The organism is Butyrivibrio sp. INlla14, assembly GCF_900102515.1.
Lineage (GTDB): Bacteria > Bacillota > Clostridia > Lachnospirales > Lachnospiraceae > Butyrivibrio.
Map to the genome: position 1 here is coordinate 1 of NZ_FMVS01000008.1, position 57,671 is coordinate 57,671.

Sequence of the window (57,671 nt, forward strand, 5' to 3'; positions counted from 1 at the left end):
AAGATCTAAAGAATGTAATTGTTAAGGCAAATGCAGAGAGGGAGGACTGATATCATGGCAAGAACAAGTTTAGACGATAGAATCAAGAAACAGGAAGAGGCAGTATTTAAGGCAAAAGACAGATATGAAGCAGAGCTTAAAGAACTGGACAAGCTCATAACAAAGCGCAGGGAACTTGAGAGCAAGGAACTGGTGAAGGCTTTCGAGAAGAGTAAAAAGTCACTGAAAGAGATCATAGAATTCATGAATGGGGACGCTGATGAGGAGGATTAAAAATCATCAACCCTGCATTAAGAGATTTTTTGAGGGGATTTACCGGAAGTGACGACGAGAGTTAAAAAGATAGGAAGTTAACAAAAAAATGCTATCCTATAGATAGTTAAATAACTATCTATAGGAGGAGCCATGTATCAGAGATATAAAGTGAGAATTCCAGATCTGCCGACCGGGATATCAATAAAAAACATCAAGGGTTCCGATTATATATACTACGTAGTGAAGAGCAAATATGACCCTTCTAAGAAGCGCACCTCTCCACAGACAAGGCCCATAGGGAAGCCTTGTGAAGATGACCCGGGGATGATGTATCCCAACGATAACTACATGAGATTTTTTGGAGATCTTGTGGAGCTGCCTGAAAGGCTCGATGATTCTTTCCGAAGCTACTGCCTGCGTGTCGGACCATTTTTTATAATACGTAAGATCGTGGCAGAATATCATCTTGATGAGATCCTGGATGAGTTGATCGGCAAGGAAAGTGGCCTGTTTTTGGACCTTGCAGCCTATTCGCTGCTCACAGAAAATAATGCCGGCCAGTATTATCCTGATTACGCTTATAATCATCCTCTTTTTACGGATGATATGAAAATATACAGTGACTCAAAAGTATCTTCTTTCCTTGGACAGGATATGACAGATCAGAGGATAAAATTTCTGATTGAGTGGAACGGGAGGCGTAAGCATAAAGAGAAGATATACATTTCATATGACTCAACCAATAAGAACTGCCAAATCGGCGACGTAGACTTTGCAGAGTATGGACATCCCAAGGATGATCAAGGGAAGACAATCTTCAATTACTCGATAGCATATGATCACGATAACAGAGATCCGCTTTTTTATGAGGAATACCCCGGAAGCATCAATGATGTGTCACAGCTTCAGTATATGCTGAATAAAGCTGCCGGATATGGATATAAGAACGTGGGATTTATACTGGATCGTGGATATTTCAGTGAGTCAAATCTTCGCTATATGGACAGGAACGGATTTGATTTTCTGATCATGATGAAAGGCATGAAAGACCTGGTGAGTGATCTGGTCCTGTCACATAAAGGTAGCTTTGAAGAAGAAAGAAAAAACAGCATAAGGACCTATAAGGTCAGCGGGATAACTGTAAAAGGAAAGCTGTTTGATTCAGACGAGAAGGAAAGATATTTCCATATTTACTATAGCAACAGAAAAAACATCAGCGAGAGAGAAAAGGTTGAAACAAAAATCGACCGGATGAAGAAATACCTTCACGACATCGAAGGCACTCCCGGAAGGGGCGATGGCTTTGATAAATACTTTGACCTTGTTTATTACCATGAAGGCAAACCTGATGAAACATTTGTGTGTGCCAGGGAAAAAGAAGATGTCATTAACAGAGAAATAAAACTCTGCGGATATTTTGTGATAGTATCATCCCAAAAGATGAGCGCGGAAGAGGCTTTAAATCTGTATAAGAGCAGAGATGCCTCTGAAAAGCTCTTCAGAGGGGATAAATCATATCTAGGGAACAGAAGTGAAAGGACACACTCGGAGGAATCTACAGAAACAAAGATATTTATCGAATTCATCGCCCTTATCATCAGAAACAGGATATATACATATCTGAAAGATAAGATGGCTGAAGACGAAAAGAAATACAATTTCATGTCAGTGCCTGCAGCTCTTAAAGAACTTGAGAAGATCGAGATGAGCAGACAGCCGGACGGAAGCTACAGACTTAACTTTGCGGTCACAAAGACTCAAAAGCTGATACTTGGGGCTTTCGGAATGGATGAACAGAACATAAAGAAACAGGCAATGGTTCTTGGGAATAAGCTCAAGGAACTTTCAGAGAAAGAGATCCAGGGGATAGCTTAAGGAGGGACTGGCATGGCAGGAAGAAAAAGCAACATAGAAGATCAGATAAAGAAACAGCAGGATGCAGTGTTCAAGCTTAAAGACAGGTATGAAAATGAAGTGGAGAAACTGAACAGCCTGATAAAAAAACAGAAAGACGAGAACCGCAAAAAGATACTCAAAGCGTTTGATAAAAGCGGGAAGACAGTTGAAGAGGTGCTTGCATTCCTTGGCTACGATGAAGAAAGTGACAGCGTACCAGTGAAAAGAACGAGAAGACGCAGGATTAAAAAAGATCAAGACCAAGATGAAGAGTGAAAACGCGGATTTCTGGCAAAATGAGATTCGATAGTTAAAAAAAGAGGAAATTCACATTCTTCCAGGTTTCATATTCAGCAAAAAGCTGTGAGAGGAAGTCAGAATCATCGATTGCGGTTAATACATCTGAGGCTCGGCCATTAGACTTCAGCCAGGAGAATAACTCAGTTGTATCATTGATTCCTTCTTTTTTACCTTCCTTTATGCCTTCAAGTCTGTTTACTTCTGCAATATCCTTCATATGTTCGGCTTGGTCATATTCAAATAAACTATACATGATAATGGTCTTCCTTTCCTTTATCAAGAAGTCACGCAGAATGTCGTGCTCAATGCAATAATCAATAGCCTTTGGAATAGCCTTGTACATAGGCATACTGTTTGCGTATTCGCGGACTTTTGCAACAAAAAGTGAGTATTCTTCAAGCTTCTTGCAGCTTTTCATCAGATCGGGGTTCATTCCTTTGTTGATATTATACACCTTTACGATGAGTTCTAGGTCTGGATTTTCAGATTTATTCATGTACAAATCTGATAACTTGTAAGTCATTTTCTCTGGCATTTCTTCTTTGCCATTGTAAAACATAATGAAATGCGGCTCGCAGATGTCAATTTTTGTGCTTCTGTATAATAAATTTTGGTCAATGAGCTGCGAGTATAAGGTGCTCACATAGAATAGGCATCGTAGAGGCATATTGGGGCACTTAGTGGACTGGTGCTCGTAGATATTCAGATGTGTATCTATGATGAAGGACAGGTCGTTCTTTATACCCATAAATATCGCATTTTCCAAAGTGGTGATGATAAGGTCATCAGGATTAACATAATTAGAGTGGTTAATTGCATTGTACAAGTCTAGTAGAGCTTTTTTGTCATCTTTGAAGAGCAGTCTGAAGATTGTGTCCTTGTACATCCGGTTAATCCATGGCCGCCAAAGTGCCCTAAAAAAGTTTTTGTTTTTACTGATTATCAAATTGTTTAATTCCTTTCTGTCTTTTTCTACACTGCTTGCAAGCTGCTGTAGGAAAGTACTGGCAAATTGCCAGATGTGATGGCCCGAGTGTCAACAGATTTGTTGACTGAAAACTTGAGCCGGAATCTATGCTAGCACAAAATTCTTAAGATTTACCATCGAAATTTTTTAAGATTTTCTTAATGTTGATTTTGGGCTAGTGAATAGAGGGTATGTAAAAAGAATCCCTGCTCGAAAGAGCAGGGATTACTATATAGGGCCTTATGGCTTAATACCATTATTCTCTAGAAGTTTACGGAGGCGGGCATTTTCATCAGAAAGCTCTTTTATCGTTGCCTCTCTTTTTGCCTGATAGCGGAGAAAATCATCACGTTCTCTGGCAACTTTGCGGATGTTCTCATCAGTGTTAGAGAGATATAGTGATTCAACAGCAGAAGACATACATTCATTATTCTGTGCAACCATTTTAAGTTCCTCCCAGGTTTTGGATTTGAAGAGGCGATTTACGCTTTTGTCTGCAAGAAGTCATTGTTTGTTATGTTCTTTCTTCCAGGTTTCGTATTCAGCAAAAAGTTGTGCAAGGTAGCCAGAATCATCTATAGCGGTTAATACATCGGATGCTCGACCGTTTGATTTTAGCCAGGAGAATAATTCGGTTGTATCCTTGACTCCATTATTATGACCAGTATTCACGCCGTTATTAAAGCCATTATTATAGCTTTCATCCTGAACTATCTGCATATGACGTTCATAAGAGTATTCCAATACACCCACAGTTATGATTTCCTCTCTGTACTCTTCAAAGAAAGATTTAAGGATATTTTCCTGATTACATTCATCAATGGCAAGCGTAACAGCTTGCTTTATGAGATTATTCATCACGTCTCTTTTGTCTGCTAAAAGTTTGAGTGGAGTAGAGTGCGACAAGTCGTACTCATCTTCCACTAACTGCTTATATTTTCGCACTTTTGAGACAAAAATGGAATAGCCCTTAAGAGTTTTACAAGCCTCCATGAGCCCGGCGTTGTGACCGTTGTTAACATTAAGTGCAGTAACTACTAGTTCCACAGATGGGTTATCATCTTTTGCGGATGAAACGCTGAAAATCTTCCTTCCGACCAGAGAGTTTGAAGTGAGAGACATCATATTTGATGCTATTGGATTTCTTGTAGGAATTGGATTGGTTGTACTGTGCAGATGGCTAGGGAGTAAACACAAAAGCAGGGGGTGCCGAGGCCATTTTCAGAAATTGACACGCGAGATACATAATGCTAAAATGCAACTAGAAAATAGTTGCAAAGGATTTGATTATGCCTAAAAAGGAAGAACTACTCAGGAAACTGCTTAGTAAGTCATCTCCTACGAATTTTACAACACGTGAGTTTGATGGTCCACATCCTGGTGATGAGTTATACCGTTATCAGATCAAGATGATCATCAAGTTTTTAGGAGAGGTAGGTGAGATATAATGATCAGTTCTTTAATGGAATATGAAGGTTACCACGCAAAGATTGAATTTGATCAGGAGGATCAGATATTTGTTGGCCATGTTCTTGGATTAAATGATTCAATAAACTTTCATGGTCAATCTGTACAGGAACTGACAGTGGAGTTCCATAATTCTGTGAAAAAATATATTGACTATTGTGTTCAGATTGGAAAAGAGCCAGAAAGAGAGTTCAAAGGTTCATTTAATGTCAGGATTAAACCTGAACAGCATAAAAAAGTAGCCCTCTATGCTGCAAATGAGGGCATAACAATTAATCAGTTTGTGTCTAGAGCTATTGATGACGAACTGGCTATGCTGGAAGGATAACTAGGCTTTGAGATGAAAAAAGAATCCCTGCTCAAAAGAGCAGGGATTTGTTGTACACTAATCCAACCACATATTTTGCGGTAAAACGTCATTGAAATACCGCAAAATATGTGGTTAAATTATGGTGAGGTGATTTGTATGGGTAATAGATATGCTATAGCAAGTGAAATAACAGGGGCTGATATCAAGAGAGTAAGAAATCTTCTTGGGATGACGCAGCGCGAGTTTGCTGTATTTGCAAACTGTGCGGTTCGAACAGTGGAGAATTGGGAGACAAAAGATGGGGCAATAACTGGGCCTATAGTTACTCTTGTAGACATTCTTATGCGAAAGCCAGAACTTGCCAGAAAGCTGGAAATACCAGATAACAAGTTAAAGCTTCGTTTAGTATATAGATATGAGAATACAATCTGCACTGTCATTGACGTTGATGAAAGCCAAAGAGAAGTGGAAATACACAACTATGTAGACAAGCCCATGTTTAGGGCTTTTGGTGTTAATACAGAGCCTACATTTGAAGACTACGAGGAGTTTATAGAATCACGTTGCTTTCCAAGGCAGAGGGATAAGATGAAACTTGAGTTAAAGCGTCTTGGAATACCCTTTTATGATCCTATATTGATTATCGAAAAGACTAAGGGGCGTATGGCTGAGGATAATTTTTGGATAGAAATTGAGAGGTGAGAAATTGGTAGAGCTATTGGAAAATGAATTGAATATGCCTGACAGACAATCATCAAAAGGGAATCAGCTCAAGTTCAGCAGAGATAATATATGGTATAAGGCAGATTATCTTGGATATGAAGGGCTTGTTGAGTATACTGTTTCCAAATTGCTTGGATTATCTGACCTTGCCAGGAATGAGTACGTTGATTATGAACTAGATGAGATAGTATATAATGGTCAGAAATTCAATGCTTGTAAAAGTGCCGATTTTACTGATGGGTGGCAGCTTATTACTTTGGAAAGGCTTTTTAAGCAGCAGTTTGGCAGAGGGCTTAATAATATTATTTACTCTATAGATGATCATGAACAAAGGTTGGATGCAATTGTTTCGGAAGTAGAGAGGACAACCGGGATAGCTGACTTTGGAATTTATATGTGCAAGGTATTGGCTGTTGATGCTCTTTTTTTAAATGAAGACCGTCATACGCATAATCTTGCTGTGTTGATGGATGGAAAAGGAAATTATAAGCTGGCTCCAATTTTTGATAATGGAGCAGGATTGTTGTCTGATACTATGATGGAATATCCTTTGAATCAGGATGTTATTGAACTAATAGACAGGGTTAAGCCCAAGACGTTTTGTGATGATTTTACAGAGCAGCTTAATATTGCTGAGAGTAAATACGGACAGCAAATAAAATTTGATTTCAATTACTCACAAGTTTCAGAAATAGTAATGGGAGCTGAGCAATATGATGAAGGAATAAGGAAAAGAGTCATAGATATAATAATGCAAATGCGTAGGAAATATCAGTATCTTTTTATATCGTAGTTTCTTTGTCGACATAAATTAAAATTATCCCTGCTCGAAAGAACTTAAGTGCCAAAAGATTTATTGGCTGAAAACTTGAACCGAGAAATATGTTATCATATAATTCTTAAGAAATACCATCGAAATATCTTAAGATTTTATGTAGATGATAGAATTGCGAAAATGATGTAAGTCATGGAGTAATTTCATTTATAACAAATATAAAAAAATGCGTATCTGGCAATGCCAGATTCTTGCGGACATATTCCTACTTTGTCCGCAGGAAGTTATGCGTTATGGAGGATAAGATTATGAAAATAGCAGTAGCGGGAACTGGATATGTTGGACTGTCACTGGCAGTTCTTTTGTCACAGCACAATGAGGTGACAGCGGTTGATATCCTTGAAGAGAAGGTTGAGAAGTTAAACAAGTGGATATCACCTATTCAGGACGAATATATTGAGAAGTTTTTGGCTGAGCACGAGGAGAGAAAGCTGAATTTAAAGGCTACAACAGATGGTGCGTCAGCGTATGCAGATGCTGATTATGTTATTATCGCAGCGCCTACAAACTATGATCCTGCCAAGAACTTTTTTGACTGTTCAGCAGTTGAGGCGGTAATTGACCTGGTTCTTAAGTCCAGCAAGACTGCTACAATGATCATCAAGTCTACAATTCCTGTAGGCTATACCAAGAAGGTGAGAGAGCAGTTTAAGACAGATAGAATTCTCTTTTCACCAGAGTTTCTGCGTGAGTCCAAGGCTCTTTATGACAATCTTTATCCTAGCAGAATTATTGTTGGATGCGATGATGCCAGCCGCGAGAAGGCAGAGGTTTTTGCAAATCTCCTGGTAGAGGGCGCTGAGAAAGAGAACATCGATACATTATTCATGGGATTTACAGAGGCAGAGGCGGTTAAGCTTTTTGCTAATACATATCTTGCACTTAGAGTCAGCTATTTCAACGAGCTTGATACATATGCAGAGCTCAAGGGCCTTGATACACAGAAAATCATTGAGGGTGTTTGCCTTGATCCTAGAATTGGAACTCACTACAACAATCCTTCATTTGGTTATGGCGGATATTGCCTGCCCAAGGATACCAAGCAGCTTCTTGCAAACTTCCAGGATGTGCCAGAGGATCTGATCAGGGCTATTGTTGAGAGTAACCGCACTCGTAAGGATCACATTGCCAATATGGTTTTGGAGAAGGCAGGCTACTACACAGAGTCTTCAATGTGGAATGCAGAGAAGGAGAGACCAATCACAGTAGGTGTTTACAGGCTTACTATGAAGTCTAATTCTGACAACTTCAGACAGAGTAGTATTCAGGGTGTTATGAAGAGGCTTAAGGCCAAGGGCGCAACTGTAATTATCTATGAGCCAACGCTTCCTGATGGAACAACCTTCTTTGGATCACTTGTAGTCAATGACATTGAGAAGTTTAAGAGCGGGTCAGACAGCATCATTGCTAACAGATATGATTCTGTTCTTGATGATGTACAGGATAAGGTTTATACAAGAGATATCTTTAAGAGAGATTGATAATAAGATTTGAGATGAATTGTTATTGGTGACAGGTATCGTGAACACTTCTTCACAGTACCTGTCACTTTTTTCGTTGTTTTTCCCCCTGATAGATGTTAAATTGTTTAATGTGTGTCTCGACTACATATATCAGCTGAAAGGGTACATATTAGACTAAAATGAAATACAAAATCCTCTTAAATAGATCACTAAAGTATTTGCTTTTTATCATTTTTGCTGCGGCAATGGTGCTGTATTTTTCAGCTTCAACAAGCCCTCTATATCCCAATTTTAAAGCTTGGGATTCTAGCTTCTTCCTGGTAATGGGCAGGGAATGGCTTGGAGGTCTTACACCCTATAAAGATTTGTGGGATCAGAAGGGCCCTGCAATTTTCCTGGTAAATCTGCTGGGATTCATGCTTACAGGAAATAAATATGGTATGTTGATCATCCAGATATTATTTGCCATTGTTTCGGAAAGCTTTATATACAAGCTGCTCAGAAGGGCTCTTAATGAGCTATGGTCTGTTTTAGGCACATGCCTTGGCATCATAGTGTTTTCCTGCAATTATGAGGGTGGAAATCTTTTAGAAGAATATATAAATCCATTTCTCATAATTTGCTTTACCTTCATTACTGGCTGGATTCATAAAAAGACAAAAGAAAAGCCAGATCATAACCCTTTGTATGCTTGTTTTTACGGAATAACCTTTGGTCTGTGCGTAATGTCCAGGATAACAAACTCTGTAGCTGTGTGCATTGCTGTACTTTTTATAGTAATTTATCTATGTGCAAACAAGGCCTGGGGCAATCTCCTTCGGAATGCAATAGCGTTTATTGGCGGAACAGCACTGGTGATTGTTCCATTTATGATTTTTTTTGCTATTAATGATTGTACCTATGATTTCTGGTACGGAACGATATTGTTTAATCTTTCCTATACAGCCGTGGCAAATAGCAGTTTAATTACTTTTATTAAGTCAGCTACAAGGCAGATTGGAAGCTATGCTCTGATGGGAACAGGCTTTATAATCCTTTTCAGGAAAAGATATTATGACGGAATAATGTATATTGCTATGGGAATCGGAACTCAAATTCTGCTTAAGAGTATCTTTAGATATGACCATTATTCTATGATCACTTTTGGCCTTCTAATAGTTTCTGTCTATGAGCTGACATACACTATAGCTGAAAACCGCGACATAGCAAGAAAAATGGGTATTTTTGCGCTAACTGGTACGCTTCTTATTGCTTCCTATAGAACAGGCAAGGAGATCATCAAGATGGCTGGTAAGTATGAGGACTATTCTGCAAATCCTTCTGAAGAGGCTGTGGCCAAGTACAGGCAGCTAATTGATTTTTCTTCTCAGATTCCAGAGAATGAGCGTGGCAGCGTTGTGGCATATAACGTCAATCCGACAATTTATCTGGATATGGACATTTCTCCTGCGTGCAGGTTCTTTGCCTATCAGGACTGGCAGGCTAAATTTAGTGAGTCATATGTAGAGCTGTTAAATGAGGAATTTAAAACCAAGAAGCCTTTGTGGATTATCGTAAATAGTAATAAAGACACATATATTCAGGGAATTCTCGACACTGAATATGAAGTGGTTTCATCTGAACCAGAGTTTAGCTCATTGGAAGATAAAACACTGACCCTTTATAGATTAGCCCAGTAACCGTGGCTTTTTGTAACTAAAAAAATTTTTTGAAAGTGTAGAAGATAACATGCTATTTTGGATTATTGCAACGCTTTCCGCTTTTTTTGTAAAAGGACTATGCGGCTTTGCAAATACACTGGTTTTCACATCGATACTAAGCTTTGGCTCGGCCAATATAAATATATCTCCAGTGGAGCTTCTTCTGGGGTATCCCACAAACCTTATAATAAGCTGGAGGGAGAGAAAGTCAATTGATTTAAAAACTGTCCTTCCTCTGTCGTTTATGGTGATAATTGGAAGCATTGGAGGGGCTTTATTACTTAAAAATGCAGATATAACCCTTATCAAGATTATTTTCGGAGTGCTTGTCATAATAGTTGGCATAGAGATGCTGATAAGAGAATTATCCAGTAAAGAGACAAAAGGCTCAAGGCTCCTTCTTACAATTATAGGCATTTTGTCAGGCTTTCTCTGCGGCCTTTACGGGGTTGGAGCGCTCCTTGGGGCTTACATCGGCAGAACCACAAAGGATACCAGCTCTTTTAAGGCCAATATCTGCACAGTGTTTATAATTGAGAATACCTTCAGGATCATTTTATATCTCTTTTACGGCATTATAACTTTAGAATCCTTAAAGAGTGCTCTGAAGCTTTCTCCATTTATGCTGATCGGACTGGTTCTGGGAATTCTGAGTGCCAAGGTTATTGATGAGAAAGCGGTAAAGAAGATAGTTATCGTAATGCTGATAGTATCGGGAATTGCCCTGATTGCCCTTAATTGGTTTTGACAAGAATTGAGCAGGAAACGAGAAAATGTACATTTGGCTGGACAAATATGATATTATAGTTTGTCAGGGATGTTCCTGACAGAATCTGTAAGCAGAAAGAAAAATATAAGATCTAGTAGATTTAGAAGTAAGAAATAAGAAGTAAGAAGTAAGAGGTAACACAATGAAGATTTACGTTGATTTTGATGATTGTTTATGCGAGACAGCAAGAGGCTTTGTAGATATCGCAGCAAGGCTCTTTGGGAAAAATGTTCCCTACGAGCAGGTTAAGTTTTTTAACCTTCAGCAGTCTTTTGGACTAACTGATGAAGAATACGAGCAGCTTATGCTTGAGGGCCATCGTCCTGAGATTCTTTTAGGATATGAGGAAACTCCCGGCGCATCTACAGTCATCAACGAGCTTTTAGATAAGGGACATGAAGTGATGATCATAACAGGAAGACCTGCAAGTGCCTACGAGCCTTCAAGACAGTGGCTTGATCAGCATGGCCTTGAGAGAGTAAAACTCTTTTGTCTGAACAAATATGGAAGAGATTCATTTATAAAAAACAGCGAGTTCAACATGGAACTTGAGGACTATTACAAGATCAAGTTTGATTATGCCATAGAGGATTCACCAATGGCCTTTAAGTTTTTTGATCATCTGCCTGAGCTCAAGGTTTTGGTATTTGACAGACCTTGGAATCATGAGCACGAGCTTCCGGGGGACAATTTTACCCGCTGCAGTAATTGGAAGGCTATTAGCGAGAAAATATCCTGAATGCTTTCTTAATTTCTATATCCTAAATTTCCAAATATAGATGTATATGCCTTACTTTTTAATTGTTAAATGATGTCTTTATAAAGATTTAATTATGCATTATCTAGAATACGTTTATAATTAATCTGATAATTGTTCGTTTTGACAACCTTAAGGATAAGGAGGCACATAAATGGAAACCAGAGTTCGTAATGGTAAGTTGGTACAAAAAGCTGATTTTTGCTGCTGTAGCGGCGATTGTTGGCGTTGCAACTGTTCTGACTGTTATGGGTGGCATCAAGATTTCTGATACCTACATGAAGATGGTTCAGGAAGAGCTGGCTGAGAATATGACTGAGACAATGAGCTACTTCAAACCTTGATGATCATGTAAAATATGATAAAAAAATGGCGCCGCATGTTGCGGCGCCATTTTTAATAATAAGCAAGCAATATATGAAGTGTAAGTGAAAAATGCCTATGTTATCATACTATTTATAGAACTGCGAAAATCTATAGTCTTAGAGCAGTTCCTATATCAGATCAAAATCGGGGAGAGAGAAATGTTAAAAGAGTATAAGCTTTCACAAGTACTTCTTACAGATGATTATTGCCAGAATGCCCTTGATAAGGACGTTGCGTACTTAAAAAGCATCGATCCTGACAGGATGCTTTCTGGATTTTATGAAAACGCAGGACTTAGTCCCAAGAAAATGCGTTATGCTGGCTGGGAGAATATGCTTATCGGGGGCCATACAATGGGCCACTACCTTACCGCGGCTTCTCAGGGCTATGCTAATCCCGGAACTTCTCCTGAGGATAAAGAAGCTCTTTTGAATCTTATAAAGAAAATGGTGGATGGCCTTTATGAGTGCCAGCAGCACTCACTTGGCAGGCCTGGCTTTGTATTTGGCGCTGCTATTCTTGATATCAGCAATGTAGAGAAACAGTTTGATAATGTAGAAGAGGGTAAAACAAACATCATAACTCAGGCTTGGGTTCCTTGGTATACGATGCACAAGATCCTGGACGGACTTGTAAACACATATATATTAACTGGCTATGAAACTGCCCTTAAGGTGGCAGAGGGAATAGGCGACTGGAGCTACAACAGGGCTTCTTCCTGGTCTGAGGAGACTCACAGGACAGTCCTTGGAATAGAATATGGCGGCATGAATGATGCTCTTTATAAGCTCTACAAGCTAACTGGCAAGGAGGAACATCTTAAGGCTGCTCACGCTTTTGATGAGGATGAGCTGTTTAAGAAGATAGCCAGCGGAGATAAAAATGTTCTAAATAACCGCCATGCCAACACAACTATTCCTAAATTCCTGGGAGCCCTTAACAGATACATGACTGTTGGTGAAGAGGCTAGTGAATACCTTGAATATGTCAAGGCTTTCTGGGATATGGTAGTTAACAGGCACACCTATGTAACTGGTGGAAACAGTGAGTGGGAACACTTTGGCGAGGATTTTGTTCTTGACGCAGAGCGCACCAACTGTAATAACGAGACCTGCAATACCTACAACATGCTCAAGATGAGCAGGGACCTGTTCCGCATCACAGGGGACAAGAAGTATGCAGATTATTATGAGAATACCTGGATCAATGCGATTTTGTCTTCTCAGAATCCGGAAGATGGTATGACTATGTACTTCCAGCCCATGGCAACAGGCTATTACAAGGTTTACGGACAGCCTTTTGATAAGTTCTGGTGCTGCACAGGTACTGGAATGGAGAACTTTACAAAGCTCTCAGACAGTATTTACTTTACAGATGACAAGGAAATCACAGTTAATCTCTACGTTTCATCAACTCTTACTGATGAGGCAAAAGAGCTGACTCTTATCCAGGAAACTAAGATTCCTATGGAAAATACAGCTCTTTTCACTGTGAAATGTGAAGGAAAGCGCGATGTAAGCCTTAAGTTTAGAGTTCCTGACTGGGCTGCAGACTATACCTGCAAACTTGCTAGTAGCGGTGAGAGTTTTAAGGCAGGAGAAGACGGCTACATTAAGGTTAGCAGAAACTTTGAAAATGGTGATCAGATAGAAATCTCTTTTGCCATGAAGACAGTGGCCAAGGGCCTTCCTGACTGCGACACTGTATTTGCCTTTAAGTATGGTCCGGTTTTATTATCAGCAAACCTTGGTACAGAAGACATGATAGATGGAACAACAGGCGTTGATGTTACGATTCCTACAAATAAGATCGCTGGCAATGAGTACCTGATAGTGCAGGAAGGCACTATCAAGGACTACATAGATAACATCGACAGCTTTATGGAAAGGGAAGAGGGAACCCTTAACTTTACCCTTAAGGGAACAGACAGGGAGCTTGTTTTTGCTCCTCACTACAAAAAGACTAGGGAGCGCTATGGAATCTACTGGTATTTCTTTGATAAGAATACTGGCTCTTGCGATGAAGTAGAGAAGAGAAAAGCAGAAGAGGCCCGCAGAGAGAGCATTATAGATACGGTTCAGCCAGGTTATGGCCAGTATGAAAATGACGAGCTTCATGCCATGGAGGATCATGGCTCAGTTGGCAGTACATCTCAGGGAACAACTAGAAAGGCTACTCCAAATGGCAGCTTCACCTATCACATGAAGGCAGAAGAGGGCAAGGACCTTCTGCTTGAAGTCCACTTCCTTAGAGAAGATAATGGTAAGCCAATTACAATCAAGGTTGGAGATCAGTTTATCTACAACGGCAAGGTTTATTATACAGGTACTTCTGAGGAGTATTTTGTAGAATATCCTCTGCCTAAAGAGATAATATCAAAGGCACTTGAACACAGAACCGTAGCAGGAGACCAGGTTCTTACTGTTCCGGTAACCTTTGGCGGTTCCTTTGTAGTTGAATCTGCAAGAGTATTTGGATTTGTATATTTGAGAAGAGCCTGAAAAAATGGCACCGCGTATAGACTACGTGGTGCCATTTTTAGCTTGTCTTTACTATCATTGAAGATAAGAGTCTTCCTTTTGAAAGACACCTTTTATATACATCTGTACATTTTCGATATCGTGAGAAGATCTTTTCAGCCTTCTCTTTGTCCCCATAAACCTTCCAGTAACCAACGCACTTTACACCCTTTCTGGAGTCCTCCATAAAGCCCTTTACATCAACTGGCGGATATCCAAGAAAAAGACCTATCTCATGGGGAAAAGACTTACTGTTGTGAATCTGATGTATCAGATGGACAATATCTTTTTCTATGGAATTACAGCTATAGCCGTTTTCAAGCAGAATGCATCTGGCTTCCTTACAGGAGAGGTCTTCCCTTAATCTATCTGGCCTGTAAACGTAGAGCAGGACATTCTTTTCCGAAATTCTAAGGGGTACTACCCTCAGGCCTTTTTGCGTAAAGCACTTATTTAATTCGCACAGCTCTTTTTGTATATCAGTAATTAGACTTCGGTCCACTGTGAAAATATTACCTGTCTTTATTCCTGCTAGAGTAGGTGAGCAGTTCTCGACGATGATGCTATCTGGCATTTTGGATGCGATGCCTCCCCAATGATAGTGTTGATTTAAGCGATTGCTCTGCCAAGTGCTGAGCAGTTCTCAAGGTCATCAGATGATGGCGCATTGTTGGCAATAACGCTCTCTGTAACGAGAGTTGCGTTGTCAGATTTGCATCTGTCTTCCCAGTCTCTCATCCACTGGCCATCGCCCCAGCCATATGAGCCAAAAAGAACTACCTTCTTGCCTGAAAGAGAACCTTCAACAGCTGTAAACATTGGATCAAACTCTGATTCCTCAAGGACCTCTGCCCCCATGGCAGGACATCCAAAGGCAATCGCATCATATCCTGCAACCATGGATGAATTAAATTCTGATGGTGTGAACATATCTACAGCAGCACCGCTTGCTTCTGCACCTTTTTTAACAGCTTCAGCCATTGACTGTGTGTTGCCTGTACCGCTCCAATAAACAATTGCTATTTTACTCATACTTTCCTCCTTTGTTGAACATGTTAGCATATGCTAACATTATACAGCAGGTTTTCTATCAGTCAATGCTTGAAATTGATAAAAGATATCAGCTACATTTATATATGAATCATATCAAAAGGATTATCACATAGTGTGTGGGCTGGAGTATAATTATAGTTACATCTAAGATTTCTTGTGGCAAATAAACAAAAAGTTGATTGAAAATTATTCGGGACGTCATAATCATGATAATAAAAAATGTCAGGGTATTTAATAAGGATAGTAAGTTTGAAAAAGGGAGCGTAATCACCTGGGATGATAGAATAGTTAAAGTCACCACTAATGAAGATGGCGAAGTCTCTTCTTATAGCAGTAATGTGAACGAGAACGAAGAAATAATAGACGGCCAGGGCCTTATGGCTATTCCAGGTCTTGTTGATATTCATTTCCACGGAGCCATGGGGCACGATTTCTGCGAAGCAGATCTAGCGGGGCTAAATGAGATTGCGAGATACGAGCTTTTGCATGGAATTACCAGTATATGTCCTGCAACCATGACATTTCCTGAGAATGTGCTTAAAGAGATCATGTTAACTGCAAGAGATTTTGTCATCGAAGGGAATGCGTATAAACATGACAGATCTGATGAAACTGATAATATAGACGAAAAATCCCTCAATGGGGAAAATAGAGATACATCAAAATCTATGTCCACATTGGTAGGTGTCAATATGGAGGGCCCTTTTATCAGCGAGAAAAAGATTGGCGCCCAGAATCCCAAATATGTGCAAAAGCCGGATGTAGGTATGTTTGAGAGACTTTATGAGGCTTCAGGAAGACTCATAAAGCTTGTGGATATTGCTCCAGAAACGGAATGCGCAATTGAATTCATAGAAAAATGTCATGATAAGGTAAATGTATCAATAGCTCATACCGACTGCGATTTTGAGACAGCAGATATGGCTTTTAAGGCAGGGGCAAGGCACGTTACTCACCTTTATAATGCCATGAACCCAATCCACCACAGAAAGCCAGGCCCAATTATTGCTGCTATGGAAAACAGGGCTGAGGTTGAACTTATAGCTGATGGTATTCACGTGGATCCAGCCATGGTGCGCTTTACCTTTAGCTCTTTTGGCAAGGACAAAGTCATACTGATTTCCGACAGCATGGAGGCTACGGGACTGCCAGATGGAGAGTACCAGCTTGGCGGACAGCCTGTCATCAAGAATGGCAAGCTTGCAACCCTAAAGGATAATGGAGATACTGTTGCAGGCTCTGTTACAAACCTTTATGACTGCATGAAGACTGCAGTCTGCGACATGGGTGTGGAGCTTGAGAGTGCCATCCTTGCTGCAACTCTTAACCCAGCAAGGGCTATTGGAATTGATGGAGATGTGGGCTCTATTGAGGAAGGAAAAATTGCCAATATTCTGCTTGTTGACGATGATCTGAACCTGAAATACATAGTAAATAAAGGGCGTATTGTTGAGTGATTGTTACTGCTTAGACAGAAATGCGTACTGTGCTACATATTTTGAGAGAAGATTTACAAACAAGAAAATTCATCGAAAATCTCGACAACCCCTTGCAGAAGGCATTTTATTGTAGTATAAATGATAAGGAAAAATTGAACAGACGGGAGCTTGTATAACAGGCTGAGAGGAAGGTGAGACCTTCGACCGAGAACCTGATTTGGATAATGCCAACGTAGGGACGCCTGATAATAGGAGAGCTTATGCGGATGTAGCCATTTTAGGTTGCATCCGCTTTCTTATTGAATAGGAAATTGCTTTCCTATTCAATAAAAAACGCTCCGCTGTGGATGCGCACCTCGCGGAGATGAAGTTTATTGCTTCGCAATACCGCTCTGGCGCGAAAGAGTCGCTAGCGACTCTTTGTTCTTGCAGAGCCGCTGATATGAAATATGTCAGCTATGCTGACCAGCGGCTCGCAGACGAGTAGAAAGACTAGTCGTCTTCTACTCGATAGCAACCCTAATCCTAAGCTCCTCGTCTGAGAAAAGGGGACAGTATGAAAAAACGTAGTAGCTTATTGAAAATGGTAACTTTAGCAATGTTTGTTGCGATGGGGGTTGTGATTTCTCCAATCCTGAGGGTTGAGGGTATGTGCCCGATGGCGCATCTTATCAACATCACCTGCGCTGTATTTATGGGCCCTGGCTATGCCTTTTTGTGTGCGCTTCTGATTGGTATTATCAGAATGGCCTTTATGGGAATTCCCCCACTTGCCCTTACTGGCGCAGTCTTTGGTGCCGCTTTATCTGGCATTTTCTACAAATTATCAAAAGGTAAGATCATAGCAGCAGTTCTTGGGGAAATCATCGGAACCGGCATTATTGGCGCCATCGTATCCTACCCTGTTATGACCTATCTTTGGGGAAGAGAAGAACTGACACTGTTTTTCTATGTGCCTTCATTTATCATGGGAACCCTTATCGGTGGCAGTATTGCGCTGGTACTTCTCCTGCATCTTAAGGCAACAGGTGTTCTTACCAAGATCCAGAATAGCTTAAAAGACGAAGATAGAAAGGAAAAGGCTGCCTAAATGTCTGATCTTATCCACTGCATCACAAACCCAATAGCCATGAACCTTAGTGCCAATGTGGTACTTGCTCTTGACGCCAAGCCAATCATGGCAGAGCATCCAGATGAGGTAAAAGAAATCACAAAAACCGCTTCAGCACTTCTTTTAAATCTTGGGAACATAAGCGATACCAGAATGGAAGCTATGAAAAGAGCCTTGTCTGTAGCCATGGAAAAAGATATTCCGGTTGTCATCGATGCAGTGGGAGCATCCTGCTCTGAGCTTAGGCGGAGGTTCTTTTTTGAACTTAATACTTTCATAGATAATTGTAGAAAAATGAGTTTAGAACAAGACACAGAAGATCTAAAACTCCTGATCAAAGGAAACTATTCAGAGATAAAGTCTCTCTTTGATGAAACATACAGGGGCAAAGGCGTTGATGCTCAGGAGGATATAGATTTTTCTTCTGTCACAGAAATAAGCATGAAACTATCGGAGAAGTTAAATGCGGCTATCCTAGCTACTGGTAAGAGAGATGTTATGTCTTTTGCCGGAAAACTACTCATAAATGATAGTGGCCATCCTATGATGAGTCTTGTTACAGGCACAGGCTGCGCACTTGGCGCTTCCTGCGCCCGTTTCCTTGCAAAAGAGCAGAGCCTTAGCGCAGTTGCCAGGGCCTGTATTCTCTATGGAATTGCCGGTGAAAAGGCCTACGACAAGGTTTTGGAAAAAGGAAGAAGAGTTGGAACCGGTAGCTTTCAGGTGGCATTTTTGGACGAGCTGCAATTTTTGTATGAGGATGGGCAAAAAGATGAAGAATTTTGATAGAAAGATGATGAAACTTTACCTTGTGACAGATAGTACAGGGCTCTCAGAAGAAGTTTTTTTAGAGAAGGTAAGGGATGCCCTTGAGGGTGGAGTGACACTTTTGCAGCTTAGGGAAAAGAATAAGACCACAAGAGAGTACATGGAGCTTGCCACAAAAGTTCATGATATTACAAAAGAATTCGGAGTGCCTCTTATAATTGATGATCGAATTGATGTTGCCATGGCCATAGGAGCAGAAGGTGTACATCTTGGCCAGAGCGATATGCCTATTGATATAGCAAGGAAAATTGTGGGAGATGACATGATAATTGGTGCCACAACAAAGACTGTTCCCCAGGCTCTTGAGGCTTATAAAAACGGGGCAGACTATCTTGGAGTTGGCGCTATTTACCCCACAACCACCAAGGTTAAGACAGTGCTTACATCAGTAGATACGTTAAAAGAAATCTGCGCAGCAGTTCCAATCCCTGCAAATGCCATAGGCGGCCTTAATAAGGATAACCTTGAGATACTTAAAGGCGCTCCAATAGCCGGGATTTGCGTCGTGTCAGCAATCATGAAGGCAGAGGATTCTGGGAAAGCAGCAAGGGAACTTCTTGTAGCTAGTGCATCACTACTAGTGTACTGACTCATTCATAATTAACTATATTTCTTGTATCTGAATTCATCTACTTCGTCACAAAACAGCACACTAGATATTGCTGGAAGGTAAGGAAAAACCATGAAACAAAAAACAGTACTAACCATTGCAGGGAGCGATCCTTCGGGAGGAGCTGGAATACAGGCTGACCTTAAGACCATGGAAGCCTTTGATGTATATGGTATGAGTGTCATCACGGCACTCACAGCTCAGAACACGCTGGGTGTGTCGGCTGTGATGAATGTTGAACATGCATTTGTTGAAAAACAGCTTGAAGCAGTTTTATCAGATATACAACCTGATGCAGTAAAAATCGGCATGTTACCTGATAGAAACATTATGGAAGTAGTCTGCAGGGCTATTGATAAATACAAGATAAAAAATGTAGTGCTGGATCCAGTACTTAGTTCCACTTCAGGAACAGAGTTATCCAGAAATAGCGATCTGGAATACATGATAAAAGAGTTATTTAAAAGATGCACTCTTATAACGCCCAATATTCCTGAGGTAGAGAAAATAATAAAGAGTATATCCGCTATTTGTCAGGACCAGAGCTTTAAGAATATGTATATTTCATCTGGGGAAGATTATAAAAAGAACTTAGTCAGAATAGATAAAAATATATTCTATACCAATAGTATAGGTGAGGATATCAATAGTATAGATGAAGATATCTGCAGTATAGAAAAAATATCTTCGAAAGAAGATATGGAGTTAGCCGCCCGCATTATATCAGATTTTTGCGGCTGTAGCGTTCTTATTAAGGGTGGACATAGCTCTTTTGCCGGAGATGATAGTTCAGATGATCTTCTCTATCTGATGCCGGGAAGCCGGTATAGTAGTGATGATTTAAACATCGTTGAAATGGAAAATGCATGTGACATGTGGCAAGAACGCGGCGAGAATTTAGGATTCCGGCGCATTTGGCTGACTGGAAAACGGATAGATAACAGCAATACCCATGGAACAGGCTGCACCTTATCAAGTGCCATTGCCTGCGGGCTTGCCAAGGGAAAGACAATAGAAAAAGCTATGAGTCTTGCGAAAGACTATATAACAGAATGCATATCAATGGGGCTTGATTTGGGCCATGGTAGAGGACCACTTTATCACTAATTGATTTTTACAGTAGAAAAAACCTATGAAAAAGGAAGGGAAATTATGGGAAATTATTCAACACAGATGGAAGCTGCAAGGAAAGGAATTATTACCAAGGAGATGGAGAAGGTTGCCAGGGATGAGTACCGCACTCCAGAGGAAATCAGAAATCTTGTGACTAAAGGGCAGGTTGCAATCTGTGCCAACAAAAATCACAAGTGCCTGGAAGCAAAGGGCGTAGGCTCAATGCTCAGGACAAAGATAAATGTAAACCTTGGTGTATCAAGAGATTGCAAGGATTACAATATCGAGATGGAAAAGGTAATGGCAGCTGTAAATATGGGAGCTGACGCAATCATGGATCTTTCATCTCACGGAAATACACAGCCCTTTAGAAAAAAGCTTGTAGAGGAGTGCCCTGTAATGCTGGGCACAGTTCCAGTTTATGACAGTGTTATCCACTATCAGAGGGACTTATCAGAACTTACAGCCAAGGACTTTATAGATGTTATAAGACTTCACGCTCAGGATGGTGTTGATTTTGTAACTCTTCACTGTGGAATTACCAGAAAGACAATTGACCAGATCAAAAAGCACAAGAGAAAAATGAACATTGTATCTCGCGGAGGGTCTCTAGTTTTTGCCTGGATGAGCATGACAGGACAGGAGAATCCTTTTTATGAGTATTATGATGAGATTCTTGATATTTGCAGAGAGTACGATGTGACAATATCTCTTGGAGATGCCTGCAGGCCAGGATGCCTTGCAGATGCCAGTGATGTTTGCCAGATAGAAGAGCTTGTAAGACTAGGCGAGCTTACAAAGAGAGCCTGGGAGAAGGATGTTCAGGTTATGGTAGAAGGCCCTGGACACATGCCAATGGATCAGATAGCAGCTAATATGAAAATTCAGCAGACAATCTGCATGGGAGCGCCATTCTATGTACTTGGACCTCTTGTTACAGATATTGCTCCAGGCTATGACCACATCACATCTGCAATTGGAGGCGCTATTGCAGGAGCAGCAGGAGCAGCATTTTTGTGCTATGTAACTCCGGCTGAGCACCTGGCACTTCCTAATGTTGATGATGTTAAACAGGGAATCATTGCTTCCAAGATTGCAGCTCATGCAGCTGATATAGCAAAAAAAATACCTCATGCCATGGATATTGATAACAAGATGGCTGAGGCGAGAAAAGACTTTGATTGGGATGGACAGTGGGAGTGTGCGATTGATCCAGAGACAGCCAAGGCTATCAGAGCAGACCGTGCACCAGAATTTGATGACACCTGCTCTATGTGCGGCAAGTTCTGCGCTGTCCGCAGCATGAACAAGGCCCTTGCTGGAGAACATATCGATATTCTTTGATGAATCGAGTAAGCTGACAGCTAATCAATCCTGCACACAAACATTCTGCACTTCGTGTTCCATGTCTTTACGACTGGCAAAAAACAAGCTTAACATGCATTCATGTTAAGCTTGTTTGACTTTCAGTACGATATCATTTAGATTGCAGTCCAACCACCGTCGATGTAGAGAATCTGTCCTGTAGTATAAGATGAAGCATCAGATGCAAAGTAAAGAACTGCTCCGTTAAGCTCGCCCTCTCTACCAGCTCTTCCCATAGGGCAGTAAGCTGCAGCAACAGGGTCAAAGCCACCTGTTGAAAGGATATCATTGGTCATCTCACTGCCAAAGTAAGCTGGTCCAATGGCGTTAACTGTAATTCCGCTCTTAGCCCATTCAACAGCAAGAGCCTTTGTAAGCATTTTAACTCCGCCCTTGGCAGCTGCATATGCAGGAACTGGCCAGGTAGTATTAGACATAACAACTTCGGAATGAAGAGATCCTACATTTATGATTTTGCCATAGCCGTTCTTTAACATAACTTTTCCAACTTCTCTGGCAACATAAAAGACTGCATCGAGGTTTGTTCCAAGAACGTTTCTCCAGGTTTCATCAGGAAGATCTGCTGCTGGGGTAGCATCGCCAACACCGGCATTGTTTACCAGGATATCAATCTTGCCATAGTGTTCTTCAACTGCTTTTACCATAGCACGGATTTCGTCTACCTTTAAAACGTCGCACTTATATGCAAAGCACTTAACCCCAAGAGCTTCGATATCTTTCTTGACAGCTTCGAGCTTTTCAAGACGGCGTGCGCATATGGCTATATCTGCGCCTTGTTCAGCCAGCGCTTTGGCAAACTGAACTCCAAGGCCAGAAGATGCGCCTGTAACAAGTGCAACTTTTCCTGTTAGATCCAAAAGATTCTTCATTTCATACCCTCCATTGATAGTTTTTTGCAGTATGCGTAATTTCGCATTACTTTTATACAATTATATCGGTCACATGCAAACACTGTCAATGGTGATGTTTTAACTCAAATAGCGATCATTTAAGGCTTTAATCTCAGGCTTCCTTGATTTCTACAAGTTCAATCTTAAAGTTGAGATCCTTGCCTGCCATCTCGTGGTTGGCGTCAAAAGTTACCTCTTCATCAGTTTTATCTTTTACCAGAACTGGAATTGGTCTTCCGTACATGTCCTGAAGGTAAACTCTCTGGCCAACAGAAAGGCTCTCAGAGCCGGGAAGCTCAGAAATCTTGAGGGTGAATACTGCATCAGGATCAAATTCGCCGTAAGCTTCATTTGGTGTAAGGTGGATGTCTACGATATCTCCAACATTCATTTCAGCAACAGCCTTGTCAAAGCCGTGGATCATCATGCCCATTCCACATACGAATTCAAGAGGCTCGCCTCTGTCATAGGAAGAATCAAACTTCTCACCGTCATTGAAAGTTCCTGTGTAGTGAACTCTGCAAGTCTTACCAACGTTCTTACCTTCAAACAAAGGCTCTGAGTGGCATCCGCTGCATCCGCCGCAACCTCCGCCGCAGCCGCCTTCCTCTTCATCGCTGTGGCATCCACCACATCCGCCTTCTTCATCATGTCCACCGCAGGAATGTCCATCTTCGTGGTCTCCACATGTGTGTCCCTCTCCGTGGTGGTCACAGTTGATACCTGAATCCTCAAGCTCTCCCTTAAGGAAGCTCTCTACTGCCTTGTCTGCATCTCCTGAAGCACCAGCACAGATCTTGATTCCGTTATCTGTAAGCGCCTGATGAGCACCGCCGCCGATACCGCCGCAGATAAGCACATCTACTTCTTCACCAGCAAGAACATTTGCAAGAGCACCATGTCCCTGACCATTTGATGAGATTACTTCTGAAGATACAATCTTGTCATCCTCTACATTGTAGATCTTGAAACTCTCTGTATGTCCAAAGTGCTGGAACACTTCGCCGTTATCATAAGTTACTGCAATACGCATAAATATTTTCCTTTCATATTTGTATTTTTGAGTTATAAATCAAACCGCAACTACAAGATATTACCATATATGTTGACTATATTCAAACTAGAGGAAAATTGCATGCATTTAGCTATTTCTACTACTTTCGTGTAATACAGAATTTGAACATATTTATATGCATTTGAGCAATTTTCTTTTTTCATATAACTCACACCCTTAAGCGTGCTTACACGAAAGTGCAAGAAATATCAAATTCATATAAACAAGCCAAGTAAGTCACAGAAACCAGTTCATGCCTGGCTTATACGAAAGTGGTAGAAATGAGTAAATGCATATAAACAAGCTCCAAGGCCGCTTTACACGAAAACGTAAAAATCATCAAATTCATATAATCCAGCGAAATCAAGCCATTACACGAAAAGTGAACTATAGGCAAAATCATATAAACAAGTTAAACAAGTCACAGTGACCAGTACATTTCAGACTTATACGAAAGTGGTAGAAATGAGTAAATGCATATAAACAAGCTCCAAGGCCGCTTTACATGAAAACGTAAAATTCATCAAATTCATATAAGCCAGTGAAATCAAGCCATTACACGAAAAGTGAACTATAGGCAAAATCATATAAACAAGTTAACAAGTCACAGTGACCAGTACATTTCAGACTTACACGAAAGTGGTGGAAATAGGCAAATGCACTTCTTCTTGACACAACAGCATAATGCTATGTATAGTAAGCATAGGTTAAACGGTTAACTTAAACCTACAGTTTTTACCGGCGATAAAGCCTGGGGTCTTATACCTTAACTTGATCGCAGAATCAATGGAGAGAAGTAGTGAATATAAGAGAAATCGCAAAGAGAGCAGGAGTTAGTACAGCTACTGTATCAAATGTAATAAATGGCAAGCTATCCAAGGTTTCCCAGGAAACCAAGGCCAAGATAGATGAGATCATAAAGGAGACTGGCTACAAGCCAAGTGTAATGGCAAGATCTCTGGTCAAAAAGGAGAGCAGACTCATTGGAGTAGTTGTTCCTTATCTTGGCAAGGATGAAGACTTTTTTACAAATCCCTATAATGCTCATATCATCGCATCTTTAGAGAAATACATAAGGAGAAAGGATTATTACCTCATGCTAAGGTGTGTGGGAGATCCAAGAGAAATATTGCCTCTTTTGTCCTCCTGGAATGTAGATGGTGCTTTCTTTTTAGGTGTTTACAAGGACGAAGTTCCGGAAATCAGAAAACAGATAGATATTCCAATTGTATATCTTGATACCTATGCACCAGGAGAGAAGATAGTGAACATCGGCATTGAGGACTACCGTGGAGGCTATTTGTCAGCCAGATATCTTATTGGGAAAGGCCACAAGAAGCTTGCCCTTGTTACTCCCGACATAGAATCAGAGGGAGTTATAAAGGAGCGCTATAGAGGCTTTTCTGATGCCTGCAAGGAGGCAGGAGTTCCCTTTAAAAAGGGCAATATTTACTATACAACATCCACCTATAATAACGCAGTTGCCGTTGGTCAGGACATTGCCTTTAACAGCGGTGACTTTACAGCTATAGCCTGCATGTCAGATATTGTGGCCTTTGGCGTTATTGAAGGGCTCAAGCAGTGCGGGATCAGGGTGCCATATGATATGTCAGTGATAGGTTTTGATAATCTTCCTGACTGCGAACTAATGACGCCTAAGCTTACTTCTGTTGCCCAGGATTTTGAGTGGAAAGCCAGAAAGGCTGGCGATTACCTCTTTAAAATGATAGAAAGCGGAGTGCAGATAACTGCTGATGAAAGGCAGCATATAAGAGTCTATGAGAGGCAGTCCGTGAGATCTTTAAATGAATGATGCGAAAGCAGTAAACAGATAACCTAAACGCATATGTAAAACTAATAAAAAATTAGTCGTTTCTTCCGGGGGACGGCTATTTTTTTAGCTATAAAATGGAAAATCCCGTTAACGTGTTGACCGGAAAAATGTATTTGGTTATAGTCTTGGTAAACCGATTAACCAATTATTTTTTTATTTTATTTTTTGTTTTAAAAGGAGGATTTCACAAATGAAAGCTAAAAAAATTGGGGCCCTCATGCTGACAAGTGCTATTGCTCTTAGCACTGTAGCAGGATGTGGAGCAGAGCAGGCAAATACTGCAAACGCAGATTCAAAGACATCTGAAACAGCAACAACTACTGCTGGTGATGCAGCGCCTGCTGCAGAAACTCAGGACGTAACACTTAAGATCTGGGTTCCTGAAGAGGAAGTAGATATTACTGATGAGATGGTTAAAAAGTTCGACGAGGCTCACGATGAGTTCAACATAACCTATGAAATTGCAGTTGTAGGTATAGACGAAGCGCCTCAGGCTCTTGGAACAGATGCAGATACAGCTGCTGATATCTTCTATACACCAAGCGGCGGTGTTGGTGATCTTGCTGCAAAGGGACTTTTACTTCCTATAACCAAGGACTTTGATGTTCTTGCTGCAGATCTTCCAGAGAGCGCTATAAACGCTGTAACAGTTGATGGACTTACATACGCAGTTCCATTTTCACCTAATACATTCTTTATGTACTACAACAAGGATTTCTTTACAGAGGAAGAGGTTAAGAGCCTTGACACAATGATGGCAAAAGATCTTGGTGATGGAATGTGGAACTTTAGTACACAGTTTACTAATTCCTGGTACGCAGAGATGTTCTTCCTTGGAAATGGCTGCACACTTTTCGGAGAAGATGGAACTGATGAGACAAACTGCTCATTTAACGATGCTAATGGATTTGCAGCAGGCCAGTACATGATTGACCTTGCTAAGAACCCTAAGTACCTTGAGGATGCAGATGGCGTAGGCGGAAGTGCCTTCAAGGAAGGTAAGCTTGGCGCAGTAACAAGCGGAGCATGGAGTGCACCTGAATTTAGAGAGGCTCTTGGTGATAAGGTTGGGGCAGTTGCCCTTCCTGTAGCAAACATCGGCGGTAAGGATGTTCAGCTCTCTAACTTCGTAGATTTCAAGACTATCACAGTTAAGTCAAATACACAGTATCCTCTCTGCGCTCAGCAGCTTGCAGTATACATGGCAAGTCAGGAGAGCTGCCTTTCAAGATACAACAAGCAGGGTGATGTTCCTGTACTTAAGTCACTTTCTGAGAGTGATGAGATCAAGAATGACATCGTAGCCAGCGCCCTTAACGATCAGGCTGCTCTTGCAACTAACCAGCCAAGTATCGCTAAGATGGGAGATTACTGGGATCCTATGAAGGCCTTTGGTGTAGGTATTTACAACCAGGAGATCACAGAGGCTAATCTTCAGGCACAGCTCGATGCGCTTGTAGACAGCATCACAAGTACACTTACTGAGTAACCAAAGAACAAGCTCCTTAATTTGCGAGGATATGTTCTAGTAAGAATAATTATGGGCAAAGCATGTTGCATTCAACATGCTTTGTTCTTTCCAAAACAATATGTAGTACGACTCTTCAAACACAAAGAGGTTTTAAATATGAAGCTAGTAAACAACAGAAATATCATAACTACTTTTACCAAAGGGGATATTTTTTCAAAGCTGTCTTATTTGATAATGGGACTTTCCAATATCAGAAACGGTCAGGTCATAAAGGGATTTATTTTTGCAGCTATAGAAGCTCTCTACATAGCTTTTATGGCCATGATGGGCAATCACAACCTACACATGATGAGGACTTTGGGTGAGAGCACTCAGGGCATGGTTTACAACGAGAGCCTTGGAATCTATGAAGTAACTAAGGGCGATAACTCCATGCTCATACTCCTTGAGGGAGTAATGACACTTGTATTAACAGGAGCTTTCCTTGCAACATGGCTCTTTTCCATATATTCAGGTGAGAAGGCAAGATCTGCAAGAGCACTTGGCAAAAGAGCAAGCTCCTTCCTTGAAGATATAAAGAGCCTTGCCAACGAAAATGTACATTTTCTGCTTTTGTCAGTTCCAGTACTGGGACTATCTATTTTTACAGTAATGCCACTTATTTATATGATCCTGATGGCATTTACCAACTATGACCAGGATCATCAGCCACCGGGAAATCTCTTTACCTGGGTTGGCATAAAGAATTTTTTTACGCTGCTATCAACTGGTGACAGGCTTTCAAATACCTTCTGGCCTGTACTTGGATGGACCCTTATATGGGGCTTTGCAGCCACTTTTTCCTGCTATTTTGGCGGAATGATCTTAGCAATGATAATAAATTCCAAAGGAATTAAATATAAAAAATTCTGGCGCACCGTTTTTGTTATAACCATGGCTATACCTGGATTCATCTCACTTAGAGTGGTTTCAACAATGCTGGGAGAAAGGGGAATCATAAATGTCCTCTTGCAGCAGTGGGGCTTTACAGAAGCTGCACTTCCATTCCTTACAAGTGTGACCTGGGCCAGAGTATCAGTTATCGTAGTTAACTTCTGGATCGGCGTTCCTGTAACCATGCTGATGGTTTCCGGAATCCTTATGAATATCCCGGGAGAACTCTATGAAAGTGCCAAGATCGATGGAGCTGGGCCGGTTACTATGTTTAGAAAGATCACATTCCCTTACATGTGGTTTGTGACAACTCCTTACATTATCGCTAACCTTATCAGCAACTTTAACAACTTTAACCCAATCTACTTCCTGACAGGAGGAGAGCCGCTTACTCTTGATTACTTCAAGGGCGCAGGCAAGACAGATCTTCTTGTTACCTGGCTTTACAAGCTGACCAAGGATAGTAATGATTACAATCTTGCAGCAACAATAGGCATCATTATCTTTGTAATCTCAGCTGTGTTTACACTTATTTCTTTCTCAAGGTCAGGCGCAATGAAGAATGAGGAGGGCTTCCAGTAATGAACAGACAAAATAAGATAGTTATAGGTTTAAACCTTGATAAGCACCTGTATGGAGTTATTGCAGCCATTCTTTCAGCAATCTCTCTTTTCATGCCCTACATTTCGATTGAAGAGGAAAAGAAATCCCTAGTTGCAGCCTGCATGGAACTTGCAGGTCAGGATACTTTTTCAAGATCATATCTTTTTGTGTATCTGACAATGTTTTTTGCCTCAGTTTCGGCAGTTCTTGCAGTAGTCAGCTTCTTTAAGACAACAGTAGCTTTAGTAAAGATATGGCAGTCTCTTCAGGCTATTTCTACAGTGTTCTGGGGACTTTTAATGTTCTCAACAAGGACTATCTGCAAGGCAGCAGGTCTTTCTGGGAATTTTCTAAATAGAAATCTGGGATACGGCTATTGGCTTGGATTTGTCTTTTCCTTCGTAGCTCTTTTGCTTGTTATGAAGGTTACAAGGACAAACAGAGGATACATTGCACTTACAGTTCTTGGAGCTATCTGGCTCTTTCCAATTCTCTGGATTGTGCTGACAGCCTTTAGAGCAGAGCAGGGCTATTATGTAGGATACTTTATCCCACATGGATTTACCTTCGACAACTTTATAAATCTTTTTACAAATAACAGCGTACTTCCCTTTGGAAGATGGTGGCTCAACACTCTTATTGTTGCAACCTGCAGCTGCGTTATAAACACACTTATTGTGCTTGGAACCTCTTACGTTCTTAGTAGAACAAGATTTGCCGGAAGAAAAGCTTTTATGAACATTCTTATGATAATCGGCATGTTCCCTGGCTTTATGTCACTTATTGCCGTTTACAACATCTTAAAAGGCCTTGGACTTAATCAGTCTCTTATGGCACTTATCGTTGTGAGCGCAGCAGGCGCAGCCATGGGTTATCACGTCAGCAAGGGCTTTTTTGACACTATTCCAAAGGCAATCGACGAGGCCGCAATCATCGACGGAGCATCAAGACTGCAGATCTTTTTGCATGTGACTTTACCACTTTCAAAGTCAATCATAGTCTATACAGTACTTGGCGGTTTTTTAGGAGCATGGTCTGACTACATCTTCCCAAGCATGCTCTTTGGTGACAAACAGAGTTCTTACACAGTAGCCGTAGGTCTTTTCTGGCTTACAGACTTTAAGAGAATTGACACCTACTATACACAGTTTGCGGCAGGAGCAGTGGTTGTTGCTCTTCCTATTGTGATTCTGTTTATCTGGCTTCAGAGATTTTATGTTGAGGGCTTGTCAGGTTCAGTTAAGGGATGATTTTTGAAAGGAAAGACATGAGTAGTTTTTTAGACAGTATATATAGCGATGGAACTTTAGGGTTTGTAAGCAGTAAAACGCCTGCTCTTTTAGAAAAGATAAAGATCAGATTAAGACTACTTAACAACAGTCCTGTAGAAAAGATATTTATCCGCAGGATCAGAAATGGGGCAGAAGAGTACATAGAGATGGCAAAAGAAAAGTCTGCTTCAGGCCTAAGTTATTATGTGGCAGAAACTGACATGAACGAGCCAAGGCTTTCTTACTATTTTGTCCTTGCCTGCAAAGATGTGATCTACTTTTACACTCAGGCTGGGGTATCAACCTATGTGCCTGATGACAGCCACAATTTTATCTTACTATCAAGCTCTGTTTATAAGGAACCGGAATGGGTAAAGGGGGCGGTATATTACCAGATTTTCCCCACAAGCTTTAAAGATCACTCTTTATACGGAGTTATAGAAAAAATCCCATATTTAAAGGAGCTTGGCGTAACAGCCGTTTACTTAAATCCAATATTTACAGCCCCAAGTCCGCACAAGTACGACTGCGCTGACTATTTCCATGTGGATGAGACACTTGGAGGAGATAAGGCTTTTGAAGCCCTCTCCAAGGCTCTTCATGAAAATGGAATGCGTATAATCCTCGATATTTCCATAAATCATACAGGACTTGAGCATACATGGGTCAAGGAAAAAAGGCACTTTTATTTTAAGGAAGATGACGGCTCTTTAAAGGGCTGGGCTGGCTTTAAGGGACTTCCTGTCCTTGATTACAGAAACGAGGAGCTTAGAGACCTTATATACAGAAATAAGGACTCAGTTCTTAGAAAATGGCTGCGCCCTCCCTATGACATTGATGGCTGGCGCTTTGACGTAGCTGACGTGTTTGGAAGAAATGATGACCTTCAGATGGCAGATGAGCTCTGGAGAGAAGTCTGCGGGGCAATAAGAGAAGAAAAAGAAGATGCAATGATAATAGGCGAGCATTGGGGAGACTGCAATGAATATTTGCAGGGGGACCTTTGGAATGCTCCCATGAACTATTTTGGCTTTGGCAGGATCATGAGACAGTTTGCAGGGCTAAAAGACCTTTTCCTTGAGAGGAATGAGACTCTAAAGGCAGTTGCTTACAAGATGACAGCAAAAGATGTGGTAGCAAGAATTGATGAGTATTACACAAGACTCCCACAGGTAGTAGCTGACTGCAGCATGAATCTATTCGATTCCCATGATGTTTCAAGAGTTCATAATAACTCCGAAATTGATTCAGACAGATGGAAGAGCATAGCTATTTCACAGCTTCTTTTTACAGGAATACCCTGCATCTACTATGGTGATGAACTAGGCATTGATGGCTATATAGAGCACGATAGCGGCTTTAGATATAACATGCCCTGGGAAGATATAGATAAGCGCAAGGCTTCTGATTTCTTTAAAACCTATCAGAAGATAGCTCATCTTCGCAGTGAAAAAAGAGCTTTTGCAGAGGGTGGAAGAAAGATCCTTTATGCAGAGGGTAAGGTCATTGCAATTGCAAGATTTATGGAGGAGGAAGTATACCTCGGAGTTATTTCCATGGAAGAGGAAGACGTAAAGATCGCACTTCCTGTAAATCTTGTAGGAGCTATAGAGCCTGAGGGAAACCTTGATGAATTTGGTATCTCTTTTGACGGCAAATGTCTTTTAGATGGAAGGTATGAACTAAATGTTCACGGCGGAACTTCGTTATTACTTAAAATGAGGACAGATAAATGATCACAGGGGACAATTATCGTATTTCAGTTCTGACAGACAGGCTGGTGAGATTTGAATATAGCAAAACGGGGGTTTTTGAAGACAGAAAATCCTTCATGGTTGTAAACAGGGATTTTCCAAAGGTCAGTCTGTCTGTGCAAGACGGGGAGGAGAGTCTTTTGATAGACACGGGTGCTCTACTCATAAACTATGATAAAGAGCCCTTTTCCTCCTACGGTCTTATTGTCGAGATGAAGGAAACTGGTAAAAAGTGGAACTTTGGCGAGCTTTATGGAGATTTTTCTAATCTTGGAGGAACGGCCAGAACTCTTGACGATGCAGATGGGAGAGTAAGGCTTGAAAAGGGGATATTTGGAAAAAATGGCTATTCCGTTCTTGATGATAGCAAGTCTCCAGTTTATGAAAAGGGAGAATTTGTAAGCAGAACAGGAGATAACATTGATATATACTTCTTTGGCTATGGGACAGATTATTACGCAGGGCTTAGGGATTTTACAAGGCTTTGCGGCCCTATGCCAATGATTCCCAGATATGCCCTTGGTAACTGGTGGAGCAGGTATTACAGGTACTCAGAAGATAGTTACATGGAGGTTGTAAGTAACTTTGCAAAAGAAAAGATTCCTCTTTCTGTGGCGGTTATTGACATGGACTGGCATGTGACAGAGGTTGACCCTAAATATGGCTCTGGCTGGACTGGATATTCCTGGAATAAGGATCTTTTCCCGGATTATAGGAGGTTTCTTAAAAAGCTCCATGAAAACGGGCTTTCTGTTACTTTAAATCTTCATCCGGCAGATGGCATAAGAGCCTTTGAGGACATGTATGAGGATGTGGCAAAAGAACTATCTATTGATCCGGAAAGTGGCAAACCTTGCGAATTTGATTTTGGAGATAAAAAGTACAGGGATGCCTATTTTTCAAAGGTAATGCATCCATATGAAGAAGATGGAGTTGATTTTTGGTGGATAGACTGGCAGCAGGGCACAGGCAAAAAGAAAGATGATGTGGATCCACTTCTTCTTTTAAATCACTATCACTACAAGGACCAGGAAAAGAGAAATAAAAGGCCCATGATCTTTTCAAGGTATGCTGGTCCTGGAAGCCACAGATACCCTGTTGGATTTTCTGGAGATTCTCATACTACCTGGAAGAGCCTTGATTTCCAGCCCTTCTTTACAAGTACAGCAAGTAATATAGCCTTTGGAACCTGGAGCCATGATATTGGCGGACATATGCTGGGGGACAAGGACCTTGACAGGCTTATAAGATGGATCGAGTTTGGAGTCTTTTCTCCTATAATGAGGATACATTCCAGCTGCAGTCCTTTCTTTAACAAGGAACCCTGGCTTCTCCCAGAGCCCTACAGGAGCATTGTCAGGGACTTCATGCAGCTAAGACATGCACTTATCCCATATATTTATACAGAAAATCATAGGGCCTATGTGGAGTCAAAGCCTCTTATAAGGCCAATGTACTATGATTATCAAGACAGCCCTGAAAGCTATGAGGTACGAAATCAGTATGGCTTTGGAGATGACCTCCTTGTGTGTGCAGTAACAAGGCCTCAGGACAAGGAACTTAGACTTGGTAGCGTCAGGGCCCTTATCCCTAAGGGGCGCTGGTATGACATTTTTACAGGCGTTATATATAAGGGAGAGAGGCTTCAAAAGCTCTATAGAGAACTTTCGCAGATTCCGGTTCTTTTGCCAGAAGGAGGAATTGTTCCAATGGCAGCAGGTGATCTTACAAAAAATACAACAGAAAATCCTGCTGACTTAAAGGTCTTAATTGGTGGCGGCAAAAGTGGAAGCTACACCCTTTATGAGGATGACGGAAGCAGCATGGACTTTGAAAAGGGAGCCTTTGCAGAGACTGAGATTTCTTTTGAACATGACCTTGAAAATAAGACCATAAGCCTTCGCGTTTTAAAGGCCAGGGGAGATACAAGCCTCATTCCTGCAAAAAGAAATTACCGCTTTGAAATATATGGTGTCAGGGCGGAGGGCTTTTATTTTGACAAAGGAAGGACCATTGTTGAAGTTTCAGGTGCTGATGTAGACTCTGATACAGTGTATGAACTTAAAAATGTATATCTTTTACAAAATGACTATAAAGCCCTAGTCTTTGAAATCCTTGAAAGAGCGTGGATAGCCACAACTGACAAAGAAATGGTATATGACAAATTAAATAATCTATCCATGGATGCCTTTTATGACTGGATTTATACTGCAGACCTTTCAGAAAGTTTAAAGAATGCTATAATGGAATTGCTTTAACAGAAGTTTAACTTTTTGATTCAAGCGAGGCATAAAATGAAGCAGTTTAACTATGAGTTTACCAACGCAGATGAAGTTTCCAAGGCGCTTGGACAGGTCTTTAACTATACAATAAAAAATCCTTACAGATCTATATTGTTTCATCTGTATTCGATATATTTTGACGATGAAAAGATAAGACAAGTACAGGATGCAATACTGGAGATGTATCCAAATGCCTGTATTGGTGGAACCAGCTCAAATGGAGATATTTGCGACGGACATCTTGCAGATTATGGAATGGTAATGTCTGTTTCTGTGTTTGAGAGTACAGATACGGAAGTTTATCTTCTTGAGTGCCCTGAAAATGGTGAGGCTTTAATTGGTGAGAAGGTAAAAGAGATAATTGATGCCACCGAGAATATAAAGGCAGCGGAAATCCTGATCACTTTAAAGAGCATAAACTCTCATATTATCCTTAACACTGTAGAAAAGTGCAGGAAGGACGTTAAGATATTTGGCGGTGGAAGTGCTGATAAGGTGATATCGGGTACTGACACCTGTGTTATAAATGAGGATAAGGTCTGTCACGCGGGAGTACTTCTTGTTACCTACTCAGGAGATGAGTTGTGCGTTGATATAAGGCATGCCATAGGATGGAAACCCCTTGGAAAGGATCTTACAGTTACCAAGATAGATGGCAAGAGGCTCTATGAGCTTGATGATGTTCCTGCAGCAGATATTTACAGCAAGTATCTTGATATTCATGCAGATGATGATTTCTTTTCCAATATGCTGGAGTTTCCTATCATGACAACTCAGCATGGCAAACACGTGCTTAGACTTCCTTTTTCCTGCGAATCATCCGATGGGTCAATAAATCTGGCGGCAGATATAGACAAGGGTACCAAGGTTAATCTTTCCTATGGAGACCCGGACGTTATAAAGGGTGATGTTGCAGAACTGACAGAGCATGTAAGAAATTTTGCTCCACAGGCTATTTTCCTATATTCCTGCGGAGTAAGAAGACTCTACTGGAAGTATCTTATCAATAAAGAAACTGGTCCATTCAGCCAGATTGCGCCAGTCAGCGGCTTTTATTCAAGCGGAGAGATCATGAGGATGGATGATTATCTCATAGAGCATCATGTTACCCTTATTGCTATCAGTATGCGAGAGGGAGGCCGTGCCAAGGCGCAGCCTACAGGTGATGGCGACAGGCATATAGAGATGAGCGAGGAACAGAAGATCCATGGCCAGATATCCATGGTCAGAAGACTAGCCAACTTTATAAATGTCACGGCAGCAGAGCTCCGTGCAGCCAATGATGAACTTCAGCAGATGGCTGATACTGATGCCCTGACAGGTCTTTATAACAGACGAGTTGTAGATACCATCATAAGAGAGGCTGTTTCTCACTTTGTATCCTTTGACTTTGATGTTGTTCTGGGAATTATTGATATAGATGATTTTAAGGTCATAAATGATACCTATGGACATGCTGAGGGAGATAAGGTTTTAGTTGGAATCAGCGATATGCTCAGAAAGCATGTGGCTAGTCAGAATAAGGCTATTATAGGTCGCTGGGGCGGAGAGGAATTTCTTTTTGTCATCCCTAGAATGTCAGTAGCTGAAGGCATTTCCTATATGGATAAGGTGAGAAAAGAAATAGAGGCAACGGTATTTGGTGATGCTGGGCACTGCACAGTGAGTATCGGCCTTACTGAATTTAGAAATGATGACACGGCTGATGACGTCTTTGGAAGAGCAGACGAAGCCCTCTATGAAGCAAAGAGGACAGGAAAAAATAAAATCTGTTCACAATAAGATAGTTTAGGCTTATAGTATATGATGATATATGTGTCTAAGGTCAAACATATATCATCATATTTTTTATTGGAGTGTAAAGACATTGTCTCTTAGTTTACTTGTACTTTTTGATTTTATAGGAACGGTTGCGTTTGCCATATCAGGCGCCATTACCGGCATACAGAAGAAAATGGATATTTTTGGAGTTAATATCCTTGCTATTGTAACCGCCTGTGGGGGTGGTGCTCTTAGAGATATCATCATGGGGAGTTTTCCGCCCCAGATGTTCATAAATCCGTTCTATGTGCTGGTTGCTGCTATTGTAGCCAACATAGTTTTTGGAATCATGTATTTTCATAAGGGAATTCCCCAGAAATTTGCTGGCCTCTATGACAGGGGCTTATTTGTTTTTGATACTCTTGGACTCGCAGCCTTCATGGTAGATGGTGTTATGCTCGGAGCAAACTTTGGCTATGAGGATGATCTTTTTCTCCTTGTATTTCTGGGCTTTATAACTGGAGTTGGAGGAGGCGTTTTAAGAGACGTATTGTCAATCCAGATGCCAGCTATCTTTGTCAAGCATGTATATGCTCTTCCTGTTATTATTGGAGGAATCCTTATGGTGATCATGCATGAAATTATGGGAACCTGGAACGCAGCCATGATAAGCGCCTTTATGCTTGTTTTGGTCATGAGATGGCTTGCAAGGCATTTTCTTTGGAATCTTCCCAAGGTTAATCTTTGATCATAAGGAGCCGGGGGATTCCTTTTGATATTGGATAATATTTGCAAAAGTGTCGAGGAGAAAAGTTATGAAAATCGAAAGAGTTACTGTAAGTGATGCCAGAGAGCTGCTTGATATATATGCTCCTTATGTTACTGACACGGCCATTACTTTTGAGTATGAAGTTCCATCATTAGAGGAATTTGAAAATCGTATAAAGAATATTTCAGCCAAATTCCCCTATATCAAGGCGGTGGATGATGAGGGCCAGATAGTCGGCTATGCCTATGCTGGAACTTTTAAAGGGCGAAGCGCCTATGACTGGTCTGTTGAGACTACAATTTATCTGAAACAAGACTGTAAGCGAAAAGGCTACGGAACAAAGCTTTATGAAGCATTAGAGAAATCCCTCAAGGGAATGGGAATAATAAATGTTAATGCCTGCATTTCTTATCTTAGAGAAGGAAGGATAGATGAGCATCTGACCAATGACAGCATGCACTTTCACGAAAGAAAAGGCTACAAGCTGGTTGGAACCTTCCATGACTGTGGCTACAAATTTGGCACCTGGTATGACATGATCTGGATGGAGAAGATGCTAGGGCCACATATAGATGAACCTTCACCTGTGAAATTTGGAAACTGGAATCTTTGATTCCAGTTTTTTTAACTAGTAAAATAGGCCGCTTTCAAGTATAATATAATATACAAAAATGCGCGTTGTCAGTGTAAATGACAGCTACTTTTTTATTATTATTTTGGGGCATTAGGATGCTCATAGGTAGGAGGTTTTATGGCAAAAAAGACTATGATGGAGGCTAATTGGAAGATTGGGGATCCAATGATCAATGAGAATGATTATTGGCAGGATCCGAATTACAAGGCAGAGGATCCTGAAAAAGAGAAGCTTGTTCTTAAGTTGGCAACACTTATTACAGATAGATATGTAAAGAAGTTTACTAACAAGATCAATAACAGAGACCCAGAGTACTGGATGCTTGATCTTATCCTTAACAAGGAACAGGTTAAGTTCCTTTTGAATTTCAAAAAGACCAGAGTTCCATATTCAATTGAAGAACTGGCCCAGATGAACAACATGACTGTTGATAAGACAAAAGAGATGGTTGAGAGGCTTAGATGGATAGGAATCATCGAGCAGAACAGGGCGAAGACCCCTGACAAGCATCTGCAGTATGAGCTTCCTATTTTTGTACCAGGTTCAGCAGAGTTCATGATGATGCAGGAGAAACTCACAGATGAGTTCCCACAGCTTGCTACATTCTTTAACCTTATGACACAGCTTCCACTGGCTGGTATCACACAGATGGTTCCTCCAGGAGGTGCTGGCGTTGGTATGCACGTTATTCCAGTTGAGAAGGCTATCTCACTTGAGAATCAGTCAGTGCCTGTTGAGCACTTATCACGTTGGATCGACATGTATGACAAGTATGGTATCTCAGAGTGCTCTTGCCGTAAGCAGCAGGCTATGCGTGGTGAGGGTTCAGGCGAGATCCGAGGAGACTACTGTATCGGCATGGGCGATATGGCTGAATACATGGATGATCGTGGAATTGGTCACTACATTTCCAAGGAAGAGGTATATGAGATTCTTGAGCGTGCTGAGAGGCATGGTTACGTTCACCAGATTACCAATATTGATGGTGAGGGCAAGATCGTTGCTATTTGTAACTGTGCTCCGGGTGTTTGTAATGCTCTTAGAACTTCACAGCTCTTTAACACACCTAATATGTCTGCATCTGCTTACAGAGCACACGTTGAGAAGGATAAGTGTGTTGCCTGCGGTAAGTGCGTAGAGGTATGTCCTGTTGGAGCTGCCAAGCTTGGACAGAAGCTTTGCAAGAAGAATGGCGCAGAGGTTAAATATCCTAAGACAGAGCTTCCTGATAATAAGAAGTGGGGACCTGAGAAGTGGAACTACAACTATAGAGACGACGCCAAGATTAATTGCTATGAGACTGGTACAGCACCTTGTAAGTCAGCTTGTCCAGTACACCTTTCTGTACAGGGCTATATAAAGATGGCAGCTGAGGGCAGATATGAGGACGCTCTTAAGCTTATCAAGCAGGATAACCCATTCCCATATATCTGCGGCGCTGTATGTAACAGACGTTGTGAGGATGCATGTACAAGAGGTACAGTGGATCAGCCACTTGCAATTGACGAGATCAAGAAGTTCATCGCTTCTCTTGAGCTCAAGGCAGATAAGAGATATATTCCTCTCTGCGAGAAGCATGATGGTGGAATGTGGAGCGACGAGTACAAGGTAGCAGTTATCGGAGCTGGCCCGGCAGGTCTTTCTGCAGCTTATTATCTGAGACTTAACGGATATCCTGTAACAGTATTTGAAAAAGAGAAGAGACCAGGCGGAATGCTTATGAATGGTATTCCAAGCTACCGTCTTGAAAAAGATATAATTGATGCCGAGATTGATGTTATCAGACAGATGGGTGCTGAATTTAAATGCGGCGTAGAAGTGGGCAAGGACGTTACTATCCAGAGCCTTAGAAATGAAGGCTACAAGGCATTCTTCATCGCTATCGGTATGCAGGGCGGAAGACTTGCAGGTATTCCTGGAGAGACAGCAGAGGGTGTTCAGACAGGTGTTGACTTCCTTCGCAATATCAATCAGGATCATTCAATCAAATTAAATGGCGCTACAGTAGTTGTTGGCGGAGGTAACGTTGCTATTGACGTAGCAAGAACTGCTGTAAGAGCCGGATCTTCCAAAGTTACTATGCTCTGCCTTGAGAGCGCATCAGAAATGCCAGCTGCCAAGGATGAAGTAGCAGAAGCCAAGGAAGAAGGCATAGAAGTAATGAACGGTTGGGGACCCAAGGAAGTTGTTACTGACAAGGGTCACGTAAAGGCTGTTATTTTCAAGAAGTGTGTAAGCGTATTTGATGAGCAGCACAGGTTTAGTCCTAAGTACGATGAGAATGAGACAATAGAGATTCCTTGTGAGAATCTTCTTCTTTCAATAGGACAGTCAGTACAGTGGGGCAACCTTCTTGATGGAACCAAGGTTGAACTTAACAGAAACGGCACAGCTATCGCAGATGCACTTACAAGACAGACTGCAGAGCCTGATATCTTTGTAGGTGGTGATGTATTTACTGGTGCAAGATTTGCTATTGATGCTATTGCAGGCGGTAGAGAAGGATATGTTTCTATCAACCGTTTCGTCCACAAAGGAAACAGACTCGACCTTGCTAGAGACAGAAGAGAGTTCATCGAACTTGACAAGGATGATATCAAGGTAGAGAATTTTGACAATGCACAGAGACAGATCCCAGGTAAGAAGGCTGGAGTAGCCAAGGATACTTTCGAGGATCTCAGACTTACACTTACAGAGGAGCAGGTCAAGACTGAGGCAGCAAGATGCCTTGGCTGCGGCGCTACAACAGTTGATGAGAATCGTTGTATCGGTTGCGGACTCTGCACAACAAAGTGTGAATTTGACGCGATTCACCTTACAAGAGATATGCCAGCAGCCAGCACAATGGTAAAGGCTGAGGACAAATTCTCCAAGGTTGGTCCATATGCAGTTAAGAGAGCTGGCAAGATCGTCATCAATAAGATCACTGGCGGAAAGTAATGGAGGTACAAAAAAATGGATTATATGGCTAGGTACAATGAGTGGCTTGAGAAACTATCAGATTCTGACCCACTTAAGGCTGAACTTGAGTCTATTAAGGGTAATGACAAGGAAATAGAGGATAGATTCTATCAGGATCTTTCTTTTGGTACTGCTGGTCTTCGTGGCAAGGTTGGTGCAGGTACTAACAGAATGAATTTCCTGACAGTAGGTAAGGCTTCTCAGGGCGTAGCTGACTATATCGTTTCCAAGGGTAAAGAGGCTTGTGAGAAGGGTGTTATCATTGCTCATGATCCAAGACATTTTTCAAAGGAGTTTTCACAGCTTGCAGCTGGTATTTTTGCAGCAAACGGGATCAAGGTTTATACATTCCCTGATCTTCGTCCTACACCTGAGCTTGCTTTTATGATCAGAAGACTGGGAACAGTTTCTGGTATCAATATCACAGCATCTCACAATCCAAGAGAGTACAATGGCTATAAGGCTTACTGGGATGACGGATGTCAGGTTTCTGCTGATGTGGCAGATGGTATGACAGAGAAGATCAATGCTGTAGATATCTGGTCAGGCATCAAGACATCTGACTTTGAGGAAGGTGTTAAGGCTGGCAAGATTACAGTTTTAGGACCTGAGTATGATAGAGAATACCTTGATAAGATTGAGGGAATGGCTATCCACGAGGGAGATGAGCTTGATCTTACAATTCCTCTTGTATACACACCTCTTAATGGATGCGGTTCAATTCCATTTAGACAGATGCTGACAGATAGAGGCTTTACTAACTGGAAGATAGTTCCAGAGCAGGAGAATCCTGATCCTGACTTTACAACAGTTGGATATCCCAACCCAGAGGATACTAAGGCATTTAAGCTTAGTGAGCAGTACGGAAGAGAGTTTGGAGCTGAGCTTTTAATGGCGACAGATCCTGACTCTGACAGATTTGCCATCGAGATAAGAGATGACAATGGCAATTATATTCCTCTTAACGGTAATCAGACAGGATATCTTCTTGTTAATTACGTTCTTGAGGGACGTAAGGACGCTGGAACACTTCCTGCAAAGGGAGCTATGGTCAAGTCTATTGTTACTTCAACTCTTTCAACTATCATGGCAAAGGCTTATGGCGTTGAGATGTTTGAGACTCTTACAGGATTTAAGAATATTTGTGGTAAGATTCCATATCTTCACGAAAACGGCTATACATATCTCTTTGGCTATGAAGAGTCTGTTGGATATGCGGTATGTGAGGACATCCGTGACAAGGATGGTATTTCAGCAGGTATGCTTGTCGCAGAGGCAGCAGCTTACTACCGCAAGCAGGGCAAGACTTTGTGGGATGTTCTTCAGGAAATCTACGCTAAGTATGGCTTCTTTGCAGAGGATGAACCTAACATGGTACTTGAGGGAATCCCTGGAGCCCAGCGTATTCAGCGTATGATGAAGTGGTTTAGAGAAAACCTTCCTACACAGGTGGCCGGAGCCAAGGTTGAGAAAGTTATTGATTATATTAATGGTTATGAGGACATTCCACCTCAGAATGCAATCAGACTTTTCCTTGATAATGGTTCATGGTTTGCTGTAAGACCATCTGGTACAGAGCCTAAGATTAAGTTCTATTTCTACTCTAACAGAGATAGCAGAGAGAATGCTCTTGAGACCAACAAGAAGATCAAGGAAGAAATATTTGCACTGATCAATTCAGTAGAATAAGAAGTATATGAATAAAAATAAGTACGGCAAAGAAGTTTTTAGAAAAATGCTACATATGCTGGCGTTAGCTGGAGTTATAGCCTGGTCACATTATTATGACGACTGGCGTTATAGCGCTGTAGTGTTTTTACTTGCCGTACTTATTTTATTTCCACTTGTGTATCTTTTATCTAAGATTCCTGGGGCATCAGCCTTCTTTAATGCCAGAAAAAAGGGCGAGTTTAGTTATTCTATGATGGCTCTTGCAATAATGTATGCGATTGTCTGCAGCGTGTGCTGGGGCTTTTTGGGAGAAAGACTCCTTACTATAGCCTGTATAGTCGCCTGGGGGCCAGGAGATGCGGCAGCAGCCCTTATTGGGAAGGCCTTTGGAAGGCACAAGATAGGGAAAGATAAGAGAAAGTCCCTTGAGGGAAGCCTTGCTATGTTTTTCTTTAGCTTTTTGGCTGTTCTGATCACTCTTAAGATTTATGGCAAGTATTCTTTATTGGCGACGATAGTAGTAGCGGCACTGACAGCTATTGCCAGCACTTTGGCAGAGCTATTTGATACTAGAGGCTATGATACATTTTATTGCCCGGTTGCGGCTATGATAGTTCTTTTTATAGGGGAATTAATTCTGAGATAGGAGACGGATCAGATCATGCAGAAATCTGACAATAAACAGAATACAAAGAGCGGGTTTAAGACCCTTCTCTTATCAGTCATATTAAGCTCTCCAGGGCCTCTTATTCTGGGAATAGGGCTGACTATAGGAAGAAGCTCCACACAGATTTCTGATTTTACCAGAAGAAGCGCAGAGCTTCTTGCGATAATTGCCGCTTTTGTGGTTTATCTTATTACTAACAGGGATAATTTTGATGAAGATAGAAGGAAAAAACTTGAGAAAAAGAGCAATATCTTTGTTGGAATCATCATGTGTATTAGTGGCATCAGTATGATCATAATGGCATTTGTTTCAGACACAGGCGATAAGGGAAATGTCCTTCCGGCTTTTGTTATTGCCCTGTTTGGAGTTATAGCCAATACGCTTTTCTGGAGAAAATATTCAAAACTTTATTCAGTGGAGAAAAATGCTATATTAGGGGTCCAGGCAAGGCTTTATGGAGCCAAGTCAATTGTTGATACCTGCGTTACGCTAACGCTCCTTGTAGTGGCACTTTGGCCGAAATCAACATTTTCCTATTACTTTGACATTTTAGGATCAATACTTGTATCTGCATATATGCTTAGAAGCGGCATAAAGACAATAAAAGAGGCGTTGTGAGATAAGCTCACACGCCTCAAGTTTTTTTGCAGACAAAATTTACTTAGTTTCCATTGGAATCATCATAGGATTCAACGTTAGTTACTATCCATGAGTCTGTTTCTGTATTCTTTTCAAGTGTAAGGACCATTGCGTAGGTCATCTCCTGAGAATTAGCAATCTCATCTTCATAAATCTGCAAGATCAGCATTAGCATGTCATTATAGACCTTATTATTGGCAGCAGCCGCATCCTCGTCTGAGAGGGTCTGGATTTCTTCTGCGTGGTCTGTGGCATAGCTGTTCTTGGCTTTCTCAATCTCATCAGCAACTTTATCACTACTTATCACATCAACTGCAAAGGATGTCTTAACTGTAGCAGTGCAGGTTGCAGTAGTTGTCTCACCTTTGGTTATCTCAACATCAGAAACAGAATAGTCCTGTATCATGTCAGAAAAAAGGCCACAGAATTCGTCAAGTTTATTCTTGGATTCTTCTGTAAGTTCAATGTTCTCTGTGTCGGAAATAAATTTGCCAGAAAGATATTCTGCGTCAAATAGCTGGACAAAGTCACCAGCTGCAACTTCAGAAGTAGCATATTTGCTGATATCTTCCTCTGAATCAGAGGCAACAATTGCAAGAAATGTGGTAGCACAGTCATTAACGGACTGCTTGTCCTGAGAAGTACAACCTGTTAGAGATGATATAGAAATAAGGGCAGCCATAGTCAGCCCTGTAAGTTTTTTAATATTTATATTCATAAAAGCCCCCATGCTTTGTTACGATTTTTGTAATACATTTATTTAGTATAGCACAGACTGGCCAATTATCCAAAGGGTATCGCAATTGCAATTAAAAGGTGATAAAATATAGTATGCATATTTCTATAAACCAAATCAAGGAGGGTTATAAATGAGAGTACTTTTTGAGGCTGGAGTAGTGAAAGAAGTAGAGTCAGTAGAGGTTAAGCCTTTGGACTTTGGGGATGGACAGATTTCAGGAACTCAGATAGATTTTTCGCTTGTTAGTGGTGATAAGATTAAGTACATTTATAGCCAGAACGTGCCGATAGAAGAGTCTGGGCAGAAAGCCATAGATTTTGTTACAAAGCTCTATGAGGATGGAAAGGCTGATTTCACACATGAACCGGTAGAACTTCTGTAAAATGGCGCTAATAACTGAAAATAATAATGAGATATAGACAATTTTATAATAGTAAAGGCTCTATGCACTTATTTGCATAGAGCCTTTAACTTTGCTGTTCGTCCATTGTTTTCTCCATTTTTGAACAATAGATCATCTCTTGCCAAGACAACCCTGGTTTTTGAGTTCTATCAGTAAATCAAAAACAACCCCCAATGGTAATCCAGTAATATGGGCTACTTTTTCTGGATCTGGATAGTATTCATCTTCACAATCCTTTCTGATGCAGTCCATTACTTCCATTTTGGCATCCAATGTAGCTGTCATACACTCGTTTCCTCCTTTCGTAAATTGTGTAAAGATTTAAGGCTAGTATCTATGTGCCTTTCTATTATTATATCGTATTTTTGCACTAAAAGTTAAGCTTTTTGGCACAAAATTTATAAAAATTCCCTAAAATTTAAGGGCTTTGAAGGTTTGGAATCCTCAAAGCCCTTTATATATCGCATTTAAAAGTATCGTGGTTTATGAAACGCTTAATTCTGCTGCATATCTTTTAACTTATTAGCCTGCTGGAAGATATCTCCAAGGATGACCTTGAAATCATCAAACTTGGATGCAGCTTCTTCGGAGGCGTTGGCACCTTCGTTAGAAAGGGAAGCAACTTCCTGGCTGGTTGCAGACAGATTTGAAATACTGTCGTTAATTTCTGTAGTTGAGCTGGCAATTGATTTCATTCCTTCGCCAATCTCTGCAAAGCGGGATAGCATCTCTGAAACATTATCGTTAATGCTGTCAAAGTTTTCGCCAACGGATTCAATCATCTCATTCTGTTCTGAAACAGAAGCTACTGTATCGTCAATACTTGCCATTGCCTTTTGAACGTCTTCGTTAAGCTCATTGATGATGCTTGTGATCTCATTTGAAGCGGTATTTGTTTCTTCTGCAAGTTCACGGACATCATTAGCAACGACAGCAAAGCCTTTTCCTGCTTCACCAGCTCTTGCGGCCTCGATACTTGCGTTAAGTGCAAGGAGGTTTGTCTGCTTTGAAATAGACATGATAGACCCGACAATCTTGGTTACTTCTGCAACCTTGTTTATAACGGCCTGTGTGGCTTCAACAGTAACCTGGCTCTGCTGAGCAACATTGTGAGATTTTTCTTTTAATTCGCCGATGACCTTAACACCATCCTGAACTGCTGTCTGTGCACTTTCTGATGCCTTGGTCATATCTTTTCTATGCTGCTCTGTTGTAGCTGTTTCTTCCTGTATCTGCTGAACTCTCTGAGCCTGAGAAGTAATGGCCTGAGCTGTGCTCTCCATACTACTTGCTATATCCTTCATGCCGGAACGCTGAGTCTCTATGATATTTTGAAGATCAACCATATTTTGCTGAGAATTGTTGAACAGGTCTGTAATTGTATTTGCTATATCAGCCATCTTGTCACTGGTTTCAAGACTCTTTTCTGCGTCTTTGGTAATCCTGTCATTATTTTCATCATTGAACTTACATAGAAGCGAAACAGTAGTGATAGTAGCTACAAATGCAAGGCCAAGAGTTATAAATGCAGGAACGTGGTCAAGATCTAAAGTTCCTGTGCTCAGATAGGATTTTAAGCAGGTGATAAAGAAAGAAACTATAATTACTGACATTCCTGCCTTACACAATCTTGAATTCAGATAGATGATACTTATGATCAGGATTGGTAATCCAAAAGCAAAATAAATAAGATTTGTCTCTGCAATAAGAAGCACAAAATAGAAAATTGTAGCCCCGCCCATTATAAGTATTGAACCTCTTTTTACGGTTGAAAACTTAAAGTTTCCTAAGCATGTCAGAACAAAGCCTACAACTGCGGCAATTATAAGTATATTGCTGGAAACTGAAAAGCCGGCTTGAAATCCCTTCCATATTGTTAGGGCAACTCCGCATATGAGAATCGCACAGGTGGCAACAAAGCTTGCGTTATTGGCTCTACGATACTGTTCAGCGTTCATATTATATCTTCCTTTCATTTTAATTAAAAACTAAAACGACTCATATTGATTTTATCACGTATATATACAAAATAACGACATATAAGGTCTAAAAAAATGATAAAAAACATATAAACTATTTGCACAGCTATTATCAGGCAAAATGGCGTAAAATCTTTATTTAATCTTAATTCAACTTAATAATTTTTTTAGAACAAATATACATGAGCATGGAGTAAAATAATAGTGGATTTAATTAACGCAAAAACGTTAGTAATATTCTTAAAACAGTAAAGGGGTGCAACAGATGAAAAAACTTAGCCTTAAGACAAAAATGCTACTATGTATTCTTCCAGTAATGGCTATAGCCATGATCATCCTGACCTACATAGCAGCACAGGAACTATCTACAAATATGCAGGAAACTAATACCAGCAACATGTTCAGTCAGGTTCAGGATTCTGCAACTGCTGTAGAAGCAAAATTGCAGATCATAAGGACAACAGCAGTAAATATTTCTGATTCTGTATCATCATCCTATAAGTCAATGGATATGAACAGCTATGGTGCGATGTTGAGCAAGATTATATCTAACAATGACTCTATCCTAGGCGCTGGCCTATGGTTTGAGCCAAATGTTTATAATCAGGAAGAAAAATATGTTGGACCATATTGGTTTAAGGATGGCGACAAGATTTCAGAAACCTGGGACTACAGTAATGCTGAATATGATTACTTCAACCAGGAGTATTATCTTAATGCAAAAGCTCTTGCTAATGGAGCAACATCAATCACAAATCCATATTATGATCCTACATCAGGACTTGTAATGAGCACATGTTCGGCACCAATCTATGATAATGACGTGTATATTGGCTGCGTTACAGTTGATATGGAGCTTTCAAATGTTCAGGCTCTTGTTTCTTCTATTAAGGTAGGATCAACAGGAAGAGCAATGCTTTTGGATTCTACTGGTGTATATATCCATTGTGATGACCCTAGCAAGGTAGAAAATGGTTTGAATATTGTTGACGATGAGAATAAGGAACTGGCAACACTAGGTACAAATATAGTTGCAAATGCAAGTGAGACTCCTGGTATGGGAGCGTTCATGGAAAATGGTGCAAGGATCATTGCAGCATACATGAATATTCCAGATGTTAACTGGAAGATGATCATCAGAATGGACATTACAGAGTTGGAAGCTCCTGTAAAAAAAGCTACCACAGTGCTTATTACTATAATGATCATTGCACTTGTTGTTAGTGCAGCAATAATTATGGTATTTGTAATGAGCATTTCAAAGAGCATAAACAACGTTAAACAGTTCGCAAGTGTACTTGCCAGTGGCGACTTTACTGTTGATAAGATAAATAATAAGAGAGGTGATGAGCTTGGAGCAATGAGCGAATCCCTCAATAACATGTTTGAGAGCAATAAGGACGTCATCACCAAGATTTCAGATGGATCAGTCAAAGTTACAGAGACATCCACAGGCCTTGCTAGTATGGCCAGTGAACTTTCTGATCAGTTTAACAGCATCCAGGGCAATATTTCAGGTGTTAATGATGCTATGATGTCATCTGGTGCTGCAACAGAGCAGGTTAATGCTTCTGTAGAAGAGGTAAATGCTTCTGTTCACCAGCTTGCTGCTGAGACTGAAAAGACAAGTGCTGATGCTGCTGATATCAAGGCAAGGGCAAAGGGTATTGAAAAAGAAAGTGCGGAAGCTCACGACTATGCTATTTCAATTGCAGAGCAAAGAGAAGCTGACCTTGAGGAAGCCAATGAGAAGGCTAAGGTAGTAGACCAGATTGGTACTCTTGCTGATACGATTGCAGAGATTGCAGATCAGATCAATCTTTTGTCTCTTAATGCAAGTATCGAGGCTGCAAGAGCTGGAGATGCCGGCAAGGGCTTTGCAGTAGTTGCTTCTGAGATCAATAAGCTTGCAAGCAGCACATCAGAGGCTGTAGAGCAGATCAGAGAGACAATCGATGGTGTTCAGGAAGCTTTCAGTACTTTGTCAAATTCTTCTGGAGAGCTTCTTACATTTATCAAAGAGACAGTTACTCCTGATTATGACAAGTTCGTAGGACTTGCCAAGCAGTATGGTGATGACGCAGGTTCCTTCGGAGATTCCTCAGAGAACATTGCTCAGATGGTTGAGAACATCAGAGCATCAATGGAAGAGGTTAGTAAGGCAATCCAGAACATTGCAGAATCCACTCAGGATACAGCAGATCTTTCCAGCAGAGTTAATGATTCTGTAATGGCTGCAGCTGACGTAGTATCTAATGTAAATGAGATGACTAACAAGCAGGAGCAGGTTGCTGGAACTCTCGAAGAAATCGTTGGAAAATTCAAACTCAAATAAACCCACCAATCCCACCGGGCCGCGGACTCCTCCGCGGCCCATTTTTTTCCACTTCCACGAAACTTGCGCACCCACCCTCCGGGTAAGTGGGAAGCAATATTCATGGAAGTTTTTTTCGTCTGTGTATAGGAGGAATAATTCATGAGGCTCCTGACAGTGCATAAGAATTCTGCTTCGGTTCAACATGTCCGAGCGCCCAGAGGCAGCTTTATACTCACGCCAGTTCCCGTAGTGCTCGTCACTGACAAATGCAGATTTTCTTAGATGTTTCCGCAGTTTTTCTTTCAATGCGCATGCTGCAGCGTAAACTTGCAGGACGGAAAAGAACATTACAATAGAAAATGCCATAGCCCGCAATGCGGGCTATGGCATTTTCTTTTTTAAGATAATTAGCTCCGTCCTGCTTCAGACAACGCTTCGCATGCGCGGGAAAAACTGCTGTGGAAACATTAGAAAATTGCATTTGCCAGATAAGACTCGCATAGGAAACTGGACGACTCGCAAGCGCTGCCCTGGCGCGAGTTTTGAACCGTAGAATTCTTATGCACCTGTCAGGAGCCCATGAATATCCGAACTGGAGCCGACGAAAAAAACTTTCTGAATGAGCGAGTCACCCACTTTCCTGGAGGGTGGAGGGGAAACCTCTAACTGGAGGTGGTAGGAAAATGGGCGGTGGGAATAATTTCACTGTAGGTGCGTAGTGGGAAGAGATGTGGTATTATGAATATAAGATTAGTTAGAAAATATCAGTTTTTCTAGCGCGGGAGTTCTTAGATTTCTTATGATCAGAATAGGGGGGTAATATGGCTCAAAACGAGATGCTAGCTATGATCCTGGCGGGCGGCCGTGGTAGCAGACTTAAAGATCTGACCACTAAAGTGGCTAAACCTGCAGTATATTATGGCGGCAAATATCGAATCATTGATTTTCCACTTAGTAATTGTGCAAATAGCGGGATTGATACTGTAGGAGTATTGACTCAGTATGAGTCTGTACTTCTTAACAGCTATGTTGCGCAGGATGGTAGATGGGGACTGGATTCCAAGGATAGTGGAGTTTATGTTCTCACACCAAGAGAGAAGGCTGACGAGGGTCTTGATGTTTACAGAGGAACAGCTGATGCTATTTCTCAGAATATCGATTTTATAGATAATTACAATCCTGAATACCTTCTGATTCTTTCAGGTGACCATATCTACAAGATGAATTATGCCAAGATGCTTGCTTACCACAAGAAGATGGGAGCTGATGCAACAATAGCAGTTCGTGGAGTACCTATGAAGGAAGCCAGCAGATTTGGTATCATGAATACAGACGGTAATGGACGTATTGTTGAATTTGAAGAAAAGCCTGCAAAGCCAAAGAGCAATCTTGCTTCCATGGGAATTTATATCTTTAGCTGGAAACTTATGAGAAAGATGCTGGTTGAGGATATGAAGAATCCAAATTCTGACCACGATTTTGGTAAGGACATTATTCCAAAGATGCTTGCAGATAGGAGAAATCTTTTTGCTTATGAGTTTTGCGGTTACTGGAAGGATGTGGGAACAATAGATTCACTTTGGGAAGCTAACATGGATCTTCTTGATCCCAAGAACGAGCTAAACTTAAACGATTCTTCCTGGCTAATTTATACAGAGGATGTCTCAACTCTGCCACAGTATATCGGCAAGGATGCCAAGGTCAAAAGGGCCTACATCACTCAGGGTGTCAGAGTAGAAGGTACTGTTACTAATTCAGTTCTTTTCACTGGTTCTGTTGTTGGAAAGGGCGCCAGGGTAACGGATAGTGTACTGATGCCGGGGGCAGTTGTTGAGGATGGTGCAACAGTCACAAGGGCTCTGGTTGCAGAAAATGTCAGAATTGCCAAAAAGGCAAAGGTTGGCTCAAGGGGAAGCGAAGAAATCACCCTTGTAGCTAAAAATGTGAAGGGAGGTACAAAATAATGGCAGCTTATAAAGCATTTGGAATTGTATCCTCCGCAGACAACAGCATACATGTAGAGGGACTTCATGATTACAGACCAATTGGATCTTTTTCATTCCTTGGACGATTCAGAGTTATAGATTTCCCTCTTTCTAATATGAGTAATAGTGGCATGGACAGAATTCAGGTTTATGTTCGTTCACGCCCAAGATCAATTGCTGAGCATATAGGATCAGGAAGACATTACAATATCAACTCAAAACGTGGTAAGGTGCAGCTTCTCTTTTCCCAGGACAGCAATGTCCATTCAATCTATAACAATGACATATGCGCTTACAGCGAAAATTTGGACATAATAGAGAGAATGCATCAGGATTACGTGATCATTGCTCCTAGCTATATGGTTTACAAGCAGGATTACTGCGAACTTTTAAATGAGCACATTTCTTCAGGTGCAGATGTGACAATGCTCTATCACAAGGTTGATAATGCAAAAGAGTATTTCCAGAACTGCAAAACTGTAAACATTAACAGACAAAAAGGTATTCTGTCCATTGAAAAGAACCTTGGAACAGCCAAGGAAAAAAATATCAGCATGGATACCTACTGCATGAGTAAGGAAACCTTTATAAGTCTTATAAATGCAGCAAGAGAGATGTCATCTATTTACACTCTCTCAGATATCATCAATATTAAGTGCGGAGATCTTGATATAAGAGGCTATCAGCACAAGGGATATTTTGCTTCACTCCTTAGTTTGTCTGATTATTACAGAGCATCGTTGGAGCTTCTTGATTACAACATAGCAAGCGAATTGTTCAGACCTGAGTGGCCAATCTACACAAGGACTACAGACTCTTGCCCAACCCAGTACTACGACACCTCTAAGGTTGTCAATTCCTTTGTCTCAAATGGTTGTCTTATTGAAGGAACTGTGGAGAACTCAGTTATAGGCCGTGGCGTTGTAATAAAGAAGGGGGCAGTCGTTAAAAACTCTATTATCCTTGCTTATGCAGATATCGAGGAGGGAGTTCACGTAGAAAATGCCATCGTAGATAAATGGGCTAAGATAATACATGTAAAGGATATTCGCGGAACCGCAGAGCATCCTCAGTACATTAAACGTAGAGATACATTGTAAAAGAATAATACTTTTTGAAGTGGATTTCCCAAGTGGAGATCCACTTCTCTTTTTTTAAAGAACTCTTTTGACGCACCTTAAAATGCGCTGGTCCAAACATGAAATAAACGGAATTTAATAAAAATATAATATATTTAATTGTGCACATTTGATAGAATATAGGTGAATGGGAATTTGTCTTTTCCATGCAGAAAGGAGCTGTTAATGTTAGCAACACTAATTCCTCTATTTGATGGCAACATGTCTGTCTGTGCATATTCTGTTTTTGGCCGCAAGGAGAATCATTTCCTTAACCCTTCTCTAGAGGGAGGCGCTAGGTATGACGGTGCAGGAACAGTGCATGAGCTTGAAGTTGTCAGCAGCATGGGCGTTGGAACTTTATCAGGTGGCAAAGAGGTATTTGTGCCAATAAATCAGTTCTCAATATTTGCGGAGATTTCCCTTCAATGTACAGTTCCTGCCAATAAAGTTGTTCTTCTTATGGACAATACCATCTCAGCTGATGAACAGCATGTAAGAAGAATAAAGGAATTAAAGTCACAAGGCTACAAGCTGGCTATGAGAAAGCTCCCTATCACAAGCTTTGAACCATATAGAGAGGTGCTGAGCTTGTGTGATTATATTCTTCTTAATCATGCCAAGATAGATATCACCAAAGCCAAAATCTATTTTAGCAATGTATATCCAAATATTAAGCTCTGTGCTGTAAATGTAGATACCAAGGAAGAATATGAGGAACTTATAAAGGATGGTGGATATGACCTGTACGAGGGTAGTTTTTTCAGAATGCCTGTAAAGGAGTCTGAGACAGATGTAAGTCCTCTTAAGGTTAATTATATTGAGCTTTTAAATGTTGTTAACGCTCCTGATTTTGATCTTCAGGATGCTGCTGATGTTATTGGAAAAGACCCTGCTCTTGTAATTTCTCTCTTGGAAATGGTCAATAGAATGTCTTTAAATTCTGAGATCACGTCTATCAGGCATGCGGCAGCAATGCTGGGACAAAAAGAGCTAAAGAGATGGATCAACACAGCAGTCACCAAGGAACTCTGCGCAGACAGACCTTCTGAGATTACAAGGCTTGTTATGATAAGAGCCAAGTTTGCGGAGAATCTTGCTCCGTTATTTGAACTTGCTGTTTCATCTCAGGAACTTTTTATCATGGGACTATTTTCTGCTCTGGACATCATGCTTGGGAAGACTATGGAAGAAGCCCTTGATATGGTACAGGTTTCAACACATGTTAAGAATGCAATACTTCACAACGAAGGTGAGTATGCAAAGGTGCTTAATTTTATCATGAGATATGAAGATGCGGATTGGACCGAGGTTTCAAGGCTCATGGTGCTTGGTAATATTGACATGGATAAGGTATACGAAGCGTATCTTAGCTCCCTTAAGTGGTATCGTGATCTTTTTCCTCATAAGTAATATTTCGGGGTAAATTTATGCTGGATGTTAAGGAAATAGGCAGCATAACTTTCAACCTTGCTGCAGTTATAATCAGCATTACCTGTGTATTCTACACACTAATAATGAAGAGCAGACGTAAAAACAGAAGTATGCTCTTTGTATCTATATGTTCTGTTGTAGCACTTGATGCCATAATGGGAATTCTGGGCGAGATAGTGCTGGTCTCCTTTCTTTCAGATTCAGTTAAATTACCGCTGCTTATAGCCTTCAACTTTGTGTACTATCTTACTCATTTTGCACTGGCTCCAATGCTTGCTCTTTATATTATTTATGTGTGCAATGTTCAGTACAGATTTACAAGGTTTGCCAGAGGGTTAGTAAGTATTCCTTTTGTTTTTCTGGAACTAATGGTTATTATTTCTCCAATCTTTAACTGGGTCTTTTACTATGACGAGAATCTTGTTCTCCATAGAAATGTCGGAGTCTACGTGGCTTATGCCATAAGTGCTTTTTATATTCTTTTTGCCATGACGGCACTCTTTATTTACTGGAATGATCTTAGCAGGTCGAAAAGAATTGCTTTCCTTTATTTTTCCATGCTTGTTATCATTGGAACTCTTATTCAAATGTTCATTATTGAGATTAGGTCTGAGCTTATGGCCGAGGCAATAGGGTTCATGGGCTTTATGATGATGCTTGAAAATGATGACGACAGGATAGACACTTCAACGAGAGTGTATAACAGGAATGCTTTTGTAAGGGATGTGACTGGATATTTTAAGTATAAGAGGAATTTTTATACAATCTGTATCAGAATAACCAATGCTGATATATACAGGAAAATGACTGGATTTGAGGAGTATGAGAATGTCCTTAGAATGCTGATAGAGTATCTGGTTAACATTGGAGACAGGAATGATGTCTATAGGATAAGTTCTGATGATTTCTTTTTATTATGTCCTGACATAGATAAGGGAAAAGCTGACGAGATAGCTGCTAATATCTTTCGGAGATTTCAGGAAGAGTGGAAGATAGATGACAAAGAGGTACTATTAAAGGCTACGACTTTTATGGCCTATTCTCCAGATCAGTTTGGGAATGTGGATTATCTTTTACTTCTGGCTGAAAGCACCATAGATAAGGAATTTGACCATGTACTCTCTGGCCACGAGCTTGATTTTATCTTAAGACGAGCAGATGTTGAAAATGCAGTGCGAAGGGGACTGGAGGAAGGAAATTTCAGGGTGTACTTTAACCCTATCTATACCAAGGAAGAAAGGGCAATCTGCGCAGCAGAGGCTTATGTTCAGCTAAGGGACAAGCAACTTGGCCATGTTCACAGGGACGAATTTATTCCAGTAGCAGTACAGACAGGAATGATCGAAAAGCTTGGATGGTTTATCATTGATCAGGTTTTTTATTTTCTTGGCGGCGGTATTGTTGAGGAGATGGGAATAGATTTTATAAGTATCAACCTTAATTCTGTTCAGATAATCAAGCCGGACTTTGCAGAGAGAGTGCAGCAGATGTGGGAAAAATATGGTGCATCTCCTTCGAAAATTGTTTTTAACATTTCAGAAACCGCTGCAGAAGCGGATCGAAGCGTCCTTATAGGTGTAATGCAGAAACTTAGCGGCTTTGGCGTCAGATTCTTTCTTGATGAATATGGAACTGGCTTTTTTAACATGCAATCTTCAATTTCCATGGTTTTTGAAGGTGCCAATATTGATGCAAGATTTGTAGAGAATGCAGCTGTGAACCCTCAGAGTAAGATCATTTTGGACAACAGACTTAAAATGATCGCACAAATGGGGAAAAAGATAGTTCTTTCAAACGTTGATAGTCAGGAATGCTTTGATGCTATAAATGGCATAAAGGCAGATTATATACAGGGCACTTATTTTTCATCTCCCGCTAGTAAGAATGAATTTATAACAATCCTGAAAGCTACAGAAATGGCCAGGATGGAGGAAAGAAGAGCAAGGGCTGCCAATGAAGCAAAGAGTAATTTCCTTGCAAATATGTCCCATGAGATCAGAACTCCTATCAATGCTGTTCTTGGCATGAATGAAGTTATCTTAAGGGAATGTCAGGATGAGAAAATACTTGAATATGCCAGAAATATTGAAGGCGCTGGTAAAACTCTTTTGTCTTTGATAAATGATATTCTGGATTTCTCCAAGATTGAAGCAGGCAGTATGGAGATAAGCGAGACGGAGTATGACTTTAGCTCTGTTCTTAATGACATCTACAACATGATACATATTAAGGCAGAGCAAAAGATATTAGAGCTTGAGTTTAATGTGGATGAGAACCTGCCGGATACAATGTTTGGTGATGAGATAAGGCTTAGGCAGATCATAGTCAACCTTCTTAACAATGCTGTTAAATATACCCAGAAGGGCACAGTTACCTTGACTGCCACAGGAAAGAAAACGGGGGTGGATATGATCACCCTCAAAATTGATATAACTGACACCGGAATGGGCATAAAAGAAGAGGATATTTCAACGCTGTTTGATAAGTTTAAGAGACTGGATATAGACAAGAACAGGACTGTGGAAGGAAGCGGACTTGGTCTTGCTATTACTTGTTCTCTCCTTGAACTTATGGGCGGAAGCATTTCTGTGAGCAGTGAATATGGGAAGGGCTCTACTTTCTCCATCCTTTTGCCGCAGAGAATTGTTGGTGATACTAAGATTGGAGATTTCAGAAAAAGGATATCCCAAAATGTTCAGGACAGAAAGCCCTATAAGGAGACCTTTACAGCTCCGGATGCCAGGATTTTTGTAGTTGATGACACACCTATGAACCACGTTGTCATCACTGAGCTTTTAAAGCCTACGAAGCTTCAGATAGAATCTGCAAGAAGTGGAGCAGAGTGCCTTGAAAAGCAGCATGAAAAGAAGTATGACCTGATCTTTTTGGATTATAGAATGCCGGGGATGGATGGTACTGAGACTTTCCACGCGATAAAAGATGACAAAGAAAGTCCTAACCTTGATACCCCGATAATAGTTCTTACTGCAAATGCAATCACTGGAGCAAGGGATAACTTCCTGAGAATAGGCTTTGATGATTACCTTAGTAAGCCTATTGAGAGTGACAAGCTCGAGGCTGCTCTTATCAGATTCCTTCCCAAAGATAAGGTCGTTATAACTGTCACAGAGGAAGAAAATACAAAAGAAAATGCGTCAGAAAATAGTCAGTCAGACTGGTTTGCGGCACTTTCGTTTATCGATGAGATTGATGTAAGTGTTGGACTTTCAAACTGTGGAAGTAAAGAGAGCTATCTGAATATTCTAAAAGTATTTTTTGAATCAATAGGCAATACCAGAGAAAACATAAAGAACAGTTATGAAACAGAGAACTGGAAGGATTACACAAGTTATGTTCATTCGCTAAAGAGCACCAGCAGGACTATTGGCGGAATTAGTCTGTCAAAGCTTGCTGAGAAGCTTGAAAAAGCAGGAAATGAAAATGACATAGATACAATCAGAACCTATCAGGATGAGCTTCTTGACAAGTACTATGTACTTGAAACAGGACTTGATCATATTCCCGAGATAAAAGGTCAGCATGATGAAGATAAGGAGAAAAAGCCTATCTCAGAGGCTCAGCTCAAGGATGCTTATGCAAGTATACTTGAAGTAAGTAAGGTACTTGATTATGACACACTGATGTTTATTCTGGATTCCATCAAGGAATATGAGCTTCCTTTTGATGATTCCATTGCAATGAAAAAAATCGCCGACCTGTCTTATAAACTGGATTGGGACGGTATTTCACAATTGGTAGAGAGTAGACTAAATAGTTAGGAGCAAAAACTATGCCGAACATGTTTAAGAAAATCTTGCTTGTCAGAAATGAAGAAACCTTCATGGTCAACGCTATCAAAAATCTCCTAAAGAGTAATAACTATCAGGTGGAGGATTCGACCTATTCCCTGGGGGAACTTAGTGGAAAAGTGTCAGGAGTAAACCTTGTAATCCTGTATACTGACCAGGACTTTGAAGATCACAGGGATGCAATGGTCTATTTTAAAGACGTTTCTATGGAGGAAAACCTTATCGTTATTGTGATAGGTGATAAGGCAGCTTTTGACCTGGTTCACCGCTATATTCCGCAAGAGGATATAGCTTATGAAATAACCAGGCCTCTTGATATGGCTGATCTCATGGAAAAGGTTGGAATAGTTACGGATGACGAATTTGAGCAGCAAAAGAAAAAATGCATCCTGATAGTGGATGATGACCCCACCTACATACAGATGATAAGAGAATGGCTAAAAGATATCTACAGAGTTGGAATGGCCAATTCAGGAACCCAGGCTGTTGCATGGCTGGCAACCAACAAGGCTGATCTTATTCTTCTTGATTATGATATGCCTGTTCTGGATGGACCAACAGTCCTTCAGATGCTTAGAAGCGAATCTTTTTCAAGCTCTACTCCTGTAATGTTCCTGACTGGAAAAAGCGACAGAAAGAGCGTCACTGATGTGATTGCCCTTAAGCCTGCGGATTATCTTTTGAAAAGCATCAGCAGGGATAAGCTTCTTGAGACATTGGGTAACTTTTTTAGACAAAGGAAATGATAAATGACTTTTGATCTGGCACTGATTGACAGAACTACATATAGGATAGCAGCAGCTATTATCTGCATAACCTGTCTTTT

Annotated in this window: 51 protein-coding genes and 1 riboswitch (1 of these 52 running past the window's edge); of the genes, 41 read left to right on the forward strand and 10 right to left on the reverse strand. The window is 40.8% G+C overall.

Going from position 1 to position 57,671, the window contains the following annotated elements:
* Positions 1 to 54: 54 nt before the first annotated feature.
* The 3 genes from BLO53_RS06620 (at position 55) to BLO53_RS06630 (ending at position 2,427) form a co-directional block, all read left to right on the forward strand.
* Positions 55 to 273: a hypothetical protein gene (locus BLO53_RS06620; protein WP_022755965.1), complete on the forward strand. Its 219-nt coding sequence runs from the start codon at positions 55 to 57 to the stop codon at positions 271 to 273.
* A gap of 132 nt (positions 274 to 405) precedes the next feature.
* A complete protein-coding gene (locus BLO53_RS06625) occupies positions 406 to 2,130 on the forward strand; it encodes an IS1634 family transposase (RefSeq protein WP_092059887.1) in 1,725 nt (574 codons plus the stop codon).
* A gap of 12 nt (positions 2,131 to 2,142) precedes the next feature.
* On the forward strand, positions 2,143 to 2,427 hold the full coding sequence (locus tag BLO53_RS06630) for a hypothetical protein (RefSeq protein WP_092059889.1): 285 nt from the start codon (positions 2,143 to 2,145) through the stop codon (positions 2,425 to 2,427).
* Positions 2,428 to 2,461: 34 nt separating this feature from the next.
* On the opposite strand, the gene BLO53_RS06635 is transcribed toward BLO53_RS06630, so the two are convergent.
* From BLO53_RS06635 to BLO53_RS06645, 3 genes are all read right to left on the reverse strand, one after another.
* The gene (locus tag BLO53_RS06635) at positions 2,462 to 3,337 is read right to left on the reverse strand and encodes a hypothetical protein (protein ID WP_242875324.1); all 876 of its coding nucleotides are present in this window, start codon (positions 3,335 to 3,337) and stop codon (positions 2,462 to 2,464) included.
* A 321-nt stretch (positions 3,338 to 3,658) separates the two neighbouring features.
* The gene (locus tag BLO53_RS06640; RefSeq protein WP_092059894.1) at positions 3,659 to 3,862 is read right to left on the reverse strand and encodes a hypothetical protein; all 204 of its coding nucleotides are present in this window, start codon (positions 3,860 to 3,862) and stop codon (positions 3,659 to 3,661) included.
* 60 nt (positions 3,863 to 3,922) lie between these two features.
* Entirely contained in the window at positions 3,923 to 4,465 is a 543-nt protein-coding gene (locus BLO53_RS06645) for a hypothetical protein (RefSeq protein ID WP_176757192.1), read from the reverse strand.
* 64 nt (positions 4,466 to 4,529) lie between these two features.
* On the opposite strand from BLO53_RS06645, the gene BLO53_RS20000 reads away from it, so the two are divergent.
* The 11 genes from BLO53_RS20000 to BLO53_RS06690 all read left to right on the forward strand — a co-directional run bounded on the left by BLO53_RS20000 (position 4,530) and on the right by BLO53_RS06690 (position 14,309).
* Positions 4,530 to 4,715 carry a hypothetical protein gene (locus BLO53_RS20000; RefSeq protein WP_442857213.1) on the forward strand — a complete coding sequence of 62 codons (186 nt, stop codon included), beginning with the start codon at positions 4,530 to 4,532 and terminating at the stop codon, positions 4,713 to 4,715.
* On the forward strand, positions 4,708 to 4,866 hold the full coding sequence (locus BLO53_RS19160) for a hypothetical protein (RefSeq protein ID WP_176757193.1): 159 nt from the start codon (positions 4,708 to 4,710) through the stop codon (positions 4,864 to 4,866). Before BLO53_RS20000 ends, BLO53_RS19160 begins: the two co-directional genes overlap by 8 nt.
* Entirely contained in the window at positions 4,866 to 5,213 is a 348-nt protein-coding gene (locus BLO53_RS06655) for a type II toxin-antitoxin system HicB family antitoxin (protein ID WP_092059896.1), read from the forward strand. Before BLO53_RS19160 ends, BLO53_RS06655 begins: the two co-directional genes overlap by 1 nt.
* A gap of 138 nt (positions 5,214 to 5,351) precedes the next feature.
* Entirely contained in the window at positions 5,352 to 5,897 is a 546-nt protein-coding gene (locus tag BLO53_RS06660) for a helix-turn-helix domain-containing protein (protein WP_092059898.1), read from the forward strand.
* A gap of 4 nt (positions 5,898 to 5,901) precedes the next feature.
* On the forward strand, positions 5,902 to 6,711 hold the full coding sequence (locus BLO53_RS06665) for a hypothetical protein (protein WP_092059900.1): 810 nt from the start codon (positions 5,902 to 5,904) through the stop codon (positions 6,709 to 6,711).
* 290 nt (positions 6,712 to 7,001) lie between these two features.
* Positions 7,002 to 8,234: a nucleotide sugar dehydrogenase gene (locus BLO53_RS06670; RefSeq protein WP_092060093.1), complete on the forward strand. Its 1,233-nt coding sequence runs from the start codon at positions 7,002 to 7,004 to the stop codon at positions 8,232 to 8,234.
* Between the two features lie 161 nt (positions 8,235 to 8,395).
* Positions 8,396 to 9,895 (forward strand): ArnT family glycosyltransferase, encoded by a 1,500-nt coding sequence (locus BLO53_RS06675; RefSeq protein ID WP_092059902.1) that lies wholly within the window; start codon positions 8,396 to 8,398, stop codon positions 9,893 to 9,895.
* A 49-nt stretch (positions 9,896 to 9,944) separates the two neighbouring features.
* Positions 9,945 to 10,664, forward strand: coding sequence for a sulfite exporter TauE/SafE family protein (locus tag BLO53_RS06680; protein WP_092059904.1), 720 nt, complete (start codon positions 9,945 to 9,947; stop codon positions 10,662 to 10,664).
* A gap of 163 nt (positions 10,665 to 10,827) precedes the next feature.
* On the forward strand, positions 10,828 to 11,424 hold the full coding sequence (locus BLO53_RS06685) for a 5' nucleotidase, NT5C type (protein ID WP_092059906.1): 597 nt from the start codon (positions 10,828 to 10,830) through the stop codon (positions 11,422 to 11,424).
* A 191-nt stretch (positions 11,425 to 11,615) separates the two neighbouring features.
* A complete protein-coding gene (locus BLO53_RS19165; protein WP_176757194.1) occupies positions 11,616 to 11,786 on the forward strand; it encodes a hypothetical protein in 171 nt (56 codons plus the stop codon).
* A 180-nt stretch (positions 11,787 to 11,966) separates the two neighbouring features.
* Positions 11,967 to 14,309: a glycoside hydrolase family 127 protein gene (locus BLO53_RS06690; protein ID WP_092059908.1), complete on the forward strand. Its 2,343-nt coding sequence runs from the start codon at positions 11,967 to 11,969 to the stop codon at positions 14,307 to 14,309.
* Positions 14,310 to 14,346: 37 nt separating this feature from the next.
* Here BLO53_RS06690 and BLO53_RS06695 read toward each other — a convergent pair whose 3' ends face one another.
* The gene (locus BLO53_RS06695; protein WP_092059910.1) at positions 14,347 to 14,901 is read right to left on the reverse strand and encodes a DUF3793 family protein; all 555 of its coding nucleotides are present in this window, start codon (positions 14,899 to 14,901) and stop codon (positions 14,347 to 14,349) included.
* Positions 14,902 to 14,936: 35 nt separating this feature from the next.
* Positions 14,937 to 15,359, reverse strand: a complete 423-nt coding sequence (locus tag BLO53_RS06700; RefSeq protein WP_026488371.1) for a flavodoxin — start codon at positions 15,357 to 15,359, stop codon at positions 14,937 to 14,939.
* A 227-nt stretch (positions 15,360 to 15,586) separates the two neighbouring features.
* On the opposite strand from BLO53_RS06700, the gene nagA reads away from it, so the two are divergent.
* The 6 genes from nagA (at position 15,587) to thiC (ending at position 21,825) form a co-directional block, all read left to right on the forward strand.
* The gene (gene nagA, locus BLO53_RS06705; RefSeq protein WP_092059912.1) at positions 15,587 to 16,837 is read left to right on the forward strand and encodes an N-acetylglucosamine-6-phosphate deacetylase; all 1,251 of its coding nucleotides are present in this window, start codon (positions 15,587 to 15,589) and stop codon (positions 16,835 to 16,837) included.
* A gap of 134 nt (positions 16,838 to 16,971) precedes the next feature.
* A riboswitch (TPP riboswitch) is annotated at positions 16,972 to 17,076 on the forward strand.
* Positions 17,077 to 17,375: 299 nt separating this feature from the next.
* The gene (gene thiW, locus BLO53_RS06710; RefSeq protein ID WP_092059914.1) at positions 17,376 to 17,909 is read left to right on the forward strand and encodes an energy coupling factor transporter S component ThiW; all 534 of its coding nucleotides are present in this window, start codon (positions 17,376 to 17,378) and stop codon (positions 17,907 to 17,909) included.
* A complete protein-coding gene (locus BLO53_RS06715) occupies positions 17,910 to 18,716 on the forward strand; it encodes a hydroxyethylthiazole kinase (protein WP_092059916.1) in 807 nt (268 codons plus the stop codon).
* Positions 18,703 to 19,347: a thiamine phosphate synthase gene (gene thiE, locus BLO53_RS06720; protein ID WP_092059918.1), complete on the forward strand. Its 645-nt coding sequence runs from the start codon at positions 18,703 to 18,705 to the stop codon at positions 19,345 to 19,347. Before BLO53_RS06715 ends, thiE begins: the two co-directional genes overlap by 14 nt.
* Positions 19,348 to 19,440: 93 nt before the next feature.
* Positions 19,441 to 20,475, forward strand: coding sequence for a bifunctional hydroxymethylpyrimidine kinase/phosphomethylpyrimidine kinase (thiD, locus tag BLO53_RS19610; RefSeq protein WP_242875325.1), 1,035 nt, complete (start codon positions 19,441 to 19,443; stop codon positions 20,473 to 20,475).
* A 45-nt stretch (positions 20,476 to 20,520) separates the two neighbouring features.
* Positions 20,521 to 21,825, forward strand: coding sequence for a phosphomethylpyrimidine synthase ThiC (thiC, locus tag BLO53_RS06730; RefSeq protein WP_092060097.1), 1,305 nt, complete (start codon positions 20,521 to 20,523; stop codon positions 21,823 to 21,825).
* A 137-nt stretch (positions 21,826 to 21,962) separates the two neighbouring features.
* On the opposite strand, the gene BLO53_RS06735 is transcribed toward thiC, so the two are convergent.
* Together BLO53_RS06735 and BLO53_RS06740 are read right to left on the reverse strand one after the other, a co-directional pair.
* A complete protein-coding gene (locus BLO53_RS06735; RefSeq protein ID WP_092059920.1) occupies positions 21,963 to 22,736 on the reverse strand; it encodes an SDR family oxidoreductase in 774 nt (257 codons plus the stop codon).
* A gap of 133 nt (positions 22,737 to 22,869) precedes the next feature.
* A complete protein-coding gene (locus BLO53_RS06740; protein ID WP_092059922.1) occupies positions 22,870 to 23,790 on the reverse strand; it encodes an FKBP-type peptidyl-prolyl cis-trans isomerase in 921 nt (306 codons plus the stop codon).
* A gap of 820 nt (positions 23,791 to 24,610) precedes the next feature.
* Here BLO53_RS06740 and BLO53_RS06745 point away from each other — a divergent pair.
* The 13 genes from BLO53_RS06745 (at position 24,611) to BLO53_RS06805 (ending at position 43,040) form a co-directional block, all read left to right on the forward strand.
* On the forward strand, positions 24,611 to 25,624 hold the full coding sequence (locus tag BLO53_RS06745) for a LacI family DNA-binding transcriptional regulator (RefSeq protein ID WP_092059924.1): 1,014 nt from the start codon (positions 24,611 to 24,613) through the stop codon (positions 25,622 to 25,624).
* A 211-nt stretch (positions 25,625 to 25,835) separates the two neighbouring features.
* A complete protein-coding gene (locus BLO53_RS06750; protein ID WP_092059926.1) occupies positions 25,836 to 27,134 on the forward strand; it encodes an extracellular solute-binding protein in 1,299 nt (432 codons plus the stop codon).
* 138 nt (positions 27,135 to 27,272) lie between these two features.
* Entirely contained in the window at positions 27,273 to 28,631 is a 1,359-nt protein-coding gene (locus BLO53_RS06755; protein WP_092059928.1) for a carbohydrate ABC transporter permease, read from the forward strand.
* Positions 28,631 to 29,902, forward strand: a complete 1,272-nt coding sequence (locus BLO53_RS06760) for a sugar ABC transporter permease (protein ID WP_207648469.1) — start codon at positions 28,631 to 28,633, stop codon at positions 29,900 to 29,902. The genes BLO53_RS06755 and BLO53_RS06760 overlap by 1 nt, the downstream gene beginning before the upstream one ends.
* A 17-nt stretch (positions 29,903 to 29,919) precedes the next feature.
* Positions 29,920 to 31,659, forward strand: a complete 1,740-nt coding sequence (locus BLO53_RS06765) for an alpha-amylase family glycosyl hydrolase (protein ID WP_176757195.1) — start codon at positions 29,920 to 29,922, stop codon at positions 31,657 to 31,659.
* Positions 31,656 to 33,935, forward strand: a complete 2,280-nt coding sequence (locus BLO53_RS06770) for a glycoside hydrolase family 31 protein (protein WP_092059932.1) — start codon at positions 31,656 to 31,658, stop codon at positions 33,933 to 33,935. The genes BLO53_RS06765 and BLO53_RS06770 overlap by 4 nt, the downstream gene beginning before the upstream one ends.
* A 36-nt stretch (positions 33,936 to 33,971) precedes the next feature.
* Complete coding sequence (locus BLO53_RS06775) at positions 33,972 to 35,741, forward strand: sensor domain-containing diguanylate cyclase (RefSeq protein WP_092059934.1); 1,770 nt, start codon at positions 33,972 to 33,974, stop codon at positions 35,739 to 35,741.
* Positions 35,742 to 35,826: 85 nt separating this feature from the next.
* A complete protein-coding gene (locus BLO53_RS06780) occupies positions 35,827 to 36,468 on the forward strand; it encodes a trimeric intracellular cation channel family protein (protein ID WP_242875326.1) in 642 nt (213 codons plus the stop codon).
* Positions 36,469 to 36,535: 67 nt separating this feature from the next.
* A complete protein-coding gene (locus BLO53_RS06785; protein ID WP_092059939.1) occupies positions 36,536 to 37,102 on the forward strand; it encodes a GNAT family N-acetyltransferase in 567 nt (188 codons plus the stop codon).
* A 186-nt stretch (positions 37,103 to 37,288) separates the two neighbouring features.
* On the forward strand, positions 37,289 to 40,063 hold the full coding sequence (locus BLO53_RS06790; protein ID WP_092060101.1) for an FAD-dependent oxidoreductase: 2,775 nt from the start codon (positions 37,289 to 37,291) through the stop codon (positions 40,061 to 40,063).
* Between the two features lie 15 nt (positions 40,064 to 40,078).
* On the forward strand, positions 40,079 to 41,773 hold the full coding sequence (locus BLO53_RS06795; protein WP_026488388.1) for a phospho-sugar mutase: 1,695 nt from the start codon (positions 40,079 to 40,081) through the stop codon (positions 41,771 to 41,773).
* Between the two features lie 7 nt (positions 41,774 to 41,780).
* Positions 41,781 to 42,401: a diacylglycerol/polyprenol kinase family protein gene (locus BLO53_RS06800; RefSeq protein WP_092059941.1), complete on the forward strand. Its 621-nt coding sequence runs from the start codon at positions 41,781 to 41,783 to the stop codon at positions 42,399 to 42,401.
* A gap of 15 nt (positions 42,402 to 42,416) precedes the next feature.
* The gene (locus BLO53_RS06805; protein WP_092059943.1) at positions 42,417 to 43,040 is read left to right on the forward strand and encodes a cation transporter; all 624 of its coding nucleotides are present in this window, start codon (positions 42,417 to 42,419) and stop codon (positions 43,038 to 43,040) included.
* A 43-nt stretch (positions 43,041 to 43,083) separates the two neighbouring features.
* Here the strand turns inward: BLO53_RS06805 and BLO53_RS06810 are convergent, their stop codons facing one another.
* On the reverse strand, positions 43,084 to 43,779 hold the full coding sequence (locus tag BLO53_RS06810; RefSeq protein ID WP_092059945.1) for a hypothetical protein: 696 nt from the start codon (positions 43,777 to 43,779) through the stop codon (positions 43,084 to 43,086).
* A 151-nt stretch (positions 43,780 to 43,930) separates the two neighbouring features.
* On the opposite strand from BLO53_RS06810, the gene BLO53_RS06815 reads away from it, so the two are divergent.
* Positions 43,931 to 44,182: a hypothetical protein gene (locus BLO53_RS06815; RefSeq protein WP_092059947.1), complete on the forward strand. Its 252-nt coding sequence runs from the start codon at positions 43,931 to 43,933 to the stop codon at positions 44,180 to 44,182.
* A gap of 132 nt (positions 44,183 to 44,314) precedes the next feature.
* Here BLO53_RS06815 and BLO53_RS19175 read toward each other — a convergent pair whose 3' ends face one another.
* Positions 44,315 to 44,488 (reverse strand): hypothetical protein, encoded by a 174-nt coding sequence (locus BLO53_RS19175; protein ID WP_013280440.1) that lies wholly within the window; start codon positions 44,486 to 44,488, stop codon positions 44,315 to 44,317.
* Positions 44,489 to 44,697: 209 nt separating this feature from the next.
* Complete coding sequence (locus BLO53_RS06820) at positions 44,698 to 46,161, reverse strand: methyl-accepting chemotaxis protein (protein WP_176757196.1); 1,464 nt, start codon at positions 46,159 to 46,161, stop codon at positions 44,698 to 44,700.
* A gap of 286 nt (positions 46,162 to 46,447) precedes the next feature.
* Between BLO53_RS06820 and BLO53_RS06825 the strand changes: the two genes are divergently transcribed.
* From BLO53_RS06825 to BLO53_RS06855, 7 genes are all read left to right on the forward strand, one after another.
* Entirely contained in the window at positions 46,448 to 48,517 is a 2,070-nt protein-coding gene (locus tag BLO53_RS06825; protein ID WP_092059951.1) for a methyl-accepting chemotaxis protein, read from the forward strand.
* An 803-nt stretch (positions 48,518 to 49,320) separates the two neighbouring features.
* On the forward strand, positions 49,321 to 50,463 hold the full coding sequence (locus BLO53_RS06830; RefSeq protein ID WP_026488394.1) for a glucose-1-phosphate adenylyltransferase: 1,143 nt from the start codon (positions 49,321 to 49,323) through the stop codon (positions 50,461 to 50,463).
* Entirely contained in the window at positions 50,463 to 51,584 is a 1,122-nt protein-coding gene (glgD, locus tag BLO53_RS06835; RefSeq protein WP_035789300.1) for a glucose-1-phosphate adenylyltransferase subunit GlgD, read from the forward strand. Before BLO53_RS06830 ends, glgD begins: the two co-directional genes overlap by 1 nt.
* A 204-nt stretch (positions 51,585 to 51,788) precedes the next feature.
* On the forward strand, positions 51,789 to 53,015 hold the full coding sequence (locus BLO53_RS06840; RefSeq protein WP_026488396.1) for an EAL and HDOD domain-containing protein: 1,227 nt from the start codon (positions 51,789 to 51,791) through the stop codon (positions 53,013 to 53,015).
* Between the two features lie 17 nt (positions 53,016 to 53,032).
* The gene (locus BLO53_RS06845) at positions 53,033 to 56,815 is read left to right on the forward strand and encodes an EAL domain-containing protein (RefSeq protein ID WP_092059953.1); all 3,783 of its coding nucleotides are present in this window, start codon (positions 53,033 to 53,035) and stop codon (positions 56,813 to 56,815) included.
* An 11-nt stretch (positions 56,816 to 56,826) separates the two neighbouring features.
* Positions 56,827 to 57,591 carry a response regulator gene (locus BLO53_RS06850; protein ID WP_051196823.1) on the forward strand — a complete coding sequence of 255 codons (765 nt, stop codon included), beginning with the start codon at positions 56,827 to 56,829 and terminating at the stop codon, positions 57,589 to 57,591.
* Between the two features lie 3 nt (positions 57,592 to 57,594).
* Positions 57,595 to 57,671, forward strand: partial view of an EAL domain-containing protein gene (locus BLO53_RS06855; protein WP_092059956.1) — the start only. The gene runs 1,906 nt beyond the window's last position; the window shows 77 of its 1,983 coding nt (coding positions 1–77); it begins with the start codon at positions 57,595 to 57,597; its stop codon lies off the right edge, out of view.

What these genes read in the sequence shown, in the direction of transcription:
- glgD (WP_035789300.1), top strand. Translation starts at nt 50,463, where the DNA reads ATGGCAGCTTATAAAGCATTTGGAATTGTATCCTCCGCAGACAACAGC.
- BLO53_RS06670 (WP_092060093.1), top strand. Translation starts at nt 7,002, where the DNA reads ATGAAAATAGCAGTAGCGGGAACTGGATATGTTGGACTGTCACTGGCA.
- BLO53_RS06795 (WP_026488388.1), top strand. Translation starts at nt 40,079, where the DNA reads ATGGATTATATGGCTAGGTACAATGAGTGGCTTGAGAAACTATCAGAT.
- BLO53_RS06740 (WP_092059922.1), bottom strand. Translation starts at nt 23,790, where the DNA reads ATGCGTATTGCAGTAACTTATGATAACGGCGAAGTGTTCCAGCACTTT.
- BLO53_RS06680 (WP_092059904.1), top strand. Translation starts at nt 9,945, where the DNA reads ATGCTATTTTGGATTATTGCAACGCTTTCCGCTTTTTTTGTAAAAGGA.
- BLO53_RS06625 (WP_092059887.1), top strand. Translation starts at nt 406, where the DNA reads ATGTATCAGAGATATAAAGTGAGAATTCCAGATCTGCCGACCGGGATA.
- BLO53_RS06695 (WP_092059910.1), bottom strand. Translation starts at nt 14,901, where the DNA reads ATGCCAGATAGCATCATCGTCGAGAACTGCTCACCTACTCTAGCAGGA.
- BLO53_RS19175 (WP_013280440.1), bottom strand. Translation starts at nt 44,488, where the DNA reads ATGACAGCTACATTGGATGCCAAAATGGAAGTAATGGACTGCATCAGA.
- BLO53_RS06830 (WP_026488394.1), top strand. Translation starts at nt 49,321, where the DNA reads ATGGCTCAAAACGAGATGCTAGCTATGATCCTGGCGGGCGGCCGTGGT.
- BLO53_RS06825 (WP_092059951.1), top strand. Translation starts at nt 46,448, where the DNA reads ATGAAAAAACTTAGCCTTAAGACAAAAATGCTACTATGTATTCTTCCA.
- BLO53_RS06690 (WP_092059908.1), top strand. Translation starts at nt 11,967, where the DNA reads ATGTTAAAAGAGTATAAGCTTTCACAAGTACTTCTTACAGATGATTAT.
- BLO53_RS06765 (WP_176757195.1), top strand. Translation starts at nt 29,920, where the DNA reads ATGAGTAGTTTTTTAGACAGTATATATAGCGATGGAACTTTAGGGTTT.
- BLO53_RS06800 (WP_092059941.1), top strand. Translation starts at nt 41,781, where the DNA reads ATGAATAAAAATAAGTACGGCAAAGAAGTTTTTAGAAAAATGCTACAT.
- BLO53_RS06775 (WP_092059934.1), top strand. Translation starts at nt 33,972, where the DNA reads ATGAAGCAGTTTAACTATGAGTTTACCAACGCAGATGAAGTTTCCAAG.
- BLO53_RS06810 (WP_092059945.1), bottom strand. Translation starts at nt 43,779, where the DNA reads ATGAATATAAATATTAAAAAACTTACAGGGCTGACTATGGCTGCCCTT.
- BLO53_RS06755 (WP_092059928.1), top strand. Translation starts at nt 27,273, where the DNA reads ATGAAGCTAGTAAACAACAGAAATATCATAACTACTTTTACCAAAGGG.
- nagA (WP_092059912.1), top strand. Translation starts at nt 15,587, where the DNA reads ATGATAATAAAAAATGTCAGGGTATTTAATAAGGATAGTAAGTTTGAA.
- BLO53_RS06640 (WP_092059894.1), bottom strand. Translation starts at nt 3,862, where the DNA reads ATGGTTGCACAGAATAATGAATGTATGTCTTCTGCTGTTGAATCACTA.
- BLO53_RS06635 (WP_242875324.1), bottom strand. Translation starts at nt 3,337, where the DNA reads ATGTACAAGGACACAATCTTCAGACTGCTCTTCAAAGATGACAAAAAA.
- BLO53_RS06760 (WP_207648469.1), top strand. Translation starts at nt 28,631, where the DNA reads ATGAACAGACAAAATAAGATAGTTATAGGTTTAAACCTTGATAAGCAC.
- BLO53_RS06715 (WP_092059916.1), top strand. Translation starts at nt 17,910, where the DNA reads ATGTCTGATCTTATCCACTGCATCACAAACCCAATAGCCATGAACCTT.
- thiE (WP_092059918.1), top strand. Translation starts at nt 18,703, where the DNA reads ATGAAGAATTTTGATAGAAAGATGATGAAACTTTACCTTGTGACAGAT.
- BLO53_RS06840 (WP_026488396.1), top strand. Translation starts at nt 51,789, where the DNA reads ATGTTAGCAACACTAATTCCTCTATTTGATGGCAACATGTCTGTCTGT.
- thiW (WP_092059914.1), top strand. Translation starts at nt 17,376, where the DNA reads ATGAAAAAACGTAGTAGCTTATTGAAAATGGTAACTTTAGCAATGTTT.
- BLO53_RS06845 (WP_092059953.1), top strand. Translation starts at nt 53,033, where the DNA reads ATGCTGGATGTTAAGGAAATAGGCAGCATAACTTTCAACCTTGCTGCA.
- BLO53_RS06685 (WP_092059906.1), top strand. Translation starts at nt 10,828, where the DNA reads ATGAAGATTTACGTTGATTTTGATGATTGTTTATGCGAGACAGCAAGA.
- BLO53_RS06750 (WP_092059926.1), top strand. Translation starts at nt 25,836, where the DNA reads ATGAAAGCTAAAAAAATTGGGGCCCTCATGCTGACAAGTGCTATTGCT.
- BLO53_RS06630 (WP_092059889.1), top strand. Translation starts at nt 2,143, where the DNA reads ATGGCAGGAAGAAAAAGCAACATAGAAGATCAGATAAAGAAACAGCAG.
- BLO53_RS06735 (WP_092059920.1), bottom strand. Translation starts at nt 22,736, where the DNA reads ATGAAGAATCTTTTGGATCTAACAGGAAAAGTTGCACTTGTTACAGGC.
- BLO53_RS06620 (WP_022755965.1), top strand. Translation starts at nt 55, where the DNA reads ATGGCAAGAACAAGTTTAGACGATAGAATCAAGAAACAGGAAGAGGCA.
- BLO53_RS06850 (WP_051196823.1), top strand. Translation starts at nt 56,827, where the DNA reads ATGCCGAACATGTTTAAGAAAATCTTGCTTGTCAGAAATGAAGAAACC.
- BLO53_RS06815 (WP_092059947.1), top strand. Translation starts at nt 43,931, where the DNA reads ATGAGAGTACTTTTTGAGGCTGGAGTAGTGAAAGAAGTAGAGTCAGTA.
- thiD (WP_242875325.1), top strand. Translation starts at nt 19,441, where the DNA reads ATGAAACAAAAAACAGTACTAACCATTGCAGGGAGCGATCCTTCGGGA.
- BLO53_RS19160 (WP_176757193.1), top strand. Translation starts at nt 4,708, where the DNA reads ATGCCTAAAAAGGAAGAACTACTCAGGAAACTGCTTAGTAAGTCATCT.
- BLO53_RS06655 (WP_092059896.1), top strand. Translation starts at nt 4,866, where the DNA reads ATGATCAGTTCTTTAATGGAATATGAAGGTTACCACGCAAAGATTGAA.
- BLO53_RS06700 (WP_026488371.1), bottom strand. Translation starts at nt 15,359, where the DNA reads ATGAGTAAAATAGCAATTGTTTATTGGAGCGGTACAGGCAACACACAG.
- thiC (WP_092060097.1), top strand. Translation starts at nt 20,521, where the DNA reads ATGGGAAATTATTCAACACAGATGGAAGCTGCAAGGAAAGGAATTATT.
- BLO53_RS06660 (WP_092059898.1), top strand. Translation starts at nt 5,352, where the DNA reads ATGGGTAATAGATATGCTATAGCAAGTGAAATAACAGGGGCTGATATC.
- BLO53_RS06790 (WP_092060101.1), top strand. Translation starts at nt 37,289, where the DNA reads ATGATCAATGAGAATGATTATTGGCAGGATCCGAATTACAAGGCAGAG.
- BLO53_RS19165 (WP_176757194.1), top strand. Translation starts at nt 11,616, where the DNA reads ATGGTAAGTTGGTACAAAAAGCTGATTTTTGCTGCTGTAGCGGCGATT.
- BLO53_RS06785 (WP_092059939.1), top strand. Translation starts at nt 36,536, where the DNA reads ATGAAAATCGAAAGAGTTACTGTAAGTGATGCCAGAGAGCTGCTTGAT.
- BLO53_RS06820 (WP_176757196.1), bottom strand. Translation starts at nt 46,161, where the DNA reads ATGAACGCTGAACAGTATCGTAGAGCCAATAACGCAAGCTTTGTTGCC.
- BLO53_RS06675 (WP_092059902.1), top strand. Translation starts at nt 8,396, where the DNA reads ATGAAATACAAAATCCTCTTAAATAGATCACTAAAGTATTTGCTTTTT.
- BLO53_RS06770 (WP_092059932.1), top strand. Translation starts at nt 31,656, where the DNA reads ATGATCACAGGGGACAATTATCGTATTTCAGTTCTGACAGACAGGCTG.
- BLO53_RS06805 (WP_092059943.1), top strand. Translation starts at nt 42,417, where the DNA reads ATGCAGAAATCTGACAATAAACAGAATACAAAGAGCGGGTTTAAGACC.